This window comes from Nodosilinea sp. E11 (genome assembly GCF_032813545.1).
Lineage (GTDB): Bacteria > Cyanobacteriota > Cyanobacteriia > Phormidesmidales > Phormidesmidaceae > Nodosilinea.
This window is the reverse complement of the sequence record NZ_CP136520.1, coordinates 929,310-986,980: the sequence shown is the minus strand read 5'-3', so window position 1 is coordinate 986,980 and position 57,671 is coordinate 929,310. Positions and strand designations below refer to the sequence as shown.

The 57,671-nt window shown below is 56.0% G+C and carries 45 protein-coding genes and 1 tRNA gene (2 of these 46 cut by a window edge); 22 read left to right on the top strand and 24 right to left on the bottom strand.

The window, feature by feature from the left end:
• Positions 1–72, bottom strand: the start of a protein-coding gene (locus RRF56_RS06740) for a hypothetical protein (protein WP_317036870.1). The gene continues 648 nt to the left of window position 1, outside the view; the window shows 72 of its 720 coding nt (coding positions 1–72); its start codon is at positions 70–72; its stop codon lies off the left edge, out of view.
• 329 nt (positions 73–401) lie between these two features.
• On the opposite strand from RRF56_RS06740, the gene RRF56_RS06735 reads away from it, so the two are divergent.
• A complete protein-coding gene (locus RRF56_RS06735) occupies positions 402–3,566 on the top strand; it encodes a UPF0182 family protein (RefSeq protein ID WP_317036869.1) in 3,165 nt (1,054 codons plus the stop codon).
• Between the two features lie 10 nt (positions 3,567–3,576).
• On the opposite strand, the gene RRF56_RS06730 is transcribed toward RRF56_RS06735, so the two are convergent.
• The gene (locus RRF56_RS06730; protein WP_317036868.1) at positions 3,577–4,065 is read right to left on the bottom strand and encodes a hypothetical protein; all 489 of its coding nucleotides are present in this window, start codon (positions 4,063–4,065) and stop codon (positions 3,577–3,579) included.
• Positions 4,066–4,370: 305 nt separating this feature from the next.
• Here RRF56_RS06730 and RRF56_RS06725 point away from each other — a divergent pair, with 305 nt between their 5' ends.
• Entirely contained in the window at positions 4,371–5,309 is a 939-nt protein-coding gene (locus RRF56_RS06725) for a glycosyltransferase family 2 protein (RefSeq protein WP_317036867.1), read from the top strand.
• Positions 5,310–5,313: 4 nt separating this feature from the next.
• Here RRF56_RS06725 and RRF56_RS06720 read toward each other — a convergent pair whose 3' ends face one another.
• Both RRF56_RS06720 and RRF56_RS06715 read right to left on the bottom strand, forming a co-directional pair.
• Complete coding sequence (locus RRF56_RS06720; RefSeq protein WP_317036866.1) at positions 5,314–5,523, bottom strand: hypothetical protein; 210 nt, start codon at positions 5,521–5,523, stop codon at positions 5,314–5,316.
• Between the two features lie 111 nt (positions 5,524–5,634).
• Positions 5,635–6,630, bottom strand: coding sequence for an SGNH/GDSL hydrolase family protein (locus RRF56_RS06715; protein ID WP_317036865.1), 996 nt, complete (start codon positions 6,628–6,630; stop codon positions 5,635–5,637).
• A gap of 218 nt (positions 6,631–6,848) precedes the next feature.
• Here RRF56_RS06715 and RRF56_RS06710 point away from each other — a divergent pair, with 218 nt between their 5' ends.
• Complete coding sequence (locus RRF56_RS06710) at positions 6,849–7,247, top strand: response regulator (protein ID WP_317036864.1); 399 nt, start codon at positions 6,849–6,851, stop codon at positions 7,245–7,247.
• 49 nt (positions 7,248–7,296) lie between these two features.
• Here RRF56_RS06710 and cheB read toward each other — a convergent pair whose 3' ends face one another.
• The 6 genes from cheB to RRF56_RS06680 all read right to left on the bottom strand — a co-directional run bounded on the left by cheB (position 7,297) and on the right by RRF56_RS06680 (position 16,434).
• Positions 7,297–8,364, bottom strand: a complete 1,068-nt coding sequence (gene cheB, locus RRF56_RS06705) for a chemotaxis-specific protein-glutamate methyltransferase CheB (RefSeq protein WP_317036863.1) — start codon at positions 8,362–8,364, stop codon at positions 7,297–7,299.
• Between the two features lie 106 nt (positions 8,365–8,470).
• On the bottom strand, positions 8,471–10,999 hold the full coding sequence (locus RRF56_RS06700) for a response regulator (RefSeq protein WP_410510578.1): 2,529 nt from the start codon (positions 10,997–10,999) through the stop codon (positions 8,471–8,473).
• A 159-nt stretch (positions 11,000–11,158) separates the two neighbouring features.
• Positions 11,159–12,577 (bottom strand): methyl-accepting chemotaxis protein, encoded by a 1,419-nt coding sequence (locus RRF56_RS06695; RefSeq protein ID WP_410510577.1) that lies wholly within the window; start codon positions 12,575–12,577, stop codon positions 11,159–11,161.
• Between the two features lie 121 nt (positions 12,578–12,698).
• Positions 12,699–13,706: a chemotaxis protein CheW gene (locus tag RRF56_RS06690; protein WP_317036860.1), complete on the bottom strand. Its 1,008-nt coding sequence runs from the start codon at positions 13,704–13,706 to the stop codon at positions 12,699–12,701.
• Between the two features lie 361 nt (positions 13,707–14,067).
• Positions 14,068–15,591 carry a CheR family methyltransferase gene (locus RRF56_RS06685; protein WP_317036859.1) on the bottom strand — a complete coding sequence of 508 codons (1,524 nt, stop codon included), beginning with the start codon at positions 15,589–15,591 and terminating at the stop codon, positions 14,068–14,070.
• A 3-nt stretch (positions 15,592–15,594) separates the two neighbouring features.
• On the bottom strand, positions 15,595–16,434 hold the full coding sequence (locus RRF56_RS06680; RefSeq protein WP_317036858.1) for a pentapeptide repeat-containing protein: 840 nt from the start codon (positions 16,432–16,434) through the stop codon (positions 15,595–15,597).
• Positions 16,435–17,343: 909 nt separating this feature from the next.
• Between RRF56_RS06680 and RRF56_RS06675 the strand changes: the two genes are divergently transcribed.
• The 4 genes from RRF56_RS06675 to RRF56_RS06660 all read left to right on the top strand — a co-directional run bounded on the left by RRF56_RS06675 (position 17,344) and on the right by RRF56_RS06660 (position 22,939).
• On the top strand, positions 17,344–20,748 hold the full coding sequence (locus tag RRF56_RS06675; protein WP_317036857.1) for a PAS domain-containing protein: 3,405 nt from the start codon (positions 17,344–17,346) through the stop codon (positions 20,746–20,748).
• A 6-nt stretch (positions 20,749–20,754) separates the two neighbouring features.
• Positions 20,755–20,877 carry a hypothetical protein gene (locus RRF56_RS06670; RefSeq protein WP_317036856.1) on the top strand — a complete coding sequence of 41 codons (123 nt, stop codon included), beginning with the start codon at positions 20,755–20,757 and terminating at the stop codon, positions 20,875–20,877.
• A 245-nt stretch (positions 20,878–21,122) separates the two neighbouring features.
• Positions 21,123–22,667, top strand: a complete 1,545-nt coding sequence (locus tag RRF56_RS06665; protein ID WP_317036855.1) for an ABC transporter ATP-binding protein — start codon at positions 21,123–21,125, stop codon at positions 22,665–22,667.
• A complete protein-coding gene (locus RRF56_RS06660; protein WP_317036854.1) occupies positions 22,613–22,939 on the top strand; it encodes an ATP-binding cassette domain-containing protein in 327 nt (108 codons plus the stop codon). Before RRF56_RS06665 ends, RRF56_RS06660 begins: the two co-directional genes overlap by 55 nt.
• Before the next feature lie 47 nt (positions 22,940–22,986).
• Here RRF56_RS06660 and RRF56_RS06655 read toward each other — a convergent pair whose 3' ends face one another.
• Together RRF56_RS06655 and RRF56_RS06650 are read right to left on the bottom strand one after the other, a co-directional pair.
• A complete protein-coding gene (locus tag RRF56_RS06655; RefSeq protein ID WP_317036853.1) occupies positions 22,987–23,244 on the bottom strand; it encodes a MoaD/ThiS family protein in 258 nt (85 codons plus the stop codon).
• A 39-nt stretch (positions 23,245–23,283) separates the two neighbouring features.
• On the bottom strand, positions 23,284–23,694 hold the full coding sequence (locus RRF56_RS06650; protein ID WP_317036852.1) for a hypothetical protein: 411 nt from the start codon (positions 23,692–23,694) through the stop codon (positions 23,284–23,286).
• 161 nt (positions 23,695–23,855) lie between these two features.
• Here RRF56_RS06650 and RRF56_RS06645 point away from each other — a divergent pair, with 161 nt between their 5' ends.
• Positions 23,856–24,830 carry a DUF4349 domain-containing protein gene (locus RRF56_RS06645; RefSeq protein ID WP_317036851.1) on the top strand — a complete coding sequence of 325 codons (975 nt, stop codon included), beginning with the start codon at positions 23,856–23,858 and terminating at the stop codon, positions 24,828–24,830.
• 180 nt (positions 24,831–25,010) lie between these two features.
• Here the strand turns inward: RRF56_RS06645 and pheT are convergent, their stop codons facing one another.
• Positions 25,011–27,449, bottom strand: coding sequence for a phenylalanine--tRNA ligase subunit beta (gene pheT / locus RRF56_RS06640; protein ID WP_317036850.1), 2,439 nt, complete (start codon positions 27,447–27,449; stop codon positions 25,011–25,013).
• Between the two features lie 388 nt (positions 27,450–27,837).
• Here pheT and RRF56_RS06635 point away from each other — a divergent pair, with 388 nt between their 5' ends.
• Positions 27,838–29,427: a protein kinase domain-containing protein gene (locus tag RRF56_RS06635; RefSeq protein ID WP_410510542.1), complete on the top strand. Its 1,590-nt coding sequence runs from the start codon at positions 27,838–27,840 to the stop codon at positions 29,425–29,427.
• A 16-nt stretch (positions 29,428–29,443) separates the two neighbouring features.
• Here the strand turns inward: RRF56_RS06635 and RRF56_RS06630 are convergent, their stop codons facing one another.
• Entirely contained in the window at positions 29,444–30,616 is a 1,173-nt protein-coding gene (locus RRF56_RS06630) for an AI-2E family transporter (protein ID WP_317036848.1), read from the bottom strand.
• A 215-nt stretch (positions 30,617–30,831) separates the two neighbouring features.
• Between RRF56_RS06630 and RRF56_RS06625 the strand changes: the two genes are divergently transcribed.
• On the top strand, positions 30,832–31,542 hold the full coding sequence (locus tag RRF56_RS06625; protein WP_317036847.1) for a GDSL-type esterase/lipase family protein: 711 nt from the start codon (positions 30,832–30,834) through the stop codon (positions 31,540–31,542).
• A 33-nt stretch (positions 31,543–31,575) separates the two neighbouring features.
• Positions 31,576–33,006 (top strand): DUF2252 domain-containing protein, encoded by a 1,431-nt coding sequence (locus RRF56_RS06620; protein ID WP_317036846.1) that lies wholly within the window; start codon positions 31,576–31,578, stop codon positions 33,004–33,006.
• A 7-nt stretch (positions 33,007–33,013) separates the two neighbouring features.
• Here RRF56_RS06620 and RRF56_RS06615 read toward each other — a convergent pair whose 3' ends face one another.
• Positions 33,014–33,511, bottom strand: coding sequence for a RidA family protein (locus RRF56_RS06615; protein WP_317036845.1), 498 nt, complete (start codon positions 33,509–33,511; stop codon positions 33,014–33,016).
• A 169-nt stretch (positions 33,512–33,680) separates the two neighbouring features.
• Between RRF56_RS06615 and RRF56_RS06610 the strand changes: the two genes are divergently transcribed.
• Positions 33,681–34,439 carry a GAF domain-containing protein gene (locus tag RRF56_RS06610; protein ID WP_317036844.1) on the top strand — a complete coding sequence of 253 codons (759 nt, stop codon included), beginning with the start codon at positions 33,681–33,683 and terminating at the stop codon, positions 34,437–34,439.
• A gap of 188 nt (positions 34,440–34,627) precedes the next feature.
• Here RRF56_RS06610 and RRF56_RS06605 read toward each other — a convergent pair whose 3' ends face one another.
• The 4 genes from RRF56_RS06605 to hetZ form a co-directional block, all read right to left on the bottom strand.
• Complete coding sequence (locus RRF56_RS06605) at positions 34,628–35,914, bottom strand: aspartate aminotransferase family protein (RefSeq protein ID WP_317036843.1); 1,287 nt, start codon at positions 35,912–35,914, stop codon at positions 34,628–34,630.
• A gap of 167 nt (positions 35,915–36,081) precedes the next feature.
• Positions 36,082–38,379, bottom strand: coding sequence for a DUF3488 and DUF4129 domain-containing transglutaminase family protein (locus RRF56_RS06600; protein WP_317036842.1), 2,298 nt, complete (start codon positions 38,377–38,379; stop codon positions 36,082–36,084).
• Positions 38,380–38,474: 95 nt separating this feature from the next.
• The gene (locus RRF56_RS06595) at positions 38,475–39,479 is read right to left on the bottom strand and encodes a hypothetical protein (protein ID WP_317036841.1); all 1,005 of its coding nucleotides are present in this window, start codon (positions 39,477–39,479) and stop codon (positions 38,475–38,477) included.
• Positions 39,480–39,518: 39 nt separating this feature from the next.
• Complete coding sequence (gene hetZ, locus RRF56_RS06590; RefSeq protein WP_317036840.1) at positions 39,519–40,625, bottom strand: heterocyst differentiation protein HetZ; 1,107 nt, start codon at positions 40,623–40,625, stop codon at positions 39,519–39,521.
• Positions 40,626–40,968: 343 nt separating this feature from the next.
• Here hetZ and RRF56_RS06585 point away from each other — a divergent pair, with 343 nt between their 5' ends.
• The 3 genes from RRF56_RS06585 to RRF56_RS06575 all read left to right on the top strand — a co-directional run bounded on the left by RRF56_RS06585 (position 40,969) and on the right by RRF56_RS06575 (position 42,920).
• Entirely contained in the window at positions 40,969–41,439 is a 471-nt protein-coding gene (locus RRF56_RS06585; RefSeq protein ID WP_317036839.1) for a hypothetical protein, read from the top strand.
• 54 nt (positions 41,440–41,493) lie between these two features.
• A tRNA-Val gene (locus RRF56_RS06580) sits at positions 41,494–41,565 on the top strand.
• Positions 41,566–41,945: 380 nt separating this feature from the next.
• A complete protein-coding gene (locus tag RRF56_RS06575; RefSeq protein WP_317036838.1) occupies positions 41,946–42,920 on the top strand; it encodes a hypothetical protein in 975 nt (324 codons plus the stop codon).
• Between the two features lie 325 nt (positions 42,921–43,245).
• Here RRF56_RS06575 and glmM read toward each other — a convergent pair whose 3' ends face one another.
• On the bottom strand, positions 43,246–44,721 hold the full coding sequence (gene glmM, locus RRF56_RS06570) for a phosphoglucosamine mutase (RefSeq protein WP_317036837.1): 1,476 nt from the start codon (positions 44,719–44,721) through the stop codon (positions 43,246–43,248).
• Positions 44,722–44,812: 91 nt separating this feature from the next.
• On the opposite strand from glmM, the gene RRF56_RS06565 reads away from it, so the two are divergent.
• The 4 genes from RRF56_RS06565 (at position 44,813) to cphA (ending at position 50,574) form a co-directional block, all read left to right on the top strand.
• Complete coding sequence (locus RRF56_RS06565; RefSeq protein WP_317036836.1) at positions 44,813–45,286, top strand: DUF309 domain-containing protein; 474 nt, start codon at positions 44,813–44,815, stop codon at positions 45,284–45,286.
• A gap of 278 nt (positions 45,287–45,564) precedes the next feature.
• Positions 45,565–46,731, top strand: a complete 1,167-nt coding sequence (locus RRF56_RS06560; protein ID WP_317036835.1) for a cysteine desulfurase family protein — start codon at positions 45,565–45,567, stop codon at positions 46,729–46,731.
• 20 nt (positions 46,732–46,751) lie between these two features.
• On the top strand, positions 46,752–47,489 hold the full coding sequence (locus RRF56_RS06555) for a DUF1995 family protein (RefSeq protein WP_317036834.1): 738 nt from the start codon (positions 46,752–46,754) through the stop codon (positions 47,487–47,489).
• A gap of 394 nt (positions 47,490–47,883) precedes the next feature.
• Entirely contained in the window at positions 47,884–50,574 is a 2,691-nt protein-coding gene (gene cphA / locus RRF56_RS06550; protein ID WP_317036833.1) for a cyanophycin synthetase, read from the top strand.
• A gap of 165 nt (positions 50,575–50,739) precedes the next feature.
• Here cphA and RRF56_RS06545 read toward each other — a convergent pair whose 3' ends face one another.
• Together RRF56_RS06545 and RRF56_RS06540 are read right to left on the bottom strand one after the other, a co-directional pair.
• Positions 50,740–51,768, bottom strand: a complete 1,029-nt coding sequence (locus RRF56_RS06545; protein ID WP_317036832.1) for a tetratricopeptide repeat protein — start codon at positions 51,766–51,768, stop codon at positions 50,740–50,742.
• A gap of 44 nt (positions 51,769–51,812) precedes the next feature.
• A complete protein-coding gene (locus RRF56_RS06540; RefSeq protein ID WP_317036831.1) occupies positions 51,813–52,577 on the bottom strand; it encodes a sigma-70 family RNA polymerase sigma factor in 765 nt (254 codons plus the stop codon).
• Between the two features lie 392 nt (positions 52,578–52,969).
• On the opposite strand from RRF56_RS06540, the gene RRF56_RS06535 reads away from it, so the two are divergent.
• A complete protein-coding gene (locus RRF56_RS06535) occupies positions 52,970–53,548 on the top strand; it encodes a glyoxalase-like domain protein (protein WP_317036830.1) in 579 nt (192 codons plus the stop codon).
• A gap of 41 nt (positions 53,549–53,589) precedes the next feature.
• Here the strand turns inward: RRF56_RS06535 and RRF56_RS06530 are convergent, their stop codons facing one another.
• Both RRF56_RS06530 and RRF56_RS06525 read right to left on the bottom strand, forming a co-directional pair.
• Complete coding sequence (locus tag RRF56_RS06530) at positions 53,590–54,426, bottom strand: basic amino acid ABC transporter substrate-binding protein (RefSeq protein ID WP_317036829.1); 837 nt, start codon at positions 54,424–54,426, stop codon at positions 53,590–53,592.
• A 20-nt stretch (positions 54,427–54,446) separates the two neighbouring features.
• Complete coding sequence (locus RRF56_RS06525; RefSeq protein WP_317036828.1) at positions 54,447–55,610, bottom strand: hypothetical protein; 1,164 nt, start codon at positions 55,608–55,610, stop codon at positions 54,447–54,449.
• 490 nt (positions 55,611–56,100) lie between these two features.
• Here RRF56_RS06525 and RRF56_RS06520 point away from each other — a divergent pair, with 490 nt between their 5' ends.
• Positions 56,101–57,057, top strand: coding sequence for a FecR family protein (locus RRF56_RS06520; protein WP_317036827.1), 957 nt, complete (start codon positions 56,101–56,103; stop codon positions 57,055–57,057).
• Positions 57,058–57,087: 30 nt separating this feature from the next.
• Positions 57,088–57,671: the 5' portion of a 5'/3'-nucleotidase SurE gene (gene surE / locus RRF56_RS06515; protein WP_410510576.1), read on the top strand. 100 nt of this gene lie beyond the right edge of the window; the window shows 584 of its 684 coding nt (coding positions 1–584); it begins with the start codon at positions 57,088–57,090; the stop codon falls past the right edge of the window.

Genomic DNA, 57,671 nt, shown 5'->3' with positions numbered 1-57,671 from the left:
CTGGGCTGGTAGCGTTCCGACTGCCAGGACAACGCCAAGGCTGACGATGAGTTTGCCAATGGGTAGTCGCATAACTATCATCTATCCCAAACTGGTTCCCAAGCTGGATCTTACATTTATTATTTGAGGCTTGTCATTTATCGTTTGCTAGTTGTTTTTTATACAGGAATAGGCATACTCCCTTAGATCAGCTCTGGTGTGGTTTTTAAAGAGGAAAACATCATGATTTGGAAGAGTTTCGGTTGATGAGAGGCGTAGGATGCAAAGATTCTGGCAACCACTGACCCGAACCGTTAGGCATTGCCACCCTGCTCTCACTTTCACAACTGCCTGTCCTAGTGCCTCAGCGCGGCGGCGCTACAATCTAGGCATTGCTGGGGTAGCTGTCTAGCCGTAGGGCCATGGTAAACAAGGCGATCGCAAAGAATCTGTCTCACTGGGGTCTGTCTCAGTGGGGTGTGCCCCGGTGGGGGTGGCTGGCCATGGGGCTGGGGCTGTTCACCCTGCTCTTTTTCGATGCGATCGTTAACCTTCAGGCCGAGCGTCTCTGGTTTGTCGAGGTTAACTATCTAGATGTGTTCTGGGTGCGGCTGGGGTCGCAGCTGGTGCTCGGTCTAATTCCCATTTTCTCGACTCTACTGTTTACCTGGGGCAACCTCACCCTTGCCGATCGCGCCAAGCCTTTAGAGATCCCGAGCGATCGCGCTTCCCGAGTGCGCAGTTTGGGGCTGAGTGGGCTGCTGCTGGTGGGCACTACCCTGAGCTTTTTAGTCGGTGTGCAGCTGATTTACCAGGGCCAGATTGCCGGAGACTTTTGGCAACAGTCCACTACCCTCTACGACACCAGTGCGCCGCTGCCCCTGTGGCCCAAGCTCCAGCTGTTTACGGTAATCAGCCAAATTTTTATTACCCAGCCCTGGCTGATCGTGGCCCTGGGGATCAGCACCGTGGCGTTTTTGATTTATCCCCGGCAGCTGGGGCGGTTGGCGGCGGTGTTTATGAGCCTGGGCTATGGGCTGGTGTTGGCCAACCAGTGGCCCTCGGTGCTGCTGGCCCTCAACCCCGTGCCCTACGACCAGGTCGAACCGATCTTTAACCGCGACATTGCCTTCTACATCTTTCGCCTGCCGGTGCTGCACCTGCTGGAGTTTTGGGTGGTGGGTACCCTATTTTTTACTCTGGTTAGTGTTTATCTGGTTTACCTCTTAGCCCACAACACCCTCAGTCAGGGTCGGTTTTATGGCTTTTCGTCGCAGCAGCAGCAGCATCTCTATACCCTGGCCGGGCTGCTGTTTTTGGCCACCAGCTTTAGCCACTGGCTGGGCCGCTACGAAGTGCTCTACTCCCGCGAGGGGGTGGTGTATGGGGCGGGCTATACCCACATTCACGTGCTGCTGCCCGCCAACTGGGCACTGGCCATTCTTACCCTGGTGTTGGGCCTGGTCTTTTTGCTGCGGGGGCGGCTGGGAACACCGAGCTACATCAACCCAATGCGAAAATCGGCGCGGGCGCAGGTGCAGGGAACACCCCTGGGCTGGTGGGCGGGGTTTGGCCGCACTAGCCTGCTGGTCAAAGGGGTGTGCGGCTACCTGGTGCTGACGGTGCTAGGGCTGGTGCTGGCTCCGATGGTGGTGCAGCGGCTGGTGGTGCAGCCCAATGAGCTACAGCGCGAGCGGCCCTACATTACCAACTCTATTGCGCTCACGCGCTCGGCCTTTGACCTGGAGGCGATCGAGTCGGAGCCCTTTGACCCCAGCGGTGACCTGAGCGCTGAAGATCTAGAAGAAAACGACCTCACCCTGGAGAACATTCGCCTGTGGGACTCGCGCCCCCTGCTGGAGACCAACCGTCAGCTTCAGCAAATTCGGCTGTACTACGAGTTTAAAGATGCCGACTTTGACCGCTACAACATTTTGAATGAGCAGCGGCGATCGGAGCGCCGCCAGGTGATGATTTCGGCTCGAGAGCTGAACTATGAGCGGGTGCCCGAGATTGCTAAAACCTGGGTGAACGAGCATCTGGTCTATACCCACGGCTTTGGCTTCACCATGAGCCCGGTGAATACCGCTGGCCCAGACGGGTTGCCCACCTACTTTGTGCGCGGTATCGACAATATTCCCAGCAGTGAGGAGGTGCGCCAGAGCATTCCGATCGGTGATCCGCGCCTCTACTTTGGCGAACTGACCGACACCTATATCATGACCAATACCCAGGTGTTGGAGCTAGACTTTCCCAGCGGCAATGAGAATATCTACACCACCTATCTGGGCCGGGGCGGCATTCGTTTAGATAGCCTCTGGCGGCGGCTGCTGTTTGCCCGCCACCTGTTCGACTGGCGCATGCTGTTTACCGAAGACTTTACCGACGATACCCGGCTGCTGTATCGCCGCAACATTGCCGATCGCGTGCGGGCGATCGCACCCTTTCTGCGCTTTGACACCGACCCCTACCTGGTCACGGTCGATATTGGCGATGCCTCTAGCCAGTGGGGCACCGGCCCTCGCCACGGCAGCCGTGCTCCCACCAGCGTTGACTTTGATACGTTTCGCGATCGCGACCCCAACTTCATTGACGAAAATTTTAACTTTCAGACCGGCGAAAACTACCTCTACTGGATTATCGACGCCTACACCGTCAGCGGTCGCTACCCCTACTCCGACCCCGGCGAAAATGATTTCAACTACATTCGCAATTCGGTCAAGGTGGTGGTCGATGCCTTTAACGGGTCAGTTAGTTTCTTTGTCGCCGAACCCAACGACCCAATCATTCAAACCTGGAGTCGGCTGTTGCCCAACATGTTTGAACCCCTAGAGGCCATGCCCCCCAGCCTGCGCGACCACATTCGCTACCCCCAAGACCTGTTCTCGGTGCAGGCTGAGTCGCTGATGACCTATCACATGACCGACCCCCAGGTGTTCTACAACCGAGAAGACCAGTGGCGCGCCCCCACCGAGATCTATGCCAGCGAGACCCAGCGGGTAGAACCCTACTACCTAATTATGCGGCTGCCCGAAGAAACCACTGAGGAGTTTATCTTGCTGCGGCTGTTTACCCCGGCCCAGCGCAACAATCTAATTGCCTGGCTAGCGGCTAGATCGGATGGCGATCGCTACGGCCTGCGGCTACTCTACCGCTTCCCCAAGCAAGAACTGGTGTTTGGCCCTGAGCAGATCGAGGCCCGCATCAACCAGGACCCCGAAATTTCCCAGCGCATTTCCCTGTGGGATACCCAGGGATCGCGGGCGCAGCAGGGCAACCTGCTGGTGATTCCGATCGAGCGATCGCTGATCTATGTCGAGCCCCTGTACCTGGTGGCCGAGCAAAACCAGCTCCCTGCCCTCACCCGGGTGATTATGGTGTATCAAAATCGCATCGCTATGGCTCCCACCCTGGCATCGGTGCTGTCGGCCATATTTTTAGAAGAGCCCGAGCCTGCGGCCCCTATTCTGCGCGATCTCGACAACGGCATTCTCGACGACGACCCGGTGCCAGGGCTGCTCGATCTCGATCCCACTCCCGGAGCACCGATCAACCAGGAAGAACTCGGCCTGCCGGGGGGCGAATAGTGGTTTTGGTTTAGGGGCGGTCTAAAAACTGAGCCAGCATCTCTTTCGCCGGTTCTACCATGGCCCAGGTGCCGTCGGCCTGCCGTCGCAGCGTCGCAAAGGCGACGGTATTGCCCTTGCCAATGGGGTCTCCCTGGGGTAGATCGCCCAAACGTACCCGGCGCAGACCGCAGAGCCGAAACAGGTAAGCGGGCACATCGGGGCTAGAGAGAATGACGCACAGATCGCCATTGGCGGCGGCGGGCTGCACCAGACCATCAAAGGGCATAAACACTTGATTGCCCCTGAGGTTGACGGTGATATCGCCTAGGCCACTCTGCACCTGGTAACCTGCCAGGCGATCGCCCGGCTGGAGCACCCAGGTTTGGTGTAGGGTAACGTTGCGGGGGCCAGGGGCAGAACTAGAGCCAGCACAGCCGACTGCGCCGCTCAGCAATGCCAGACTGACCAGCCCTAGACCACCCCGCCGCCATCTATGGTGTTTACTGCTGTGCTTCACCGCTGTGTGCCCTCTGCCTTGTGTTTAAACCACCCACCGCCGCCGCGCAATTTTACCCCTACACAATACAATTGCACTAAATACGGGTGTACTAGATTCTTGCCTGCTGAATTATGCCACGGATTTTTGCGGGCGACCCAGTACTCTGTGGCATAAGTCACTCACCTATTGGCTAAGGGAAAACCTTTGTATGTTCTGGAATCCCCTTTCATCCTTCTGCCTTACGGTACTGCTGCCTTAGCTGGCTCCTGCGCTCTAGGGTGAGGTCAAGGCGCTAGGATATTAAAGCCGTTTGGAGGCCCACCGTGTTTTTCAGCGTCGTCACCCCTACCTACAACCGCCAGCCCATTCTCGAAAAGTGTCTGCGCGCCCTAGAACAGCAGATCTTTGACCCTGCCCTGATTACTGGCTATGAGCTGGTCGTAGTCGATGACGGCTCTACCGACGGCACCCTTGAGTGGTTACAAGCTAATGCGGCTGAGTTTCCCCACGTGCGATTGGTAGAACGCCACCACCAGGGGGCTGCTGCCGCGCGCAATTATGGGGTGCAGGTTGCCCAGGGAGACACTATCGCCTTTATTGATAGCGACGTGATCATGCCACCGGGGTCTCTGCAAGCCCATGCTCAGGCCCTAGCTGACGCCTATCAGCGTCTGGGGAATGACCGGGTGTTTACCGCCGGTCGTTTAGTCAACACCAGCAACTTCGATCAGCCGATGGCAGAGCCTGCTAAGGTCACCGATTTTTCTAATGCTTTTTTTGATACGGCCAATCTGGCGATCGCCCGGCACTGGTTACTGACCGCCGGACTCTTCGACACCGAGTTTAGCCAGTACGGCTGGGAAGATCTGGAGCTGGGCGTGCGCCTAAAAAACCTGGGGGTCACCATGGTCAAGGTGCCTGAGGCCCTGGGCTACCACTATCACCCGCCGTTTTCCCTCGATCAAATTCCCAAAATGATCGATCAAGAGATTCAGCGGGGCCGCATGGGGGCTATCTTCTATCAAAAGCATCCCACCCGTGAGGTGCGGATGATGATTCAAATGACGCCGCTTCACCGGGTGCTGTGGGGGGTGCTCACCGCAGGCGGGCGGCTGAACGAAAACACTATGGCCCCCCTGCTGCGCTGGCTGATTGACCAGGGCAAACCCTCTTTAGCTCTAGAACTGGCCAGAATATTTCTCAACTGGTATACCGTTCAAGGGGTATATGCCGCCTATGGTGAGCTTCAGCAGCAGGGGTAGCCGATCACAGTAACCACATTTCGGCGGCACTGGCGATCGCCAGTGCCAGCAGGCCCACCGATACATACTGGAGCACAGGGAGGCGCTGCTGCCGCCGCCGATCGGCAGCGGAGCGCAAGGCCCCGTAGATGTGGGGTGCACCTAGCAAAAAGAAAAATAGCTGGAGAATATCGACCTTGCGCCGCTCTAGGGTCATGGGGGATTGGGGGTTCATTGGTCATACTCCTTGAACATCTGCACCGTCGTGACCTGGCACAATGTAACACAATATTAAAAAAAGTTGTGTAAAGGCGCAATATGATCGTATCCCTCTTTTCCGGCGACACTACCAGAGATCGGTCATGGGTTCATCCATCGGTCTGGGGGAAGGCTCATCGGCTGGCTGGGGCCACACCTGGTCTATTAGGCTAGCTAGGGCTTGCCCCACCCAGACATTGCCCTCATCACTGAGGTGGATGTCGTCAATATAGAGCCGTTCGTAATGGGTTTGCTGAAACTGCGGCAAAAAATCGAGGTAGGGAATACTTTGGGCCGCAGCAAAGTCGGTGAGCCGTTGGCGGGCCACGAGTTCGTAGTCGTGGGGGCCATCGTCGGCCAGCTCGCGGCGTAGAGGCGTTATGGCTACGATTAGCTGACTGTGGGCAGTCTGGACAATCTGGTTAAGCTGGCGAATGGCCTCTAGGTTGACCCCAACTCGATCGCCTGGCTGGTCGTGGAGCGCTTGCAATTCGGGGCTAGGCAGGTAAGGGCGGCGGCGAGCGATGCTTTCCCATAGGGCCAAGGGTGGGCGGCGGGTGGGGTACTGGGGGTTGCGGCCCAGGTCGTAGCTGTTGGGGGCGATCGCAAATAGGTCATCCGTGTTGAGCATCAGCACCAGCACCTGGGCCTCAAAGGTGCCAAATCGCAGCACATAGCCTAGTGCATGGCGCGGCCCCCAGGAGTTTGCTGAGGCGTTGAGCACTTCTACGGCTCGCACGTCAGCAAGATGAAGCGTTTCGAGCGATCGCTGCACTTTGATAGACAACAGCTCGGACTGATCGGTCCACCAGCCACCGTTAAGAATAGAGTCGCCAACCATTAGCACTCGTAGGCTATGGGCCGGGCGCTGGGGCAAGATGGTTGCGCCCCGCATCGAGTACTGATTGATTTCGATGCGGTTGCCTCGCCGTTGTAGGCTCTGGTTGGGGGCCAGACGGTAGCCGGTGCGAGTATCGGCTACGTAGAGTAGGGGGCTGCCTAAACCATATTTGACCCGCAGAAACACCTCGGCGATCGCCCCGATCATGGCCCCCAGGCCCAACACCCACAGTATGATTCTCACCACAATTTCCCAGGCGACCTCCAAGCACTCAGCCCCCCGACTATACCTAGACAGGCGAGCTTTAAAACCATAACCTCTGGAAAAGGCTAACTCTGGCCAAAAACGAGGGAATGATTGGATAGTTTGGGCTATTGGGTATAACTACGTTAGGAAAAGGCCTGGAGTTTGGGCATAACTATAACGAGCGCCTATCATCAACCTTCAAAACTTGCTTACCTATGTCTCCCTGTGTTGCCCCCAAGCAAACTGTCTTATCGGTAGACGACAGCTTAATCAGTCAGCAATTGATTAAACGCGCTTTAGATAATCGCTATCGGGTGTTGCTGGCCGACAATGCAGTGGATGCCCTAACGGTGATTTCCCAAGAATCGATCGAAGTGCTGCTGCTCGATATTTCTATGCCCGGCATCGATGGTTTTGAGCTGTGCCGCACCGTACGCAACCTGCCCCGGTTCAAGCATCTGCCCATTGTGATGGTGACCTCTCGCGATACTGAGGCAGACCGCCAAGAAGCTCGCATGGCCGGAGCGTCAGGCTATTTGACTAAGCCCTGCGAACCCGAACGCCTCAAAGCGGTGATGGGGCGGCTACTGTCTCCCCTACCTGAAACCAATTAGTCTAGAGATCGGCGATCGCCGGCTGCAACCGCGTTGCCCAGGGGCCTTGCTACCGATCGCCTTGGCTGAGGCTACAGACCTGCTTGAGCAAAAAAGGGGCGATCGCGCTCAGGGGCAGCACGTGCTGAGCCGCTTCCAGGGCAATGGCCTCTTTGGGCATGCCAAACACTACACAACTGGCTTCGTCCTGGGCAATGGTCAGGCCCCCAGCCTGGGCGATCGCTTGTAGCCCCTCCGCCCCATCGCGCCCCATGCCCGTCAGCAGCACGCCTACCGCCGATCGCGGGTAGCGGGTCGCGACCGACTTAAACATCACCGTCACCGAGGGGCAATGGCCCGAGACCGGTGTGCCCCGCGTCAGCGCCAGCTTACCCTGGGGGTCAACTTCTAGATGGTGACGCTCCGGGGGAAAATACACCATCCCCGGCTGGGGGCTGGCACCGGGAGTTGCGATCGCCACCCGCAGGGCGCAGTTGACATTGAGCCAGTCCACTAACCCCTGTAAAAACCCATCGCTGATATGCTGCACGCACACAATCGGCACCGGAAAAGTGCTGGGCAGCTGTTGCAAAATCGCCAGCAGTGCCTGAGGGCCACCGGTAGAAGCGCCCAAGGCTACAAGTTTGAAGGTCTGCTGCTCCGCTACCACAGGCAGAGGCACTAAAGGCGGTGTCGGTAGCGGGCTACGGCGACGATGGGTAAACACCGATACCCCCGCCAAAATTCTGACTTTGCTTAGAAGCTCGGCCTTGGCTTTGGCAAACTCTGCCGCGAGGCCCGCCCGAGGTTTAGGAAAAATATCTAAGGCCCCGGCCTCTAAAATGCGAAATACCGTTTGGGTATCGTCTGGTTGCACCGAAGCACTCACCACCAAGATTGGACAGGGAAAGCGGCTCATCACCTCCTCCGTCAGCTCAAGCCCACTCATTTTGGGCATGTGCAGGTCAGTGCAAATTAAGGTGGGCTTGAGCGTCGGTATCATGGCCAGGGCTTCTTCGCCGTTGCGGGCAACGCCAACCACCTCAAGATCGGGGGCGTCTTTAAAGATGCGCTGCAACAGCGCTAGGGCAACTGGCGAATCTTCTACCAGCAGTAACCGAATAGGGCCAGAGGGCATTGAGGTCTCTCGTAGCGAACATTGTTTGCGCTCGGCCCGGCAGACGGGACAAAACACCACCGCGCTTGTCCCCTCTCCCCTCAGGAAAGGGTTAGGGTGAGGGGCATTATATCAATCGATCCAACGTTTCAAACAGCACATTTTGGGTAAAGCTGCCCTTGGTAATATAGGCGTTGGCCCCGGCCTCGGCTCCCCGGCGGCGATCGGCTTCGCTGGCCAGGGTTGTCACCAGCACTACGGGCAAATCACTGTACTCTCGGTGCTGCCGAATCCGCTGGGTTAGCTCCAACCCATCAAGGTTCGGCATTTGCACATCTGAAATCACGGCATCGAATTCCCTCGCCTGGAGCTTGTTAAACCCGTCTAGGCCATCTACCGCCGTAACCACCTCATAGCCCGCGGACTCTAGAATGCGCTTTTCTTGGGTGCGGGTTGCGATCGAGTCTTCTACCAGCAAAATGCGCCGAGGTCGTTTTTCGGTCTCAATGATTGGGGTAAACCCTAGCTCAGGCTTAGTCTGGGAACTGCCTTGGTGGCGCACCGCCGCCACTAGATCCTGCGGATTTAGCACCATGCACACGTTTCCAGTGGCCAAAATAGTCGCACCAGAAATATAGCGAACCCGCTTGAGCAGCTGGCTTTGGGGCTTCAGCACCACATTTTGCTCATCGATCAGCGCATCGACAACGATACCCAGGCGCTCTGTCCCTACCTGCAAAATAATGCAAGGCAGGCGCGGTTCACGTACTTTATCCTCATGTCCTGTCTTTGCGAGGTTGAGCAGGTCAGCCAGCCACACCACCGAAACCGGGCCGTCCCCATGGACGATCGCACTGTGGCCCTCTAGGGTAAAGATATCGCTGGTCTGCACCAGGCAGGCCGTCTGAACACACTCTACGGGCAGGGCATAGGTTTGACCACCGGTTTTGACCAGCAGCACGTGGGCTGTAGACAGGGTTTTACTCAGCTGAATCCGTAGAGTGCAGCCCTGGCCTGGTGTAGATTGCACGTCAATGGTGCCTTTGAGCCGTTCTACGTTAGTGCGCAGTACGTCTAGCCCTACCCCCCGGCCTGAAATTTCGGTTACCAAAGTGCGGCTAGAGAAGCCAGGGCTGAGAATGAGTGCTTGAATCTGGGCTGGGGTGAGCCGTTCTAGGTCTTCAGCCCCATACAGCCCCCGGCGGATTGCTGCCTGCTTAATCGACTCTAGATCTAGGCCACGGCCATCGTCGCTCACCTCGATCACAATGCTGCTGGCGGTTTGGTAGCCGCGCAGGGTAATCGTGGCCCCCGGTGATTTGCCCTGCCGCTGCCGCTCGGTGGGCGATTCAATGCCGTGGTCGATGGCATTGTAAATCATGTGCAGCAGCGGGTCTTTCATCTCTTCGAGAATGCGTTTGTCGGCGGGGGTGTCGCCCCCTTCAATCACCAGCTCTACTTGCTTGCCTTCCTGGCGGGCCAAGTCGCGTACTAGCCGGGGAAACAGATTAAAAATAGTTGATAAGGGCATCAGCCGCAGGGTACGAATGCCCTCCTCTAAGCGATCGGTAATCATTTCTAGGCGGGTGGTGTCTTCGTGCAGCGCACTGCTCAGCCGTTTGACCAAGGCCCCGAGCTGCTCTAGGTGCTGTTCGCCCCGGTTGTGGAAGTTTTCTAGCTGCGACAAGACCGGTTTGCCCTGCTGCCCCTCATGGAACAGGAACCGATGCATAGACAAATCGCGGTTCCACTCTTCCCACAGATTGGCAATGGCATCAATCTCGGCTAGCCGATGGGCCACGCGAGTTTTGGTCACCGTCAATTCGCCACTCTGGGTCATCAGGTCATCGAGACTCTGGGTTGGCACCCGAATGGTTTCGATGCGGTAATCGGGGGTTTGGGTGAGGGTGATGGCAGGGTCTTGAGCGGGCAGGGCAGCGGGGACGGGTAAGGAATGGGCTGCTCGCAGGAGCGCGTCGAGGGTGGCTGCATCGGTAGGCTGTTTTTCTAGATGCAGTAGGCCGGCATCGAAAGTTTGCAGCCGCTCTTCGCTAGCGGTTTTGAAGATGTGGCGCAGTTCAGCATCGGCCATGTAGCGATCGCTAACCTGTGCCGGTTGGGCAGCGGGCTGATCGGCCAACTGACGGTCGTTGGCAGGGCTCTCGGCCGCCACCGTGTGCTGGTCTAAGGCTGGAGCTACCTCAGCCGTCGGGGCCTTGGGCAGGGGTGCAAATAGGATATCCTCTATCCCTGGGGGTGGGGCAGGCGATGTCTCAGGCAGTTCTGCGGCCATGAGGTCGGCCAGTACGTAAAACACCTTGACTTGAGCCGGTTCTCCCGTCACCGCCTCGTGGACCATCTGCCGCATCGCCGCCACGCCGTGGGCCAGGCGATCGAACAGATTGGCAGACAGGGCCTGACCTCCCCGCTCAATGGCCCCCAGCATAGACTCAATCTGGTGAGCGACTTTGCCTAGGTCGGTTACCCCCAGCATGTTGCCGTCGCCCTTGAGCGAGTGGGCTTCGCGCATCAGGGCCGCGATGGTTTCGCGATCGTCAGGATTCTTTTCGAGCTGCAACAGCCCTGCATCGAGGGCCTGCAGGCGCTCCTCGCTAGAGGTTTTGAAAATCTCGCGCAGTTCAGTGTCGTCAATCATCACGGTAGGGTGCTCCTGGCTGAGGTCTGTCTCGGTTGCCCGGCGGGGCGCACCCACCGGAGGGCTGCGCCCCACCTACCCATCCCGCTTGTGACTAGCGGCAAGCGGAACTAAAGCATGATGAGCCTTCCCCTTGAGGAAACCGGGGCTGGATAGCGCTCAAATTGCCTTTTTGAGCCGCATGGCGCTCTCGTTGAGCTGGTGGGTACCCACTTTGATTTGGCTAATGCCATTGGCATTTTCGCGGGCTCCGGTGTTGAGGCTGTTCATGGCGCTTACCACTTGCTGAATGGCCACCGCCTGCTGCTTCACATTGAGCGAAATTTGTTGGCTATTGAGCACGACGTCATTGACAGCGTCGGTTACCCCAGCAAAGGCGTTAGCGGTTTCTGCCGCAATTTTTACCCCCTCTTCTACGGTTTTGGTGCCCTCGTCGGTGACCATAACCGTAGAATTAATGGCGGTTTGAATATCGGCCACCAGGGCATTGATTTTCTGCGCCGACTGCTTACTTTGGTCAGCTAGTTTGCGAATTTCGCCCGAGACGACCGCAAATCCCCTGCCGTGCTCTCCCGCTCGCACCGCCTCTACAGCCGCGTTGAGGGCCAGCATGTTGGTTTGGTTGGCCAGGTCACTCACCAGGCCAGAAATGCCACCGATTTGGCTGGTCTGTTCACTCAGGCGCAGAATCTGACCGGCGATCGCATCCACCTTCTCCCGTAGGTCGGTCATGCCCTCTAGGCTGCGTTCGACGGCGCGGGTACCCCCTTCTGCCAGGGCCAACACCTGCTGTGCGCCAGCGGCTGCCGCTTCGGCTTGTTCCGCCGACTGCCGTGAGGATGCACCCAGTTCATCCATCGTGGTACTGGTCTCACTCACCGAGGCCGCCTGCTGGCTGCTAGTACGCTCCTGTTGTTCTACACTGGCCGCAATTTCACTCGCCGAACTGACAATATCACCCGCCGCCTGGTCCATAATTTGTGAGGCCTTGATCACAATCCAGGCCCCGATCAAGCCCGACAACAAGAGTGACAAAGTGGCTGCCGTTAGCAATGTAAATTGCAGTCGCCGTAAAGCCGCCGCCTGAATCGCCTCATCCTGAGCAACAATCTGATTTTCCAGGTCTTCCATAGCCTGAATTAACGTGGAAATCTCGCTATTTAAGGCACGCCCATCGCTTTCTCTCCAGGCCTGAATGCCAGCCTCACCTTGGTTTTGATTGACTAAATCAATAAAGCTCTGGTTGACTGAGATAAACTGATTGATCAGCGCGTCTACCCGAGCCAGGTTTTGGAGCTGTTCTCTGTTTTGACGCTGGGTGCTGAGATTTTCTGCTAAGTCTAAATAGTCTGTTCTGGCCTTGTTAAAGTCGAGCAGAGAAGTAGGATTTCTTTGTAGTAAATAGCCACGGGTAGAACGGGCCATGATTTCAACAGTCAGGTTGATATGATCAACTTTCTCTTTGGTGCTCGAAGCCTGCTTTAATTCTTCAGAGACTTTGGCAAGTTGGCGTACGTCAATGACCGTTATGCCAGCGGAAAGAATCAGAGCGATCACCGGCACCGAGTAGCCTAGCATGATCCAGTGACGTAGCTTCCAAAAGCCACGATTTTCCACAGGATGTCTCTTTGTAGGATGGGAAATTCGGAAGGATTTAGCCGGAGAAGTCATTGGTTTGAAGTTCATGTTTTATCTCTTATCAACTGGCTTGATCGACCACAAGTTCGCCCTGAGTCAACAACTTGGGCAGATCTAAAATGCTGATCAGCCTGTCGTCAAAGCGGGTCACTCCTCTGAGGTAAGGGTTGTCAGCAGAGTGAAGGGCTGTAGGCATGGCTGTAATCTCTGAAGCTTGTAGATAGACCACATCAAAGACATCGTCAACGATTACTCCTGCCACCAGCGACCCTAACCGCATGACCACAGCTTTTTGAGGGTTGGGGCCAGTACTGGTACGTAGATTAAAAAAGCGCCGCACATCTACCAGGGTTAAAATTTCGCCGCGCAAATTCATGTTGCCCACAATATGCGGCGGGCAACAGGGGATGGGGGTAATGTGGGGTACCTCAGTAAACTCGTGTACCGTCTTTAATTCCAGGGCAAAGTGCTCCCCTTCTAAGCTCACTACCGCCAACGCTGAACCGTCTGAGGCATTCTCCTCAATCACTCGCTGCGCTAAACCAGCGGCTCGAGCTTGCAGCACCTGCTGATCGGCGGCGCAAAACTGGGCCATAAATCGGTTGCCGCCGCCCTGGGCAACCGTCTGGGGTCGGTTCAGCGAGCGCTGCTCCAGGGCATCAGGATTGAGCAGGACAATGATGGTGTCGTGGTGTTGGGCTACTCCAACGGTGAGGGACTGCTCTGTATGAGCTAAATAAGGGGTTTCTAGGGCCGTAGACCTTTGGCTAGCGGCGATCGCTGTCACGCTTTGAATATCGTCTACTACCAGTCCCAGTCGCTGGCTGCCGCATTTTGCTAAAATCACGGCCTGGCTGAGCGTGTTGGGCCGTGAAGCGTAGCCCAAATGAACCCCAAGATTAAGCACCGTCAATAGCTGACCGCGCAAATTTAGCACCCCAGCTACTTCTGGCCCTGCTTCAGGGACTGAGACTAGGGCCGGTAGCAAGAAAATTTCCTCTACCCGTTCAGCGGCCAAACCATAGATGTTGTCACCGAGGGTAAACAATAGGTAAGCGGTGTCGTTCATAACAGATTACCCGTAGGCAAATGTGGCAGTGTAGACCGGCCTAATTGGCTCCGCTGCAGGTCTAAAAAAGCGATCGCCCTTAGCATTCCCGCCAGATCCTAATCAGCAGCAATCTTAAATAAAATACTTCAGCATAGAGGGGCTTATAGGGTTCTCGATTGAGTGAGGTACCCAATTGATGAGTCCTATATCCCCCCAGTTCCTGGCTGTCTAAGTTTCACTCCGTACCCCCCTTTGTAAGGGGGGCAGGGGGGATCTTCGCGATATACTTCACCCGAGTGAAATCCGCTATATATGAGGGGTTTATATCTTTAACGAGTGATGTCCTGCTTTCAGATTAGCTGGGTGTTAAGATAGCTTCCTATTTTCTTCCTAGATGCTCTTGCCACTGGGAAATGGTAATAGGGCTATGATCGTCTAGAACTGCGTCGGGTGGCAGTTTGGCTAGCAAGGTAAGACCTTGATTTCGCATTTTTTGAGCTTTATCAATTTGATTTTCTCGTTCATAAATGCTTGCTAAACCCAGGTAAGCATTGACAAAGCTACTGTCTAGGTAAATAATTTTTTGCAGATGTTTCTTGGCAGTGGCTAGATCATTTTGATCTTCGGCAATTTGAGCCAGCAAATAAATCATGTCAATCCTCAAGGGATGACGACTAAGTACCTGATGGCAAACCCGCTGGGCCTGGTCGTAACGACCGGTATTGGCGTAGGCCTGAGCCGCAATTTTGCCAGCGACATCGCATTGGGGATACTGCGAGAGTAGCTCTTCAGTCTGCTGAATAGCTCTGGCGTAGGATTTTTGCCTAAGGGAAGTTTTAGCTTCTTGCAGGGCTTGTTGAAGGGTGTTGTCTCCCGAGAGGGGGGAGACAACCTGCTCAGAGACCGTTGTGGGCTGACGGAGGCTAGCGGGACTGGGTCGGTGGGGGCTGGCACACTGGGGCAAATCTGCTGGAGCAGGTTTGGGTAGTGAGGGGCGCGGCCCAATCTGCTTTTTGTAAACCAGCGACTCGGGGAAAATAGTCACTTGGAAGTGGCTGGTATCTTGACGGTAGAGTTCATTGTGGCCAGTTATCAGGTAGCCCTGAGATCCTAGTGCCCCATAGAAGGTTTGCAAAATTTGGCCAATAGCCGTGCTGTCTAGGTAAATGAACACGTTACGACAGAGGATCAAATCCAGATCGGCCAAAGGAGATAAGGGAGAGCATAGCCCGTCGAGCAAATTACCCCACTGAAAAACCACCCGCTGACGCAGGCGATCGCAAATTTGATACCCCTGTGGCTGAACTTGAAAGTATTGCTGCTGAATTGGGGTTGGTGTCTGACGAAATGACCAGGCCCCGTAGAGCCCTTGACGAGCACTGTTGACCGCTATCTGGCTAATGTCAGTACCTATGAGCAGGGCATCCCATTGATCCCAATCAAAATGAAGTTCATCTAGGGCGATCGCGAGCGAATACAGTTCTTCCCCTGTAGAGCAACCAGCACTCCAGATCCGCAATCGAGGCTTAGGTGTCAGCTTCCCTTTAGCCTGGTCGAGTTTGCAACTAATAATTTCAGGCAATAAGTGCTCTGTCAACAGTCTGAATTGATTGCTATCTCGAAAGAAATAGCTCTCATTAATGGTTAGTAGGGAGTATAGAGTTTGCCACTCAGATGGTGAAGTATGCTGATCTAAAACACAAGCTACTTGAGCTAATCTGTTGTCAATGCGTGCTAACTCTTGAAGTAAGTAATTATGATAAGCAACTAAGGATTTCAGTCCTAGATGATTAGCCCGTTGCCAAAGCTTTTCTAATAGCGAGGCATAGTCCTGTTCACGAATAGAGATACCAGACTGATGGCTGATCAGACGGACAATGCGTTTGAGAACGGGGTCTTCCATGGATCAGTTTAAAGCGCTGGAGTCAATTGTGATAGCGTCTCGATCGTGGCCAGGATGGGTCAAAATGAGTTGACCTAAATTGACGCGCCACAGATTTGTCTTTTTAAAGTTAGCCCCTGCTAGCTGAGCATAGTCTAGGCAGGCCTCAGACAAATTGGCTCGAAACAGGTTGGCATTTTCTAAGGAGGCATTGCTCAAGTCAGCTAATCGCAGCACCGCTTCGCGCAGGTCTGCTTCCGTTAAATCGGCACCAGTGAGCACCGCCCGAAATAAATTAGTGCCCACACAACTAGCCCGTCGGAGGTTAGCCTTAGCCATGTTGGCTCCCATCATGCTGGCACAGCTTAAATTGGCTTGACACAGATTGGCATTACACAGGTTAGAGTAGTAAAAGGTTGTTCTGACTAAGTTGGCTGACTGCAAAATAGCCTCTCGCATGTCAACTTCGTAAAAATTAGACTCGCCTAGGTCGGCATCTGTCAATAGTGTTTCTTGCATATCTGCCTTGTAAAAATGTGAATGCCGCAGATTGGCGCTGGATAAATTAGCTGTATATAAATTAGTTTTATAGAAGTCAACCATACTCAGATTGGCGCTGCTTAGGTCGGCCATGCATAGGTCACAACGGTACAACGTTGACGACTCAAAGTTAGCTCTGGTGAATACGCTTTCTCTTAGGTTGGCTTCGTAGAAGTTGGCGTGGCGAAAGTCAACAGCCGACAGATTTAGCTTGCCAAGATCTGCACCTTGAAAATCAGGTTTAATGCTTGGGTGCTGAATTCGCCATGCATTCCAAGTCTCAACTCCTTTGTAGAGAATATTCAGGTGTTCAGTATTGGCCATTAAGCAGGACTCCCTAAGCGCTATATGGCGACATCTCAGCTAGATGGCCATAGATAAGGTGACGATTTGAAAAGAGACTTTGGGCATGGAATCGGTTGACAGAAAATCAAAATTATGGGTATTGATCAACTCCTTTACTCAGGGTTGTGGCCCCATCTACCGCAACTGGCCCGTACTAAATTTTCCCTTTATAGAGCCTTTGTTAACGCTTGTTCACGGAGTTACGTATTTTCCTCAGGGCTGTAGGAAGTTGGGGCTGACTACGGTTTGAGCCAAGGCGGTACCTCGCTGGGTTGACGGTCACGGCTGCATTGCTACCGCTCTTTTGGAATGAATTCCCCTAGGTCAGTCAGTGCCTCTTCGGACATCCCTTTGCTGACTCAGTGGAGATACCCAGACAGCCAGTCTCATGCACTAGCCCCAGGGGGATCGCGCTTGTCGGTGACAGTGCGACTGGTCTGGGTGGCGATAGTTAACCTAGACCAACTGGCCTTAGCTCTGATTTTATTGATTTGTTGCAATTCTTTTGTAATGAAAACAATAATTAAACCTATGTTTTAGTTGGGTGTTTTAAACCGCTCAGGGCATTCTGAAAATGGTTTGCTACAAGCGGTTAGGCCCTATCTGAGTCCTATGGGGGCTGCAAATTTTCTACAATAAAATCTCTACAATGAAAACTCTGTAGGCTAAGTATGGCTGTCGCCTGCTAGTTTGCGAGCCTGCACATTTCATCACGTATGCAGTACAACGATGACACCATCCAATGGGTTAAACTTCCTAAGCAATGGGGGAGAAACTGGGTCTCTCATTCGGGCGTTTAACTGGGCAGAGACCCCTCTGGGGCCAATCGAAACCTGGTCGCAGAGTCTTAGCGTTGCTCTTCAAATTTTGCTGTCTTCCAGATTTCCCATGCAGATTTTATGGGGGTCTGACTACATTCAGTTCTATAACGATGCCTACATCCCGATCGCGGGCAGCAAGCATCCTCAAGGGTTAGGGCAACGGGCTGAGGAGTGCTGGCAGGAGATCTGGGATTTCTCTGGAGCACTGCTGGATCAGGTGATGGCGACTGGGGAAGCGACTTGGTCAGAGGATCAGCCCCTGGTCTTGAACCGCAATGGTGAGGCGGAAGAGGGCTACTTTACCTTCTCCTACACGCCGATCTGGGATGAGTTGGGTCAGGTGGGGGGCATCTTTATTGCGGTTAATGAGACGACCCAAAAAATCTTAGGCGAGCGGCGGGAGCGGGCCTTGAGGGCTAAAGCTCAGATTGCTGCCGCAAACTTAGAGAACGTTTTAACCAGCATCAGTGATGAGTTTATGATGTTTGACTCCCACTGGCGCTTTACCTACGTTAACGATCGCGCTGTGGCCTCCCTGCAAAGGCCTCGGCAAGATTTGCTGGAGCAGTCTATTTGGGCGGTGTTTCCAGAGGCGATCGCTACGCCGTTTTATCGGGGCTTGCATGAGGCCGTGGCGGCGCAAACGGCCACCACCTTTGAGCTGTTTTGCGCCGATAAAGGGCGCTGGTTTGAAAACCGGGTGTACCCCTTTGAAAATGGGGTGTCGCTGCTGCGGGTTGACATTACCGATCGCAAACATTTGGAGCAGGCTCTCCAGCAGTCCCAGGAGCAACTAAATGATCTGCTCAATACGGCCCCCGCTTCGATCGCCCGTGGCCGCTTCTTTGCTGACCGTACCTACAGTCTTGACTATCGCTCGGTGGGCTGTGAGGTGCTGACGGGCTACTCCCTAGAGGAGATTACGCCCGATCTTTGGGAAATGTGCACCTTTGCCGAAGATCAAGCCGCGATCGCTGACGCCATGTTTAATGCGGTGTTTGAGCAACGGCCCGTTACGGTGGAGTATCGCTTTCGGCATAAAGATGGCTCCGTACGCTGGGTTTCAGACAGCCTGACCTCGCGCCGCGATCAGGCTCAAAACTGCTGGATTGTGACTATGGTGGGCATAGACATCACCGCCCGCAAACAGGCAGAAGATGCCCTGCGCTACAGCGAAGCTCACCTGGCGATGGCTCAGCGGGTGGCTCAGTTTGGCAGTTGGGAGTTTTACCCCACTAGTCAGCAGAGCGTTTGGTCGAAGGCGATGTTTGACCAATTTGGCTTTGACCCCGCCCAAACTGAACCCAGCTACAGCGAACTCATGCAGCGGGTCCATGCTGACGACCGGCCCCTGCTTGAGCACTATGTAGACCAGGCTGTACTTAAAAAGCAGCCCTACGCCTTTGATTTACGGGTGCTATTGCCCAATGGGGCAATCCGCTATTTACATTCTCGCTGTGAGCCGATGGTTGACGCTCAAGGCCAGGTGGTCAAGCTCATGGGCACCTGTTTGGATATCACGCAGCGCAAGCAGACTGAAGTCATTTTGCAGGAGAGTAAAGAGCGGTTACAGGTCGCTTTGCAGGGGGCTGACTGTGGCACCTGGGACTATGACTTGATTAGTCAAGCGCTGATCTGGTCTGATCGATGCAAAGTGATGTTCGGCATTGATCTCGATACAGAGATGAGTTTTGAGGTGTTTGCCCAGGCCCTTCACCCCGACGATCGCGATCGCGTCCAGCAGGCAGTGGTGGCCGCGATCGCTGACCACCGAGATTACGACATTGAAATGCGTACCCTTTGGCCCGATGGTACCGGGCGATGGGTGCGCTCTATTGGGCGAGTGTATGAGGACGGCCACGGGCAACCCTACCGCATGGCGGGAGTGGCGTTAGATATTTCTGCTCTCAAACAGGCCGAGATTGCCCTGCGCGAGAGTGAAGAGCGCTATCGGTTTTTGGCTGAGGCCATGCCTCAAATGGTGTGGATGGCCGATCGCAGCGGCGTTCAATACTGGAACCAACGCTGGTATGACTACACAGGTATTTCAAAAGATGCTGCGGTTGGGGTGGGCGGCACTCAGCTGGTACATCCTGAGGAACAGGAACGCACCCTGGAACTGTGGCAGCAGGCCATAGACCAGGGCAAAGGATTTGAAATTGAGCAGCGCATTCGCCGTTACGACGGCGTGTATCGCTGGTTTATTAACCGTGGTTTGCCGGTGCAAGACAGCAGCGGCGAAATCACCCGCTGGGTGGGTACGATCACGGATGTAGACGACAAAAAACAGCTCGAAAATGAGCGCGCCCGCCTCCTCGATCAAGAGCGTGTGGCCCGTGAAGCCGCCGAAAATGCCAACCAAATCAAGGACGAATTTTTAGCCATTCTCTCCCACGAACTGCGATCGCCCCTCAACCCAATTTTGGGCTGGGCAAAGCTGCTGCGCACCACCAAACTTACTGCGGCCAAGACTGAACAGGCTCTCGAAACCATTGAGCGCAATGCCCGATTGCAAGCCCAACTCATTGATGACCTGCTGGATGTATCCCGTATTTTGCGCGGCAAGCTGGTGCTCAACCATTTGCCTACTACTCTCAATGGCGTTATTCAAGCGGCACTAGAAACCGTCTATTCCCTGGTCGAAACTAAAGGCATCGACCTTCAGATTCAGCTAGATTCAGCTCCTGTTAGAGTCTATGGCGATGCTAACCGGCTTCAACAAGTGGTGTGGAACCTGTTGTCTAACGCGGTAAAGTTTACCCCTTCTGGAGGGCGGGTAACGGTGCAGTTAGACTGCTTAGGCTCCTGGGCTCATATTCGGGTAAGCGACACTGGTAAGGGTATTGATCTTGACTTTTTGCCCCATGTGTTCGATCGCTTCAGACAGGCCGACAGCACCACCACCCGAGACTTTGGCGGGCTGGGGTTGGGGCTGGCGATCGCCCATCAAATTGTCGAATTGCACCACGGTACCATTCAGGTTGAGAGTCCAGGCGAGGGCCAAGGGGCCACCTTTACGGTGCGGTTGCCGGTGACCTCAACGGCAGTAGCTTCATTAAAGCAGGGGACTCATTCAACCCACATCACTGACCTTCACAACGTTCACGTGATGGTGGTTGAAGACAATGGCGATAGTCGTCATTTAATTACAGCGACGCTGCAACAGTTTGGGGCCAAGGTCACAGCCCTACCCTCGGCCAATGATGCGATCGCGGCGCTTTCCCACATTCAGCCCGACATCTTGGTTAGTGACATTGGCATGCCCGGCATGGACGGCTACATGCTGATGCAAAAAGTTCGTGCTATGGGCCACACCCATCAAATTCCGGCTATTGCGTTGACCTCTTATACCACCGCCACCGATCAAGAAAAAATGATTTTAGCGGGCTTTCAAAAACATCTGCCCAAACCGATGGATCTAGCCCAGCTAGTCGAGGCAGTTTCATCGCTCGTGCACCCCCGGCCTGAGTAACTGACGATGAAATCTGAGAAACCTGAGCTTTGCAGCGGCAAACTGGCAACATGGAAAGATGATCGCGGCTTTGGGTTTATTCGGCCCGATGCCGGTGGCCAAGATGTCTTTTTCCCTAAGAACGTTTAAGCGTTCGAACGTTTCTAAAGTTTCTAGATGTCCTAACCCAGGTGACTACGGCTATGCCTAGCTGAGCAAGGGCATGCTGCAGAGCACCCCCAACACCTCGCTGGTGACCTGGTTAGCCAGCCTAAAGCAAAGGGCTGAACCAATTAGTTAACCCAATCTGCTAATCACAAGGGCCTTGCAGAATCCATAATCCTGTGTTGTAGTATGTATACTACAACGTACTCGATCGCAGGACGGTTACCGTCATGGCTTCCTTTCATCACGTTATTCGCTACTACAGCCGCTACCGCCGAGCGGCCGTCTTTAGCATTGCCGCCAGCAGTCTGTTTCAGATTGTCGATTTAGCGGTGCCCTACTGCATTGGGCAAATTCTCAACGTCCTTTCAAACCAGTCGGTTGACCCCCTTAGTCAAGGAATTATCAATCGGGTGGGTGCCGCCGTGGGCTACCCAGCCGGGGCGGGTCTAGCTATTGCCCTTTTTCTGTTCGTTATCTTTGTCGTTACTGTAGTACGCGCCCCCATTCAGCCCTGGCTAGGCACCTGGTTTCACTGGGATATTGCCCTGCGTACCCGACGCGATCACTCGCTATCGGTGGCGCGCAAACTGCTTACCCTGCCCCTAGGCTTCTACGACGAAAATAACCCTGGTCGGATTTCTGGCCGAGTGGCGCGGGGGCTGTCTAACCACACCTGGACCTATCCTGAAATTGCCGGTCAGCTGATCCCTCAACTGTTTCGCATTACCGGTATCTTTCTGCTGATTGCCTGGATCGACTGGCGGATTGCTCTAGCCTTCTTGGTGTCGTTTATCTTGATTTTGAGCTTTAGCTGTAAAGATCTAATTCGTCTCAACCAGAAAGAGCAAATCCTTGACAGCCACATCGAAAACACTGAAAGTCGTACCTCGGAGATTATCACCAACATTAAAACCGTGAAGGCCTTTGCCACCGAAACCCAAGAGCTACAGCGGCAGCAGCAACGCCTGGAACGAGAGTTCACGATGGTGCTTCACGTTATTCACAAGGGCTACGTCATTCTGTCCACCTGGCAGAATTTCATCATCCAGAGCTGCGTGTTCGGCGTTTTGGTGATGACGCTGCTGGCCACCCTGCAGGGACACATCTCGCTAGGGCACTTTGTCACCACCCTGACGGTGTCGAGTATGGCCTACTCCGAGCTAGAACCGATTAGCAACTTGGCGGAAATTTTTGCCCGCCGCTACGCCTCCATGCTGCACTTCCACGAATTTATGGAAGAGCCCCTGGGCACCGACGTGGTAAACCTGACCGACGCCCCCGAGAGCCTGCCCACCTATCAGTTCACCGGCAAGGTGCACTTCGACCAGGTGAGCTTTGGCTACGATGACCAAAAGCCCGTGCTGCAAGCCATCGATCTGCTGATCGAGCCCTACCAAACGGTAGCGCTGGTGGGCCGCTCCGGTTCGGGCAAATCGACTCTGGTGAAACTGCTGTTTCGCTACTTCGACCCCCACGGCGGCCGCATTCTGATCGATGGCGAAGACATTCGCCGGTTAGATGTGACGGGTTACCGGAAGCGGCTGGCGATCGTGCACCAAGAGGTGGACGTGTTTAACGGCACCCTGCTTGACAACCTCAAGTACGGCAACCCCACCGCTACTATGGAGCAGGTCAACGAAGCCTGCCGCATCGCTCGGGTAGATGAGTTCATTCATCGACTGCCCAAGGGCTATTACACGGTGGTGGGTGAACGGGGGTGCGGCTCTCGGGTGGTCAGCGGCAGCGACTGGGCATTGCCCGCGCCTTGCTAGTCAACCCCGATGTGCTGGTGTTTGACGAGGCCACCTCTAGCCTCGACTACGAGTCGGAGCGATCGATCCAGCTGGCCATGCGCTCGATTCTCGGCACGCGCACCACGATTATCATTGCCCACCGGCTCAGCACGGTGCGGGAGGCCGACAAGATTGTGGTGCTGGATGAGGGCCGCATTGCCGAAGTGGGTAACCACGAGGAGCTGCTGGCCCACGGCGGTATCTACCACCGCCTGCACGTGCTGCAAGAAACCGGCGAATTGGTGAGCTAAGCAAAGCCCCTGGGTGAATTCGTCATCTTAGGGCAATTGTACTAGCGCTAGCCGCCGCTCACCGGAGGAATCAGCACCACCTCGTCGCCGTCCTGGAGCGGAGTATCGTCGGCGACAAACTGGAGGTTGAGGCCCAAGCGGGTGCGATCGCGCCACGGTTCTAGTGTTGGATGCTCAGCCAGAGCGCGATCGCGCACATTGCCCACCGTTGCCCCAGCGGGAAACTGCCACTGTGCCTCAGGACTGCCGTAGGCCTCCTGGTAAATGGCAAAGAGTTTGACGGTGACGGTAATCGGGTCTGACACTGAGGCGATCGCTCCTATCTCTTGATGTTCTTCGCGGTCCTACTGGGCGACATCTATCCCAACCAGCCGAGATACCACCGTTTGAATCGCTGGCGCAAGCGCCTGAAGTACCGGCGACAAAATTACCACACTCCCTGCCGTAATGATGATGGTACGCGCCGTGGTCAAGTTATCCCGCTGAAACTGGAAGAAACGCTCATCCCAGCGCTCTACCTCCGACTTCAGCTCCTGACGACTCTGCTCTAGTTTGTCATTCAGCTCTTGACGACTCTGCTCTAGTTTGTCATTCAGCTCTTGACGGCTCTGCTCTAGTTTGTCATTCAGCTCTTGACGGCTCTGCTCTAGTTTGTCATTCAGCTCTTGACGGCTCTGTCCCAAGTCGCTTCTCAGCGCAATAATTTGCTCAACAACGTCGGTCAGAGTGGGTTCTCGATCAGGGGTTGTGGTCATAAGCACTCCTATGGTTCCAATTCTAGGCCAAAGCCTTCCTGGCGCACAGAGAACGCGATCGCCTAGCGTTCCCAGCTCGGTTTCAGTATTGGTAACGTCCCATAGAGCCCTGCTGTGCTCGGGCCATAGTAAAACCATCCGAGTTTGGCTGAGGCAACCCCATGACCCGCTCTGCATTCCCCCGACTGTGTACCCATCGTGTTGCCCTGTTAGCGATCGTCCTGGGGGCGACCCTGGTTGGTGGCTGTGCCGAGGTACCTGAAATTGTGTTCAGACAAGAGGCCCTGTCTACGGAGGCTGATATGGCGCTGGGTGGGGCTGCGCCCACAGCTGAAAATCAGGCGATCGCTCCAGCAGCAGAACCGGGAGCTGCGGATATGGCGAAACGGAGCGGCATGCCTGAGCCAACCCCGAGCGATATTGGCCAGCCTACGCCTCAGCTGGTCAAGCAGGCCAGCTTGGTGCTGGTGCTCACCGATATCGATACAGCCGTTACTCAGGTACAGACCATCATTCAGCAGGCTCAGGGCGATGTGCTAAGCCTGCAAGATCATCGTTCTCCCGAGGGCACCGCCCAGCAGGTTTCGCTAACGCTGCGGGTGCCCCAGGCGGAGCTAGACTCGGTGCTAGAAGCCCTGAGGCCGTTAGGAACGGTGCAGCAGCAGTCGTTGACCGCAGAAGACGTCTCCAGTCAGCTGGTCGATCTGGAGGCGCGGTTGAAGAATCTGCGCCAGGCTGAGGCGGCCCTGCTAGAAATCATGGCGCGATCGGGGGAAATTTCCCACGTGCTGGAGGTGGCGCGGGAACTCAGCACCGTGCGCGAGGGTATTGAGCGAATGGCGGCTCAGCAGCAAAATCTCCGGCGTCAAGTCGCCTTCTCCCAAATTGACCTGACCCTGCAAAGCCCTGTTACCTCAGTGCCACCGTTGCGGCCCGTGGGCGAAACCCTTGGCAACACCTGGAAATCGGCTACCCAGTCGGTCAAAACATTCACCGTTAGCGGTCTAAAGCTAGGGCTGTGGCTGCTAGCCTTTAGCCCCTACTGGGTGCTGCTGGCGGCGCTTGGCTACGGCGGCTATCGGCTTTGGCAGAGTCATTCGCAGCCGCCTGCGACTGCGGAAGCTGACAACAGCTAAGCGCTCTGGCCCAGCCCGCTTTCCCTGGTGACGTTTGCTCATACCGAATCTGACCTACAAAACCCCGATTCGAAATTGATACCTCGTAGGAGCATTGCACTGCAATGCCCCGACAAATCGGGGGTAGACAGATAGGATTTAGTATCAGATGCCGACTTGGGAACGCGGATTTTGGAGCGCTTAGCTGCGCAGCGTTACGCCGAACTGTTTCTCTAGGGTGGCACGCACCTTTTGGTGAACAGGGTCTACGGCATCGTCAGTAAGAGTCTGATCGGGGGAGCGGTAAACCAATCGAAAGGCTAGGCTGCGCTGTCCTTGGGGGACGCTTTCACCCCGGTACTCGTCGAAGAGGGCGACCGACTCTAGCAATTTGCCCCCGGCTTTGGTCATGGCAGTCGTTAGGTGGGCGACGGTGACCTCTAGGGGAGCGTAGAAGGCCAGGTCGCGATCGCTCACCGGGAAGGTCGAATACGCCGCGAACTTAACTGACTTTTGCAGTACCGGCACCAGGCAGGTCTCCAGCGCCGACCAGTTGAGCTGAAACACATAGACTTCGGCGGGCAACTGCCGCTGCTGGCGCAGTTGGGGGTGTAGCTGGCCAAAGCGTCCCAGCTCTAGCCGCCCCCGCACCCACAGCGATGCGGTGCGACCGGGGTGAAACCGAGGATCGGTGCTGTCGGCGCGGTAGTCAACCGCTAGCCCCAGGCGACTAAACACGCCGTCAAGCACGCCTTTGGCCTCGTACCAGGTGAGCGGTTGAGCCTGACCACTGGTAACCCACTGGCTCGATCGCCCGTCGCCTCCCACAATGCCACCGATCGCTTCCGCCTCGTGAATACCCGCCTCGTCTTGCCAGAAAATATGGCCAACCTCAAACCCGTTCAGCGGGCCGTTGCCCTGGTTGAGGTTAAAGGCGTAGGCCTCAATCAGACCATCGACTAGATCCTGGCGCAGGGCAGAGTATTCAGGAAAGAGGGGGTTGGCGAGGGTAACCTGGCGATCGCTAATCGGTTTAGTCAACGAGTAGTGCAGCAGCTCCGTTAGCCCAGCGGCGCGAAAGGACTCGCGCAGCCGACGGTGCAGGGCCGCTTCTACCGAGAGCGAGCCGCCGATCGCCTTTTGGGGCAGGGTATCGGCAAAGTGGTTGTAGCCGTAGAGGCGAGCTACCTCTTCAATCAAATCAATTTCGCGCTCTAGATCGCGGTAGCGGTAGGGAGGCACCGTCACCGCCCACACGCCCGCAGCCTCGGTCGCCACAACCTGGCAGCCCAGGGTTTCTAAAAGGGTTTGAATCGTTTCGGGAGGTAGGTCTTGGGGGTGGTCACCCAAGTTGGTGACCTGGCCGAGCAGTTGGGTGACCCGACTCAGCCGCAGCGTGAGCACCCGGCTGGGAATGGTGGCTCCTAGGGCAGTGGTGCCGGTGGTTTGGGCCACCACGGTCGCTCCGGCTACCTCTTGCAGGAGCTGGAGGGCGCGATCGCAGGCGAGTACCAACTCCGCCGGGTTTACCCCTCGCTCGTAGCGGGCCGAGGCCTCGGTGCGCAACCCCTGGCTGCGGGCCGACTTGCGAATGGCCGCCGCATCAAAAAAAGCGGCCTCTAGCATGACGGCTACAGTACCGTCGTGGACCTCAGTGGCTTCGCCGCCCATCACCCCAGCCAGGGCCACGGGTTGGTCATTGGCGGTAATCAATAGCGTCTCGGGGGCTAGCTGGCGCTTTTGACTGTCAAGAGTAACCAGGGTTTCGCCAGCATGGGCGTAGCGCACGCCGAGACTGAGGCTGTCCCCGGTCGTCACCAGGCGATCGCGGTCAAAGGCGTGGAGCGGTTGGCCCCACTCCAGCAGCACGTAGTTAGTGATGTCTACCACATTGTTAATGGGGCGGGTGCCCGCCGCCTGGAGTCGCTGCTGCAACCACTGGGGTGACGGACCAAGAGCAATATTTTCAAGCACCGTACCAATGTAGATGGGGCAGGCTTTGGCATCGGGCAGCGAAATTGCCGGAGCCCCTGAACTGCTGGGGACGGCAACGGACTTAGTGACTGGTAAATGCAGCGCTGCCCCCGTAATCGCCGCCACCTCTCGGGCAATACCCACCATGCTGAGCGCATCGGCCCGGTTAGCGGTGGAGGTCACGTCCAAAATCACGTCATTTAGCCCTAGTAGGGGGCGCACGTCCTGGCCCAGCTCTAGGGCTTCCGCCTCAAAGATATGAATTCCTTCAGACTCTTTAGCCAACCCCAGCTCGGCTAGAGAGCAGATCATGCCTGCCGAGGGTACCCCCCGCAATTTACGGGGCTTAATGGTCAAATCAACTACGGGCAGATAGGTCTCGACGGTGGCGACGGCCACGTAGATGTTGGCCTGCACATTGGCAGCGCCGCACACTATAGTTGACGTATTGGCTTCACCAATATCGACCACACAAACGCTGAGTTTATCGGCATCGGGGTGCGGGGTGCGCTCTACCACTCGCCCGACCACCACGCCATCAGCCCAGGTGCGTCTGTCCTCAATATCTTCGACCTCAAAGCCGGCCATGGTCAGGGCATCAGCCAGCTCCCCTGGAGAAAGCTGGACATTGACGTATTCGTTGAGCCAGTTCAGAGATATGCGCATGGTAGGGCTAGGAGACCGCTAAAACGTCTAGAACGCTGTGGTTTATTGCCCAAACATTCTACCCTGCGGCCATTGCATCTACCCAAAGGACAGCCGCCGATTGACCACATCTCCCCTAGGTCACTTAACAAAGGGGGATCGAAATTTCATCGACTTTTCACATTTCGCCTCAATTTCGCGCAGAAGTATATATCCCTTGGGATGAATGCTATAACCCCCCTCGGAAAGAGGGAACAATTGGGGTAATGTGGCAGTACCGCATGGGGTCGGCCCTCATAACCCCCGCATTCGCGGTGTTGTGGCTCCCTGTTGACGGCCTCCGCTGCTGGCAACTCAATCCCAGATGAGGCCTTTGAGCCTCGTTTAGACATCCACCACCTTGGGCCGCATGAGCTACTGCATCCAACCCGATTGTTCAAAGCCTAAGAACCCTCCCACAGTCAGTCATTGTCAATGCTGTGGGGCAGAGCTGTTGCTGCGAGGCCGCTATCGGATGATCCGGGCGCTGGGGCGAGGCGGTTTTGGGGCTACGTTTTTAGCCCGCGACGAACTACTGCCGGGCAAGCCTCCCTGTGTTATCAAACAACTGCGCCCCTCGGCTGAAGCTCCCCATATCCTTGATATGGCTCGGGATCTGTTTAAACGGGAGGCCAAAATTTTAGGGATGATTGGCAACCATCCCCAACTGCCCCGTCTGCTCGACTATTTTGAGAGTGGTCAAGAATTTTTTCTGGTCCAAGAGTATATCAACGGCTTTACCCTCCAGCAGGAGGTCAAGCGGGGTGGCCCCTTTACCGAAGCGGGGGTAAAGCAATTTCTCAGCGAAATTTTGTCGATGGTGCAGTACGTCCACGACAACCACGTTATTCACCGCGATATTAAGCCCGCCAATATCATTCGCCGCGACCAGGATAAAAAACTGGTGCTGATTGACTTTGGAGCCGTAAAAGATAAGGTCAACCCTGCCCAGGCAGCTAGCTCTGACCAGACAGCACTCACCGCCTACGCCATTGGGACTCCTGGCTACGCACCGCCTGAGCAAATGGCCATGCGCCCCGTGTATGCCAGCGACATCTATGCTTTAGGAGTCACCTGCATCTACCTGCTTTCCGGCAAAGCTCCCAAGGATCTTAACTATGATCCCAATACTGGCGAGCTCATGTGGCGTGAGCAGATTCACATTAGCGATCACTTTGCTGGCGTGCTGCAAAAAATGCTCGAAGTTTCGGTGAAACATCGCTATCAGAGCGTAGAGGCGATTCACCGCGACTTAGATCTCGAACCCTACATGGAAAGTTTGGCCCAGAACATGGCCTTCCCCTCATCAGGCAGCTCAGCCGCCAGTGGGTATAGTAATAGCTATGGTCTGGTCAGCGGTCCATCTACTCAGCCAGGTATGACTCCTTCGGGAGGGTCGCCATCGTCGCGTATGGCCGCAGCGATTCGCGCCCGTCGCGAGCGATCGCACTCCGATTCCAAGAGCGCTACCTCCCCAGGGCTGGGCCGCAATGGTGCGCCCCCACCTCGTCGGGTAACTCCTTCGGCGACCGTGCTCTCCTCAGAAGATGTCAAACAAAAGTACACCAAAGGGCGACGCGACTTTTCGCTACAGACGTTCAAAAACCTCGATCTTCAGCGCACCTTGCTGGCAGAAGCCAACTTTAATCAGTCGAAACTGCCTAGCGCCAACTTCCAAGGATCTGACCTCAGTAACGCTAATTTTGGCCGTGCCAATTTGAGTCGGGCTACCCTGCGCAATGCCAAGCTGGTCAAGGCCTACTTCCACTACGCCAACCTGGAGGGGGCTGACCTACGGGGGGCTAACCTGGCCCGCGCCTGTTTGTCTAATGCCAACCTGCGGGGGGCCAACCTGTGCGGGGCAGACCTCACCGGTGCGCTGGTTTCCGATGACCAACTGGCCTCGGCCCGCACTAACTGGTCTACGATTATGCCCAACGGCCATCGCGGTGTTCTGTAGGTCGCCTTGGCTTGATCTAGGGCAGGGCCGCCGCCTTACTCTGGGTAGGCTCAGTGGTAACGGTGGCCTCGGGAGCTGGCGGCAGTTGACGCGCGTTGCGTAGGGCAACTAGAGCTTCTTTGATGATCACGGCTGCCGGTACAGCCACAATGACGCCCAACAACCCCCCGACCCTTGCCCCCGACAAAATGGCAATAAACACCCAAAAGGGATTCAGCCCGGTGACGCTGCCCAACACGCGCGGGGCAATGCCGGTTTCTACCAGCTGTTGCACAACCACAGCGGCAACCAGCATCGGAATAGCAATTTTGATGTCTCGCAGGGCTACTAGCAGCGTGACAATAATTACCCCCACGGTGCCGCCAAAGGGTACCAGGGCTAGTAAGCCCACGGTGAGACCAAACAGTGAACCAAAGGGCACATTGAGCAGCCCAAAGATAATGGTTAAGGCTGTGCCAAAGCAGCTGGCAACAATAAACTGACCTAAAAAGTAATTGCGAAAGCTTTGCCGCAGGGTATCTGAGAAGGGCCGCTGAATGCGGTGGGGCAGCAGGCCCACTACCCCACCCCACACTTCTTCGCCGTGCTGGAGAAGGTAAAAGGTGAGCACAATGGTGAGCACCACATCGAGCAATTTGTTCGCGGTAAAGACCGCTACGTTGAGGGTGAGGTTGAGGGCCTCGCCCGCAATTGACTGAATTTCGCGCTTGAGGCGATCGCTAGTTTGACTGATGAGCCCATCTAGATTGATCGGCCAGCCCCATTCGGTTAATTTGCCGTCGAGTACGATCAGCTGAGTTTTGCCCGAGTCAAACCAGTCGGGCAGGCGCACCACCAGCTGCTGTCCCTGATCAATCACGAAGGGCAGGACGGTAATGGCTAAGGCCGAAAAACTCACCAGCGCCAGCGCCAAGACGAGAATGGCCGCCTGGCCGCGCTTGAGCCCCAGCCGTTCTAGCCTAGCCATGGGATAGCTGAGCAAAAACGCCAGCAGGGCCGCAATTAACACGGTCACTAAAATAGAGCGAAAGTAGCCAAAAATAATTGACGCCGCCCACACGTTCAGCAACAGCAGGGGGGTGGCCAACAGCACCAGGGTTGACTGGGCCATGGGACTGAGGCCATCCCACCAGCGGGCTAGCCAACTGGTCGTGATGGGTTCATCGCTGGGCGCTGCACCGTACTCCATACTCTCTGCTCAATCCTGGCTAGGTCGGTATTGCTGTGGCCTTAGCAGCCACTTACAGCCTACGGCAAAGCAATGGGTTTCCACCTTGGGCGATCGCTTTTTTTGTGGCCGAGGTATAGGTTGTCGTTTAGCACTAGGCACCCCAGAGGGTAATATGTAAACAATTTAAAACAAATGCTGAGATATCTTAGCTCTATTCTTAGTTTGCCTAGCCTATGCTCGCCCATCAACCCAGACCTACCCAAGGGATTACCCTTAAGCAACCCCATCCCCAAAAGGTGTTAGTGCTGGGCGACAGCCTGGTGTATGGCTTTGGTGATCCTGAAGGGGGCGGCTGGGTCGAGCGACTGCGCCGTCTGACGATGGAACCGGGCCGTCCCGGAGCGGTGTTTTATAACCTGGGGGTGCGAGGCGACGGCGTAAACCAGGTACAGCAGCGCCTTGCCCATGAGTTTCGCTATCGCGGCGAACTGCGCAATCGGCTGCCCGATCTCATTGTGCTGTCGGTGGGTATGAACGATTCGGCTCGGGTGGGCAACCCCTTAGGGCGTAACCGCACTGACTTTGATGACTTTGAGGGGCACATCGAAGACCTGTTGTCCCAAGCGCGGCAGTTGTGTCCGGTGCTGTTTGTGGGCATGACGCCGGTTAACGAGCAGGCGATGCCTTTCTCAGAGGTGCTTTACTATACCCACAGCGACCAGTGGCGCTATCGGGAGGCCACCCGCCTAGCCTGCTCTAGCCACAACATTCCCTACCTCGATGTGCTCAATCTGTGGATGAGTCGGGGTGAGGCCTGGTGGCAACCGCTAATTTCGGCAGATGGTCTGCACCCTAATGTGGCGGGTTATCGGGCGCTGCTGCACGACATTTTGACCTGGGATGCTTTTCAGGCTGCCGTAGATGTCCCTGCTGGCCCGGTTTAGGGCTCGCGATCGCACTCACCACCCCGCCCGCCTATGACAACTTCCAACGACGCCTCGGCCCCTCGGCATTTAATCGACGTCTCTAGCCAAAGCAGATTCTCTGTCGCCGATCGCAAGGCGGCAGGCAAAGCGCTGCGTCAAACCCTAAATCGTTCGGAGCACGGGGTATATCGGCCTGCTGAAAACCGGCTTGACCCCGTTGATATTCTAGAGGCTCAGGCGGCCAGTCGGGTGCCCAGCCTGGTGCCCCTGCGCTACGGGCGTATGCTAGCTTCTCCGTTTGCGTTTTTGCGGGGTTCTGCAGCGGTGATGATCGCCGATATTGCTACCGCGCCCACCACCGAGATTTATGTGCAGGCCTGCGGTGACATGCATGTCTCCAATTTTGGGGTGTTTGCCTCCGCTGAGCGCAACCTGACATTTGCCATCAATGATTTTGACGAAACCTACCCCGGTCCTTGGGAGTGGGATCTCAAGCGCTTAGTGACCAGCGCTGTGGTGGCAGGCCGCTATCTAGGGGGCGATCGCCCCCTCTGCCAGGAGGCGGTCATGGCCACCGTTGAGTCCTACGCCGAACATTTGCAAACCTATGCTGATTTCGGTTACCTCGACCTCTGGTACGACACTATTACCGAGACTGAGCTGCTGCAAAAGCTGCCCGATAGCGCTGAGAAATATACCCAGCGCATGCTAGCCAAGGCCCGCGATCGCAACCACCTACAAGTGCTCGACCGCATGACTGACCTGGTCGACGATCGCCACCATATTGTGGAGGTTCCGCCCTTGGTGGTACGGGCTGAAACCCTAGGCAATGCCTCTGCGGTAGTGGCCGCCCTAGAGTCTTTGATGCAGGGCTACTATGGGTCTCTGAGCGGCGATCGCCGGTTTCTGCTGTCGCGCTACCGACTGCTAGATGTGGCTCGGCAGGTCGTTGGGGTAGGTAGCGTTGGTACCCGCTGCTGGGTGCTTTACCTAGAGGGCAAAGACGCCAGCGATCCCCTCTTTCTACAGGTTAAAGAAGCCCAGCCTTCGGTGCTAGCTCCCTACTCCCAAGCGCCCTGCAACTATCGCTTGCCCGACGATCACCAGGGACGGCGGGTAGTCATTGGTCAAAAACTCATCCAAGGTTCCCCCGATATTTTTCTCGGCTGGGGTGAGCGTGATGGCGTTCACTATTACCTGCGCCAGCTGCGCGATATGAAAGGCGGCTTTAAGCTGGAACCCGAAAAATTTCAGGTGTCAAACCTGCCCAGCTACTGTGCCCTCTGCGGTTGGGCTCTGGCCCTGGCCCATGCCAAGTCGGGTGATGCGGCTATGTTGTCGGGTTACCTGGGCAAAGGCAATGCCCTAGGCGAGACCTTGATAGGGTTTGCCGAAGCCTACGCCGACCAAAACGAGCGTGACTACGAACGTCTAGTGTCCGCCGCCGCCCGGGGGCGCATTGCCGTCGAGCGCGACGCTTAGCCCGAGTTCAGTCTAGACAGCCCTCGTCTAGGTCGGCGGCCATCACTGGCGGAAACGCCCCCGGCTGAATAGGACGCCCTAGCACAGTATTCATGGAACGAGGAGCGGGCCTTGAGCTGCCCTCGCAAAGGGCCTCTACCTCAATCTCGACCAGCATATCGGGGTTAATTAACGCTGGAATTTCGACGGTGGTGTTGACTGGCGGATGGTCGGCAAAAAGCTCCTGGTGGGCAGCGGCAATCTCTTCCCAGCGCGTCATGTCGGTGACGTAGATGCGGGTTCTCACCACATCCCTGAGGTCGGCTCCTAGCTCTTCAAGGGCTTGCTGAATAATCTCAAAGCAGCGCTGGGTCTGGGCATAGGCATCGCCCGGGGCAAAGGTGCCGCCCTGGCCATCGCTGGGAGCAGTGCCCGAGACAAAAATCTGCTGTCCTACCCGCAAAGCTCGGCAGTAGCCGACCTGCTCTTCCCAAGGGGTGCCCGAAAAGACCCGCTGCCGTGCCATCGCTGTCCTACTGCAAAACCAGCTTCAGCATAGCGTTATTCCTGCCCTGTGTCCGGGCCAGATTTTATCGTTTTAGTATGTTAAGTGCTGTCAAATCTTTCGCTGCTTGCTGAACCTTTCCCAGCTGAATCTTTAAACTGGTATGGGGGCTAGTGGGATTGCTCGGGAGATGAAAACAAATATCTCTGTTCACGAAATAGATCGACTAGAAGCGCTCCGAGAATATCATATTCTCGATACTCCTTCAGAGCAAATATACGACGATATTACAACTCTAGCTGCGTTTATCTGTGATGTGCCGATTGCCTTAATCAGCTTAATTGATGCCGATCGCCAGTGGTTTAAGTCAAAAGTAGGGCTAAATACTCAAGAAACCCCGCGCAATATCTCATTTTGTGACCATGCCATTTTGAATCAAAGCATAATGATTGTTAATGATGCTCTAGATGATGAGCGCTTTGTTAATAATCCATTGGTGACCTCTGAACCCGGCATTCGCTTTTATGCCGGTGTGCCGCTAACTACCCCCAGGGGCTATCAGCTAGGCACGCTATGCGTGATTGATCATCAACCCAGAGCTTTGTCAGAGGTGCAGCAGAAAACCCTTGCTGCCCTCGCCCGTCAAGTTGTCATTCAAATGGAGCTTCAGCGGGTGTCGGCTCACTTGGCAGCGGCGCTAGACAAGATTGATCTGATGGCCGGGTTGGTTCCTATTTGCTCGTACTGCAAGGGCATTCGCAATGATCAGGGCTACTGGTCTACGGTCGAGAAATTTATTGAACAGCATTCTGCCGTAGAGTTTACCCATGGGGTTTGTGATGGCTGTATGCGTCATCACTTTCCTGATGTCGCCAACGTTTTGCTACCCCAATCTGACCGAGCAAATCTAAGCTATGACGCCGACCAAGGAGATGCCTTGGTCGGCTGATAGGGGCAATGCGTCCCCCGCATCTGTGAGGGCGGTTCTACGATGACAGCTGATACCAAATCCTACTGGGCTACCCCCGATACCACTGGGCGAACCGCCGTAATATGAAGTCCGATCAATTAACCAACAGAGAACGGCTTGCCTGCCACTATAAATGCGGATAGGATGAAGCCGACGAACTAGGTAGGCTAAGCTTGGCTCACGACTGCTAACGCCTTCTCCACACCGTTCAAGGCTTGCTGTACTTCATCGGCGCTGACATTGAGCGGCGGTACAAACCGCACCACCTGTGGTCCGGCGGGCACCAGCAGCAGCCCCTCGCCCATGGCTGCTTTGACAATATCCACCGACTTAATCGCCGTCTCCGGCTGAAGCACGAGGCCATTGATCAGCCCCCAGCCCCGCACCTGGGCCAGCAGGGTTGGATACTGCTGCACCAACCGTTGTAGGCCAACTCTTAGCTGCTCTCCGCGCTGTTTGACGTTGCTCAGTAGATTTTCAGCCTCTAGGGTTTCGCATACCGTCAGCCCGACCCGGCAGGCAAAGGGGTTGCCGCCAAAGGTGCTGGCGTGGTCGCCCGGTTCAAACACCGCGCAGGCTGCTTTGCACAGCAGCGCCCCAATCGGAATGCCGCCCCCCAATCCTTTGGCAGAGGTGAAGATATCGGGTTCAATGCCCAGATTCTCAAAGCCCCACAGGGTACCGGTGCGGCCCATACCCACCTGCACCTCGTCAAGGATCAGCAGAATGCCTTTCTGATCGCACAACTGACGCAGTCGTTGGAAATAGGCCACATCGCCGGGGCAGACGCCCCCCTCCCCTTGTAAGGCTTCAAGCATGATCGCTGCCACCTGGGGGGTTTCGGCGTCAAGCTCATCCACTAGCGCCTCTAGAGCGGCAATATCGTTGTAGGGTACGTAGGCGAAGCCCGGCATCAGCGGGTCAAAGTTTTTTTGGTATTTGGGTTGCCCTGTGGCGGTGACGGTGGCCAGGGTGCGGCCATGGAAGCTAGCCTGGGCGGTGATAATCAACGGGTTGGCAATGCCTCGTTGGGTGTGGGCATACTTGCGGGCTAGTTTAATCGCCCCTTCGTTGGCCTCGGCCCCCGAGTTGCAGAAAAAGACTTTATCGGCGCAAGAATGCTCGACTAGCCAGTGGGCTAGCGCTCCCTGTTCGGGCACGTAGTAGAGGTTTGAGACGTGGTGCAGGGTCTGAATTTGCCGGGTTACGGCTTCGACCATGGCTGGGTGGGCGTGGCCCAGGGTGCAGGTGGCAATGCCTGCGACAAAATCGAGGTAGCGACGGCCCTCGTTATCCCACACAAAACAGCCTCGGCCCTTAGTGAGCGCAATGGGAAAGCGCCCGTAGGTGGTCATGACATCGGCATCAAACTGGGTGGGGGAGAAGGCCACGCTGCCGTTTGAGGTCACGCTCAGCGACTTAAGGGAGTTTTGGACGAGGGTTTTTAGGCTCACGGTTGGGGGAGGGGGAGTAGGTGGATAGCAGGTTTTGGGTTTGGGTATACGGTTCACGCTCAGCGGCTTTGCCGATCTCTGGCACCTAAATACCTAACCTCTAACTTGGATCGAGCATAGCGGAAACCCCAGGAAAATCAATGGTGCTCTGGAGCGATCGGCCGCGATTAGCGCTGGATTGCCCGCTGACGTTCGGGGCGATTTTGCCGAATGATCCGCAATTTCTCGCCCAGGTACGTTAAGTTTTGAGGCTCGCCGCCGTAGCGCCAGCGTACGTAGGCATGGGCAATTTCGTTGGCGGCCTGGGCCGGCTGGGGTTGGGTTTGCTGGTACAGGCGTTGGCTGTGTTCGAGGGGGGTTTCGGTGGGGGTTTTGCCTAGCCCCCGCTGGTCAAAACAGGTCAGCATTTGTTGATATAGGCGTTCGGTGGGAGCCATGCGGCGCAGTTGTTGGTAGCGCCAGCCGCGCCGCAGGCCCAAAAAGGCCAGCCAGCTAGCAAAGCCCAGGCCAGTGGCGGCGGCAATGCCTACCATAATGCCAACCCAGCCTAGGGTCAGCAGGGCGTTAAAGGTGCGGATTAAGTAAGCTAATCCCTCACTGAGTAGGGTGATCAAGCCTTCGACAAGGCCCACTAATGGGGAGGGTAACCAACCGGCTAGCCAGTTCCAAAACCGCCGCACTAGGCTAAAGGCTTCGTACTCTCTCAGGCTGGGAGGAATTAGTTCGTGCCCCGGAATGGGGTCAAAGCCAAACCAGCCGTATTGGGGAAAGTAAACCTCGGTGATGGCGTAGGCATCGGTGTTGCGCACTACGTAAAACCCCGTTAAGGGGTTGAAGTCGCCTTCGCCAAACCCGGCCACCAGCCGCGCTGGAATGTCGATGGAGCGCAGCATGACGGTCAGCACGGTGGAGAAGTGGTCGGGGTAACCCCCTTCGGTTGTAAATAGAAAACTCTCGACTAGGTCTTGGTCAGCGGTGAAAAAGGGCAGCTCAGGCTGGATGGTGTAGCGCTGCTTGAGGGCCTGAGCCAGGTAGAGCGCTTTTTCGTAGGGATCGCTTAGGGGGGTGGGAGAGGTGGCCAGCAATTCCTCGGTTTTGGCCCGCACCGGCTCGAGAATAGCGTCAGGTACTTGCAGGTAGTGCGATCGCATGCCGGGCGGATAGTTGGTACCGGCCTCGCGCAGCTGGGTGCGATCGCGGTAGGGCACCCGCGACACGACTGAATAGGTCATACCCTCTTGCAGGAGAACTGGCGACCTCAGACTGCCCTCGGCATCGATCGCTACCTCCCGGGTAGGAAAGTACAGTTCCCTAGGCTGATACATGGCCGGAATCAGGTTGGGCAGTTCGCTGACTAGGGTGTAGGTTTGCACCACCTCTCGGTAGCGGGCCAAGGTGGGGGTAATGGGCAAGAACATCTGGCTGGAAAATCGCCAGCGCCGCACCCGCTGGGGGTCGTCATTGCGCGAGATATCCCACCCCTGACCGGTGTATGTGTCAAAGGCGAGCACTCGCCAAAAGCCCGGAGCCTGCGACCTGACCCGCATCACCACCTGGGGGGTCATAATGCCCCGCAGATTTTGATTCATGCGCTGGTTAAAGCCGTAGTAAGACGTCAGATCGATCACACCGGGACCGCTGGCTCGGCTGCTGCCGCTGCCCTGAATGGTGCCGCCCTCGCCGTCCTCAAACCCCTCGCCAGCTTCGTTACCGTTGCGCTGGTAGGCCGGGTTAATAATGCTTTCGCCCGAAAAGTCGTCGGGGGTGTCGATCACCGAGCTCACCGGAAAATTCTGAATCTGGTATCCCGGCAGTCGCGGCAAAAATAAAAAGATCAGCAGGCCCAGACTCACGATTAGTGCCACTAGACCAAGAAATCGTCCCAGGGTCGGTCGCAGTTTGACGTTGCCCCAGGCTCCACCACCCAAGCCCAGGCGCGACTGATAATCTAGCCCCAGCACTGGCACCGCTACCGCCAAAAACAGCAGGAGTAGCGGGGCAAAGGCCAAGGTCTGGCTAATGGTGGCGGCCACCCCTAGCAAAATTAGGCCAATCATCATCGAGTAGCCTAGGTCTTTGCGCCGGGGTAAGTCAAAGCTGTGTAGCACCTGCAATTGCACCAGCAGCTCCGCCAGCACAATTCGGGTATCGCCCGGCTGCTCAATCAACCGGGAGAAAAAAGCTGCCAAGGCCATCAGCATGCCAATGGCAATAAAGAATTTAACCGCCACGTTGCGATCGCGGCGGCGTTGCCAGCTAAAGGCTGCTCCCACAGCGCTCAAGGGCACTGCCAGCAAATTCCACCAAGACGCCTGAGTGACCCCCGCCGCCGCCACTACCACCGAGCAAATGCCCAGGGTCACCAGCACCTGCACTAGCACCCGCAGTAACAAAGAATCTTCAATTTCCTGGGGCGGAATCGGCCTAGCCAAAGGAGACGAGGCTATCCAGCGCGAAGCAACCATGGCGGCAACGGGGTGAGGGTCGCCTCCATGCTAACCGCTGAACTAGCCTCTGCCCAGATTAAGGCAGAGGCCTGCACCTGCCTCAATCGGGAGGGTTAATCATCGGCCACTACAATCTGAAAGCTTAACGGAGTCTCCCCTTCCAGACTGACATCCAAACGATGTACCGCACCGGGTGCGGCTACCAAGCGCAACACCAACTCACCGGGGGTTGTGCGCTCAGATCCTAGGGTATCGCCCAGCGCAGTGAGCACCAAACTGCCGCTAGTCGGCAGCAGCACCCTCACCTCAAGCTGACAATCTGGAGCTGCCTGATAGGTAGCCTGCACTGTCAGCGCACCCGCTGTGGCCAGCCAAGTTTGCGTTTGGGTGGGGTTGGTCGCCGATACCGTTAGCGACAGGGCTTCAAAAATACCCTGGGCAGCCAGCATAGCCAGGGCCACCTGCTGCGGGGTGGATGCAGTGGCGTAATCGACCTGAGCCAGGGTTTGCGTCTGGGCCGAGCGATAGGCAGGCCGAGCCACTAGTCCTGCAATATATTCTAGGGTTTGGGGCTGGTCGGGAAACAACTCTTCTACCGCGACCACTAGCCGTCGTCCGGTTTGGCGAATTTCGTGTACTGCTTGCTGGCACTGGTTGAATAGATCGCTCAAGACCTCTTCGGGCAGCCTGCTGGGAACCGAAAGATTTTTGAGGTGGTCTAACCAAATAGACGCTGTGCCAGACTTTAGGGTGTCAGGATACTCTTGCAATCCTTTTTCCCAAGGAAACAGAGGCGGGCGTTGGGTAATCTCTTGCCGCAGGCGGCGCTTCAAAAGGGCTTCGAAATGAGGTTGCACAGTGGATAGGTCTCCAGAGTCAAAAACAGGGGTGTCGTTACTATCGATCGCGGCGTTACCTGGCGTTGCTGATGCTGGAGTAGATGTCTCAAAGCCAGGGTAGACCTGAGAGGTAGGTGCAGTATCTAGCCCCTCCAGCTCAGCCGTCTCAGCATCAACCGCCGGAAAAAAGTGCGTTCCTGATGGCGAGTCATCCGTCGAAAGGGGCTCTAGTAAAAGCCTTAGAAGGATGTCTTCGGGGATATCTGAGTCTCTATTCATGGCCTGGCACGGTCTGTCCGGATGGATGTTTGAGAGATCTTAAACGTTACGAATTTCCCAAGCCTGCTCCAGCAGCTTAGTCCACTGTTTTTGAAACTGGGTAGGGGTCATGGCCAAGATCTTAGCTGCTTCGCCATCGGATACGCCCTGCTGTTTAAGGGTTAGTAACTTAGTTTGCTTGACGCTGATCGTATCTTGCAACTGCTGCCACTGCTGAAGGGTCAGGCCTAAGTTGGTCTCTAGACCCGCCTCCAGCCACTCATGCACCAGTTCCCAATGGTGTGACAGGGCAAAGCGCAACAAATGATACTTAAACCGTTGCTGTAGATAGTCGCGCTGGCGAGGGGTGAGGTTGAGCAGCGACTCTATCTCTTGAGTGGGTAGGTCGAGCAGTCGCAGGGTGAAATAGTCGGCACATTCGTCCTGGTTGCGCTCTTTGAGGTACGCCAGCAGCTCTTCGACCACCCGGCCCCGTAGAGAATTTTCGGGTAGATCATCGGTCTGGGCGATCATCTCTTCGCGCACCCGCTGGTGGGAGGCCGCCGGGCGCACATCATCGCCGTCACCGCCGTAATCAGTGGCTTGCTCAATATCAATCGCGAGCTCTGGGGGCTGCTGCTTAGAGAATGTCTGGGCCCGCAGAATGATTAGCTGCTGGCTGCGACGACCCGGTAGGGGAATGCGGCGCTTGCCGTAGCGCTCTGAAAAGGCCATGAACTCGGCGAGTTCTAGCAGGGTGCGGGGCTGGTAGCGATCGGCTAGCTGATTCTCTCGTCGAAAGGCATTGAGCGCTTCGACGTAGAAAATCTGTAAGAAGTCTTCGATCAGGGCTAACCGCGCCTGATAGCTGGTTTGCACCTGGGGCGGTGTGATGTAGCGATAGACAATGGCGCTGAGGGTGCTGTGCAGTTCAACGCGCCCCTGACGTGATCCTAAGTTGTAGTACTTAAAACACTGCTCTAGACGATGCTTGCCTAAAGACTTGGCCCAGGATTCGACATCGCCCGATGCCTGAATGCGATCGCTCTCGCTACAGATGCGCTGTACCTCTGTGGCCAAACGCTGGGCAAGCTGCCGACATCCTGTTTCGGGGGCCGCAGTGCCGGTTTTTAATTCTTGGTAGAAAAGCTGGCTAAGCGAATCCACGCTCAACGTACAGATACCCTGACTCAATCTGGCTATCCTCAAAAAGCTACACAAAACAGTGAAGCGATATTCAGGTATGTGACGCGGTGGATGCAGCCCCCTACAACCTGGCAGCAGGCTTACCTCAGCTAGACTGGTCGAAAACGCCAGCCTCGGGTAAGTTGAAAGATAAATAGCAGCCGTATCGGTAGAATAACCCAGGTTGTAAGTTGTCCAACATCCTAGCATCTGTCCGTAAATATATGGACAAATCGTCTAAGGGCGATGTGAGAATTCAGCCGATTGACCTAGGGATATCTGTCGCTAGCACTGCTACCTTTCTGCTCAATACCCGGTGATCGCAATGGATCTCGACGCTCAAGTCGCCTCTCTCCAACAAAATGCCCCTGACGATGGAGTAACCGCTAACGCCATTACCACCATTGCACCGACTTTAAAGGCGATCGCAGGCCAGCTCAAGCACGAGCAGTACTACGTGCTACAAACCCTAGAGCAGGGGTGGATGATGACTACTCTCAGCAACCGCACCCAGCCCGACAGCCAAAAAAATATCGTTTATGCCTATCCCACCCTGCAAGATGCGGCTACTGGCCAATCCGCCAACGATCCCCAGGTGATGGCACTGCCGGTGCCAGTCGTGCACATCCTCTTTCAACTGCTGGCTATGCAGCCTATCGACAGCCTGATCTTTTTTGAAACCCCCGGCAAAATTGGCCACGGTGTCGAAATTCGTCGCCAAGATGTACAGGCTTTGATTCAAGCTCAGCTGCAACAAGCCCAGCAAACTAGCCCTATTCCGCCCAATATGGCTTAACCACAAAATTTTTGCTAAACCTGTACAGACGATGTGCTATCTTATAAAGCCCAAGGGCGATTAGCACAGTGGTAGCGCGCTTCCTTCACACGGAAGAGGTCACTGGTTCGAAACCAGTATCGCCCATACAGCAAAAGCACTGATGCGTAAAGGTTCCAGCCCTTATGCATCAGTGCTTTTGAGGATACACTAGGCTAGCACAAGCCACGATAATCATCTGACTGAGTATCATTTATGGTTCGTCTCGGCTATAGATTGGGCGATCGCGACGATTGTCCGCCGCCTCGACAGGATCTATGAATCTTGCCAAAGCGTTGCAATTAGATACTTTCTGGAGACTCGTGGCCCTTCTACTGTCCCAGTTAGTTATAGGAACAGAACCGCTTGAATCGGTGGGTCTATCATGGAAGCTGGGATTGAGCTTTGCCTGTGTCGGGTTAAAGCTGCAAGTGCCCAAATTCTAGCGAAACGACCCGGCTTAGCCTGTTTGCAGCCATAAAACGATAATGGGCTACTTGACTGCCTTTCTACAAGCTGAGTTCGCTAGACAACTTCCTCATGGTTGGTCGTGCCGCTCAGAAGTTCAAGTATTGCCGAAAGAATTGGTTAATGTATTGGGCTATTCATCTAGAGTGGATATACTTCTAGAAAGAGAGCAAGATAGCAAAAAGCTTTGGATTGAGTTTGAAATTAGCAGGGCTGATCCGGTCGCCAACCATGCCAAGTTTGCGACGTCCCACTTGTTTAAGCCGCAGCACTCAAATGATGCCTTTATTAGCATGGTTAGCTCTCATGTAACCAGGGGGAGACGCAACTTGGCAGCCAACTCCATTTCCCTGATGAGAGAGGTTGGGATGAATGCCTTTCAAACTGTTCTGCTACCCCAATTTTCACCCAGGGAGATCAAAAGAATAAATCATCTACCTCAAGAACTCATTCTTGTTGAGTCACTTGACATTAAGGCCGAGATATTTCGTGCAATTTCAGTATCCGAGTTTGTTCTTGATCTTCAGGATAGACGACTTCACTTCGCTGGAGATTTTCTTGAAGTTTTCCTAAATCTTAGGCAATGGAACTACGAAATTCTCCATGATCCTACTGCTCAAGACAAATGGGGACAACGTACCATCACCTATTTTGTGTTTGATCCTTACTCTCGCAAGTTTGCCCCATCAAAGTTTTGTGCCTACTCAGGAATCTGGAAACACAGGAAAACCACCTCATCTTTGCAAACTTCAGGATCATCGAATTCCGTTATGACTGTTGACTTTTACACCATTCTAGATGGTGCTTACAGCAACTTTGATGGGCGTCGGGCCAGAATTCACTTGACCAATTGCTTGGGCATGACAGCAATAAATTTATTACAAGCGCCTCATTTTGAAAAGATCTTTGAGGAATGGTTAAACATCTTTGGAAATTCTATTCGAGTACACCCTGCGGGTCCAATTTTTCTCCTCCCGCCAACTTGGTTTAAATAAATTAGAAACTTTCATTAGACCGGTCGAGTCGTTAGCCCAGCGTCAAGGAACTCAACAATGGATTCCCAACCGGTCAACCTGTAAGGGCATTGGCTTGGCCTGAGGCCTTACCGCCGTTCGCCCAGTGGCATGGGGGGCTAGCCAAGTAGGATTTGGTATAAGCCGCTTTCTGTATCGCTTTAGTCGGTGTTGCTGAATCGAGGCATGAATTTAGGTAGAGGTGAATGGCCATCACCTTTACGGAAGACATTGTATTTTCGATTCATACCCTTATTCAGCAACGCCGATTTTTTAGCGGTTCCTCAACGTTAGTATGGGAAACGATTTACACTGCCAGGTGCTGGCTGACTGACTGCACAATATGCTGCGTCCAGCGATCGACTAGGTCTGCATCAATGGCTTCGACCATCACTCGAATTACTGGCTCGGTGCCGGAGGGGCGCACTAGCACCCGACCCTCGTTGCCCATGGCTTGCTCGGCGGCTTCCACGGCTTGGCAAACCGGGGTGCAGTCTTGCCAGTTAAGGCGGCGATCGCGATCGACTACGGCCACATTCTGAAGTTTCTGCGGGTAGGTCTGAAAGCTGTTATCGACTAAGGCCGCCAACGACCCGCCTAAGCTCTGTACCAACGTCGCCAGATGCAACGCGGTGAGAATGCCGTCGCCTGTCAGACTGTAGTGATGGCAGAGGATATGACCTGACTGTTCGCCTCCGAGCTTGGCCCCTCGGTTAACCATTTCGCTGTAGACATTTTGGTCGCCCACCTGGGTCCGCACCAGGGTGCCTCCCAGCTTTTCCCAGGCGCGCTCAAAGCCCAGATTAGCCATTACCGTAGAGATCAAAGTGTGATTGGGCAGTCGCCCCTGATCTTGTAGGTGCTGACCCCAGAGATAGAGAATATAGTCGCCATCGACTACCCGACCTTGGGAATCTACCGCCATTACCCGGTCGGCATCGCCATCAAAGGCAAAGCCCAAATCGGCTCCGTGGGCTGCGATCGCCGCTTTGATCGGCTCAAGGTGAGTCGATCCGCAATCAACATTAATGCGATCGCCATCGGGAGCACCATGCAGAGCAATGACTTCAGCGCCAGCTTCCAAAAACACCTGCTCTGCTAGGCGAGTGGCTGATCCCCAGGCCATATCGAGCACCACCTTCATGCCTGCTAGATCGAGGCCAGGCTGAAGGGGTTCATGCAGAAAGCTGGCGTAGCGATTGACCAACTCAGGCCGGTAGTAGCACTGTCCCCAGGGCAAGGTCACAGCAGCGACCCCATTGGCTTGGCCCCGCAAGGCGGCTTCAATAGCGGCCTGTACAGTACTGCCTAGCTTGGTACCATCGCCCCCAAAAAACTTAATGCCATTGTCGGCAGGTGGGTTGTGGCTGGCCGAAATCATGATTCCTCCTAAAGCCTGGCAGGACTCGGCTAGGTAGGCTACGGCTGGGGTCGGGCACAGCCCAATGTGCCATACATCTAAACCAGCAGAGGTCAGCCCAGCGGACAGTGCCGAAGCCAGCATTGGCCCCGAGGTGCGGGAGTCTTGGCCTAAAATCACTGGCCCCTCGGCTAATCCCTCAGCCTGCATAACCAGCCCAGCCCAATAGCCAATTTCCATAGCCAAAGGAGCCGTCAAAAGATCCCCGGCTTTGCCGCGAATACCGTCGGTACCAAATAGTGGGCCAGAGGGGAGTTGCAATCTACCTAGTCCCAAAGCCGATAGCTCTGCGGTGGTCTCTGTACCTTTGCTCGGTTTGTCAGCAGGTACAATGCCCGGCGGTCTGACTGGAGAACTTACCATGTTAATTTTCCTCACACCTCACACTCACAGTGGAGGATAACACCTCTGCCTTAGGATGGAACCATCCCTCTGGATCAGTTACACCATTGTCATGGCCTTAAATAGCTCTACCGAAAGTGTTGATCCCCGTCTAAAGGAGGGAATTACCCTGTTTAACCAAGGTGATTACTACGCCTGCCACGATGTATTGGAAGCGATCTGGATGGAAGCAAACACCACTGACAAACCTTTTTACCAGGGTATTTTGCAGATTGCGGTAGGCCTGTACCATCTGAGCAACCACAACTGGCAAGGGGCCAGCATTCTCCTAGGAGAAGGAGTCAACCGTCTGCGCCCCTTTGAACCCGCCTACGAAGGAGTCAATGTAGAACGCCTGGTTGACTGTGGTTGGGCCTGGCTCACCACACTGCACCAGACCGGGCGGGAGCAGGTGATCGCGGTGGCCGCAGCGATCGCCTCAGCACCGGCCCCCCTGCCCTCAGCCTCGTCCTCAACCATATCCCTCACGGTGAATGGCGAACGACTCATATTGCCGACTCCACATATTTACAACGCCGATCCATAACGCCACAAAAACGCCGCAAAACTTTCTCCAGATCAGCCTGGCTGATTGACCGCCGAGCGAGGAGGGGACTATTTGGCCCTGTCAGCAGCGGCGACGGGCCTCATCCCTATATTCACTGTTCCTTAAATACGCAGAGATATCTACTGTAAATACACAGATATCTCTACTATCTGGTGGCTGACAGGTCTGGCTTAGCTGCTCTAATAATTAGAATCACCCTGCCTGCTAGGATAAAATTTGTGCCGCTGGGGCGCGCTGTTCTCTCGTCGACGCAGACTATGCAAATTTATTTAGACTACAGCGCTACTACGCCTCCTCGCTCGGAGGCGATCGCAGCCATGCAGGCGGCGATGGCCGAGCAGTGGGGCAATCCCTCTAGTCTTCACCAGTGGGGTAGTCGGGCGGCTACGGTGCTAGAACAGGCGCGATCGCAGGTGGCCAGTCTCGTCAATGCCCCTCTCGATGCAATTGTGTTTACGGCGGGGGGGACGGAGGCCGACAACCTAGCGGTGATCGGGGCGGCCCGCCGCTACCGATTGCCCCAGCACCTAATTATTTCAGCGGTTGAACATTCGGCAGTTGAGCAACCGGCCCAGCAGTTAGAGCAGATGGGCTGGCAGGTGACCCGGCTGCCGGTAGATGCCCAGGGGCGCGTTAGCCCCACCGACCTGCGCCTTGCTCTGCGCGATAATACGGCCCTGGTATCGATCATCTACGGCCAGAGCGAGGTCGGCACGCTTCAGCCGATTGAGGTGCTGGGGCAAATCGCCCGTGACCACGGCGCGCTGTTTCACACCGATGCTGTGCAAGTGGCGGGGCGCTTACCCCTCGATGTGCAAACGCTGCCGGTTGATCTGCTGTCGATCTCTAGCCACAAACTCTATGGGCCTCAGGGGGCGGGGGCTCTCTACGTACGACCTGGGGTAGAATTGTTGCCCCTACTGGGCGGTGGGGGACAGGAGTTTGGCCTGCGATCGGGTACTCAGGGTTTACCTGCTCTGGCAGGGTTTGGGATGGCAGCGGCCCTAGCGGCCACCGAAATGCCCCATGAGACCCTGCGGCTGATGAGCCTGCGCGATCGCCTATTTGCTCAGCTCGCTGACGTGACGGAACTGGTTCCTTCGGGCGATCGCCGCGATCGCTTACCGCACCATGTCAGTTTTTGCGTCACTGCCGCCGATGGCGATCGGGTCAATGGCCGTACCCTGGTGCGCGAGATGAACCTGGCGGGCATTGGCATCAGTGCTGGCTCGGCCTGCCATAGCGGCAAACCCAGCCCCAGCCCGGTGCTTAAGGCCATGGGCTATGGCGATCGCGCCGCCCGCTGTGGCATTCGTCTGACCCTAGGGCGGCATACCACCGCTGCCGACATCGACTGGACGGCGATGGTGCTGCGCCAGGTGTTACACCGTGCCCTCTCTCCTCTTACCCTATCTCCCGCCTAACTGTTGCTATGAATGGTGCTATGGATTCTGCTGCGACCGCTGTTCCCGCCAGCCTCGAAGAGGCCATTGTCCAGGCCAGATCGGCTACCCAAGCTGCTATTCAGGCGGGAATTCCCCGCATGATGGTGGAGTTGGTGTATTCAGAACTCAAGGGGCTGCCGGTAGCCCAGCAATTTTACCCAGCGCTGCAAGACCTCGGCCTCACTTTCAAGATCTACTTTCCCGATGCGGGATCGGCTGCCCTGGCTCGTCGCGACTGGGGCAACCCCGATTTTGTAGTGCGGGGCATTGGCGAACTCCACAGCGAGATGGAACCGGGCGATCAAGCCTACCTGTTTGTTGAACCCTCCTCCATTGAGGTCAATCAGGTTGAAGAGATGTGCGCCCAGGCAGGCGACGCCTTTGTGATTATGCTCAATCCCAAGCTCGAAGATGTAGCCACCATTGGCATCGGCTATGCTGGGCGGCAGCTGCGCGATCGCTTTCTCAGTACCTTAGAGCCGGTTTACTACCTGCGCCCTCTAGATGGAGCCGTGCTGCTGCGCGCTTACCCCAGTCCCTGGCAGGTGTGGCAAGACACCGAAACCGGCTATCAGCTTCTCGCTGAGGTGCCCCAAAAACCCTCTGGGGAAGCCCTCGATCGCATTTTGTCCGGTGAAACCGCTGACTCAGCGGCTCCAGGGGGTGGCCCAACTAAAGGCAAACGAGGTGGATTTTTAAGTGAGCTTCAGGGTTTTATTCGGGCTCTCACCCAATAGGTAGAGAACAAGCCAAGGTGATCGGTTATATCCCCGGTCAAGTCGCACTAATTAACCCTCATAAGATACTGTCTTGAGCTCTAAGCTAGAGTTATACTGCCTGCATCGTCTGGTTTCATCTAGGCCACTTTTAGACCGATAGCAGGCTGTGCTCTAGGCAAATGTCTAGATTCCCTCACAAACCTGATGCGTCCAGGTTAAAACGGTCGGGAGTGCCCTCTAAACTGGGCTTACCCCGCTTAGACTGCTAAGCGATTTTTGCTAGGCTCGGGGGCCGCTGCCCGTAGGTTTGCTGTAGCAGCCCTTCTTCTGCTGGGTATCCAGCTAGTACCCTGGCTAGTCATTTAGCACCCTAAGCTGACGTTGTTTTACGACTGGTGAGTTATCACAGCCTATGCGTATTCTTAAAACTCAGACTCTACGAGGGCCAAACTACTGGAGTATCCGGTATCCCAACTTAATCTTGATGCGGCTAGATCTAGAAGACTTAGCCGATCGCCCCTCTGACCAAATCCCTGGGTTTTACGAAGCACTGGTGGAGACCCTCCCCAGTCTTATTGAGCACTTTTGCTCACCGGGACATCGAGGCGGCTTTCTCAGTCGGGTGCGCCAGGGCACCTACATGGGTCACATCGTTGAGCATATTGCCCTGGAGCTTCAAACCATGGCTGGCATGCCCGTGGGCTTTGGTCGCACCCGCAGCGCCGCCGAGCCAGGGGTGTACCAAGTGGTGTTCGAATACCAAAATGAGCAGGCCGGTCGCTACGCAGCCCGAGCGGCAGTGCGGTTGTGCAACAGCCTGATTGAAACGGGTCACTATTCTAAGGCCGAACTCGATCAAGACTTGGCTGACCTCACCGAGTTTCGACTTGACGCTGCCCTCGGCCCTAGTACCGAGGCCATTGTGCGCGGGGCCGAAATCCAGGACATTCCCTGGATGCAACTCTCGACTCGGGCGATGATTCAGTTTGGCTACGGTCGCTATCAGCAGCGAGTACAGGCCACCCTCAGCAGTAAAACCAGTATTTTGGCTGTAGAGCTGGCCTCTGACAAAGAGGGAACCAAACAAATTTTGCGCAGTGCTGGGGTGCCAGTACCACGGGGCACCGTAATTTACTACCTCGATGAGTTGGAAAACGCCATCGAAGACGTAGGCGGCTACCCGATCGTGATCAAGCCCCTCGACGGCAATCACGGACGCGGCATTACCATCGACATCGACTCCTACGCCGCCGCCGAAGAAGCCTACGAAGCTGCCCGAGAGGTGTCGAGTGGCATTATCGTTGAGCGGTTTTACCAAGGTCGCGACCACCGGGTACTGGTGATCAACGGACGGGTGATTGCGGTGGCGGAGCGGGTGCCGGCCCACGTGGTAGGTGATGGCAAGTCTACGATTGAGCAGCTGATTGAGGTCACAAACCAAGATCCTCGGCGGGGCGTTGGCCACGACAATCTGCTTACCCGCATTGAAGTCGATCGCACCACCTGGCAACTGCTCGATCGCAAGGGCTATACCCTTGATACGGTGCTGCCCAAGGGCGAAATGTGCTACTTGCGGGCTACGGCCAACCTGAGCACAGGCGGCATCGCCATCGATCGCACCGACGACATTCACCCCGACAACGTCTGGGTAGCCCAGCGCATTGCCAAGACCATCGGCCTCGACATCGCGGGCATTGACATTGTCACCACCGATATCTCTAAGCCCCTGCGGGAGGTCGATGGGGTGATCGTCGAGGTCAACGCGGCTCCAGGGCTACGCATGCACGTCTGTCCCAGCGTCGGCATTGCCCGCAACGTGGCTGAGCCCATTTTGTCAATGCTGTTTCCGCCCGGCACGCCAGCCCGCATTCCGGTAGTGGCCATTACCGGTACCAACGGCAAAACCACCACCACCCGCCTGACTGCCCACATCTTTAAGCAAACGGGGAAGATGGTGGGCTATACCACCACCGACGGCATTTACATCGGCGACAACATGGTTGAGCCGGGCGATACCACCGGTCCCCAAAGCGCCCAGGTGATTTTGCAGGATCCTACCGTTGAGGTGGCGGTGCTAGAGACGGCCCGGGGCGGCATTCTGCGATCGGGCCTGGCCTTTAAAGACTGTGACATTGGCGTGGTGCTCAACGTTGCCGCCGACCACATGGGGCTGGGCGATATTGAAACCCTCGAAGATATGGCCCACCTTAAGAGCGTAGTGGCCGAAACCGTTCGCCCCAGCGGCTACGCAGTGCTCAATGCCGACGACCCATTGGTGGCGGCCATGGCCCAAAAGGTGAAAAGCCAGGTAGCCTACTTTTCAATGGATCCTCATAATGAGCTGGTGCGGAAACATGCTCAGCAGGGGGGATTGGCTGCCATCTACGAGCAGGGCTATTTGTCAATTCTGAAAGGTGACTGGCTGCTGCGCATTGAGCAAGCGGAAAAAGTGCCCATCACCATGGGTGGTCTGGCTCCTTTTCAGATTGCCAATGCCCTGGCTGCTAGCCTAGCGGCCTTTGCCCAGGGAGTCGATATCGATCTGATTCGCCAGGCCCTGCACACCTTTGAGGCTTCCACCGACCAGACTCCAGGTCGGATGAATTTGTTTAACCTGGGCCGATTTCACGCCCTGGTAGACTATGCCCACAACCCCGCTAGCTATGAAGCCCTGGGGGGCTTTGTGAAAAATTGGCCTGGTAAGCGGATTGGTGTGGTTGGTGGGCCGGGCGATCGCCGTGACAATGACTTTATTACTCTCGGCAAGTTAGCGTCTCAGATGTTTGACGAGATTGTGGTCAAAGAAGACGATGACACTCGGGGCCGCCCCCGGGGCGACGCGGCAAAGTGGATCGTTCACGGTATTGAAGAGGGTACGGGCACGGCTAGCTACCGCACTATCCTGGCAGAAACTGAGGCCATTAACACGGCCTTAGATGAGGCCCCCGACGACAGTCTGGTGGTGATTTTGCCCGAAAGTGTGACCCGCGCCATTGCCTTGATTAACGCACGTAACCCTCTCCCTCAGATCAATGCGGGGCTTAACGGTGCCGCTGAGGCCGCCGCTCAGCCCACAGATCAGTTGGCTGAGGTGCACCCCTAGGTGGTTGATTCGGTCAAAGGGGCTGAAGCCTTCAATACTGTTGGCTTTAGCTCCTTTGACCGAGCGTTAGAAGACCGTCTCGGTAACTATTACTAGGCGCGACTGGGACAAGCGCAACCGGTTGAGGCTCGTCACCAGCAGGCGCTTGTCGTGCAGCCCTAGGTGCTATCGAATGGCCAGCAGCCGGTTCACAAATTCGGCTTCCAGAGTTTTTTGCTGAAGCTTGCGGGCGATCGCCAACCCTTGGCTAAAGGCCCGATTGGCTAGGTCGATATCGCCAGTTTGTCGGTAGTAGTCGCCTAGCCAGCGGTAGGTCAGCGCTGTTTGCCGGTCGGCTGGGGTGCTCCCTAGGGTGAGGGCGGCACGCTGGTCGAGGTATTCTCGCACCCGGGCTAAATCACCGCGGTCTAGGTAGATGCCCAGCAGGCCATCTAGGGCGCGAATTTGCAATGGGCCATCGCCCGCCTCGACCCCGGCTCTCAGCCCCACGCGATAGGCCCCAATAGCGTTAGACTCTCGGCCCAACGCCACATACACATCTCCCAAACTGTTAGAGGAATGGGCTTCGCCGAGGTAGTCACTGGCCAAAATTCGGTAATTAGCGGCAGCCTCTAGCAGGCGCACCGCCACGTCTAGGTCGCCTCGCTGAGTTGCCACTTGACCCAGGTTGCTGAGCGACAGACCAATGGCGCGGGAGTCGCCGGTGGTGCGAGCGAGTTGCAGGGCTTGCTCAAAGTGGGCCTGGCCCTCCAGTAAACGCCCCTGAATGACATAGATACTGCCGAGGTTGTTGAGACCGTAGACTTGGCCCAGCAGGTCATTGTCATCGCTAGCGGTACCAATTCGCAGCACTAGGGCTCGTTCGGCTTCGGGGTAGCGCCCTAGGGTGGCAAAGGCGGCTCCCATCGAGCCGTAGGCCCGCCCCGCCGCTTGGGTATCGCCCAGTAGGCGGTAGATCTCGGCGGCCTCGGCCCAGGAGTCTACGGCTTGGGTGAGGTCACCGGTGCTCAGCTGCTGATTTCCCAACTGCATCCACCCATCGGCCACATTCCGTGACTCTCCTCGGGTGGCGTTGTTGGGGCGAATATCGAGTTGTTCTTCTAAGTTAATGGCTTGAACCGGGGCGATCGCCCCCGCCAACAACAGTAAGGCCAGCGTTGCTAAACCCCAATTACCCATACGCGTCATTGCCATTCCCCTTCCCCAGGTGTGTGCCCCCCCGCTGGGGGGTAGCTTGCTTAGTTGGCCCATTCGCCGTTCAGATCGCCCGTGGCACCCACTAGGCGAGCGGTCGTCAAGCTAGGCTCCTCCAAGTCGGGCACGTTGAGCAGACCATCTAAATCATCGGACAGCGGTTCAGGTCGCAACGAGCCGCCCCCTAGGTAAATTTCGCGAATATCTTCGGGCAAGGCTGATTCTAGATGTTGGAAGGCTAGAGCTAGCTTGTGGCGCACATCGGCTGCTGACAGGGTTTCACCTTCGGCTTGGAGGTAGGCGGCAATCCGGTTTTCGCTCCAGCGGAAGGTGAGTGCCATGACCGCTACTAAACGCTCAACGGCGGGCAAGCGATCGAGGGCCTGCTCGACGTAGCACCAGAAGGGAGGTGTCGCCTGGGCCAAAGAGTAGTGGATGGCTTCCACCTCGGGCACCACCGCTTGGTTAATACACAGGGCAGTGATATTGATGAGCCAATTTTGTAGCGTAAACGTGCCGGGTTCTTCGCCCGCTACCGCCGCCGGGCACTCAACGCCGCCCAGTTCGTGAAGAATGTGTCGCCAGGTGAGGGCAAACAGGTATTCGGCCTGCACGGGCGATCGCGCCGAGTGGCGAATCAGGCTATAGACCATGGGGCTGTAGCGGCAGAAAATGGCGGTAAAGTATCGCCCTGCATCACCGTGACGCTGAAAGAGCTGCACCAGCTCGCGATCGCTCAAAGGGTGGAGCGACTGCATCAGTCGGTGGTCACACTCAGGAAAGTTGGGGATATGCGCTGTGCTAGACATGGGTTAAGCCGTGGAGAACATCGACTAAAGCTGGCCCGGCTGGGGCAACTCTGCCGCCCGTGGGGCCAAGACCACTATCGGCCTAGTCTTCGGGTAAATCAGCCTTTAATATACCTACCGTGACGGGTTTAGCGACTTATTTTTTGGGAACTTCAAGGATCTTGTCTTTGCCGTAGGGCAAGCCCTGGGGCTGAGAGAGCCCAGTTTGGCTGAGGCTAGGGACAGATTTGGGTTAACCCGTTCATCGGGAGTTCATTGCAGAGTTGATACACTGGAAAAAGCAACGTTTTGTCAGGGGCAAGTTATCAGGGGTAAGGTCTGTTTTCTCCGCTGGTTTCTCTGCCCGCTTATATAACCGCCTATAGCCGTCTTTATTATTTCTGTGGGGGCCTATGTTATTTGACCAATCGCTGATCTACCCTGCCCCAATAGCCCTATTAGGGCTACCCCTCGACAGCATTATGTCAACCCAGGGGATTATGGTGATGCTGCTGGTGGCCTACGCCGGGGCAATGTGGATGTTTCTCAAAAGCGCGCCTAAGGTCTACACCGTCATGGTGTCTGATCTGGAGGTGGCCCGTCGCTTCTACGAGGGCATGCTGACGCTGCCGGCGGCGGAGGTGCCGCTGCACTATTATTACAACTACGAGCAAACCCTCGGCACCGCTGGGCTGGATCCAATGTATTTGGGTGGGGCTACCAGTTTTGCGAACCAGGGCACCATGGCTAGCCCCGAGGGATTGTGGTATCAGTTGCGTAAAAATACTCAGCTGCATGTGGTCGGTGGGGCCAGTTTAGGCGATCGCAACCAGCAGCGCCATGTCTGCTTTGACCACAGCTGCCTGGAGTACATTCTCATGCGGGTGCAGTTGGAGGGCGTACAACACAAAATTCGCCGCGAAAAGCCGCTCAATTTTTTGGTCAAAGACTACGACAACCAGGTGATTGAACTAGCCGAAATTGACGATTAGGGTATTGTCAACTCACCCCTATCGGGTGGGTGGGCTACGGGCTACGGGACAGGAATTGGGTCAATAGCCTTTAGCGGCACAGGCTCGGGGTCGTAGCCAAACCACTTGCGGTGTAGCTCGGCGATCGTGCCGTCGGCCAGCATGTCCTCTAAGGTGGCGTCGATTAGGGGCCGGTTGGGCGAGCCGGGGGGCAGGGCAATGCCGTAGTATTCTTCCGTGAGCAGCTGATCGAGCAAGCGCACATGTTGAATCTTGGCCAAGGTCAGCATGCCCAGGGTGGTGGGCTTGTCTTTAATCACCGCATCCACATTGCCCTTGGCTAGGTCTAGCAGGGCTTTTTCTGCCGAATCAAAGGTGACAAGCTGGGTATTGGGCACCGAAGCCGCCAGTTCGGCTCCGGTGGTGCCCAGTTTGACGGCAATTTTTTTGCCCGCTAAATCGGCGAGGGTTTGAATGCCTACGGCATCGCGGTGTACGGCGATCGCCAGACCAGATTTAAAATAGGGACGCGAAAAATCGATCGATTCATCGCGCCGGGCGGTGATAGTCATAGCATCGACTGAGGCATCGGCGGTTTCAGCCTCTAGGGTGGCCATCAGTCCATCAAACGGAATGTAGGCAAAATAAACCTCTAGGCCCAGCCGCCGTGCTACTTCGGTAATTAAATCCACATCAAAGCCGACCAAGTCTCCGGCCTCCGTGAGATACACAAAGGGTGGAAAGGCTGGTTCTGTGGACACTACCAGAACCTTGGGGTCGCCCACATAGCTGCGGGCGGCGATCGGTCTCAGCGAGACGGGCGGTGCGCTACAGGCCGTGGCTAGCAGTAAGCTCAACCCCAGCAAACCAGCCTTGATTGGCAAATGCCCATGAACCATTGCCCCTGACCCAGCTATCTCTAAAACAAGGGTATCGTGGCATCGATCGCAGCGCCAAAAAAGGTGTCATTAAACCGCACGCGCGGTTCAGACGAGCGGCCAAAACTGACGCCGCCGTAGAGGCTGAGCCGAACTGCTGGGCTAAGCCGATAGACCACCTGGCCCAGCACCTGTTGAAAGGCGTCGTAGCGGTCTTGGGCTGTGTAATCGATCAAGTTGAGTTGGTAGCTAATGCCCGTCTGTAGTTGGGGCGTAATGTCGTAGCTGAGGTATCCGCCCGCTGACTGCATTAGACGGCTAAAGTCGGTGGATATAGGCCCGTTGAAGGTTTCGGTGCGTGACTGGGCACCGTTGAACTGAATCAGGTAGTAAGAGTCGAGGGCTAGCTTGGGGGTAAAGGCATCACGGCGACCCAGGGTGAGGCCAAGGGACGTATTTTTAAAGAATCGACCGCGATCGCCGCCGGGCCGAAACAACTCTTGGTAGGTCAAAACTAGCTGGCCATAGCTGCGGGGTGTGAGCCCCTGACGTAACCCTACCCGAAACCGCAGGTCGTCATAGTTGAGACTCGACTGACTACCGTAGCGCTGTAGCCCCAGGTCGGCAGTGCCGATAAATACGGTCTGCGGGCCTAGGTAGGGGTATAGGGAAAAGGCCAGGGAGGGACGCAAAAAGGTATCGCCAGTCAGGCCGCCGACGTCATTGACAGCTAACAAAATATTGTCGCTGTTAGCGATCGCCAGGCGCGCCGTCAAAAAGCCGATTTGGGGCCGAGGCTGAGCCATCTGCGCTGGAATTTCAGGCTGCTCGCGAATCCGTAAAATACCCAGGTCGTTGTCTTCTGCCAAACTGCGTATCTGAATACTGCCCAATTCAGGATCATCGGCCAATCCATCGTCGTTGTTGCTCTGGGCCAAGGGAACGCTGGGGGTAATCTCGCCTTGGGCGGGTAGACTTACCTGCGCCGCCCTTGGCGACACGGCTAATGACGCTGCTGTAGTCAGGTAGGTACCCGATGCCAAGGATAGATCAGCGGCAGGCGCTAAGGCGGAAAACTGAAGGCTGAGGTCAGGGCTGTCTAGAATGCTGGCGACAGGCTGGGAACCCAGGTCGATGGCGGACAGAGCAGGGCTCTGGAAGGGTAGAGCCGACTGGAACGCTAATCCTTGGACAGCATCGCTCAACTCAGCCCTAACGGTAGTCTCTGTTGGGGGAGATGGCGCTGGATTAGCCTGGCTGTGAAGGGGGCAGCCAAGCCAACTAAGGCCTACTAGAGCCAATGGGAGGTGGTGTTGCCGCTTAAACAAGGGAGCCTGCCTGGATGAAACACTATTCTACTGTCACCAGCAGAATCACTGGTTTTGCCAGTGATTCCTGAAAGTTAAACTCAAGTTCATTAAATATTTAAGCCCCCAGGGGTAGAAGATTCACGAATTAGTAACGGCACCCAACTGGCTTGCCCCCTACCATGGAGCTATGTTCCCCAAACGGACGTGATTACCAGGACGTAACGCTTTGACCAAAGCGTTGGGTGTTGCCCCTGGTGGTGAAAAGCCACAGCTAGATTAGCTTAAAGGGCACATCTTGCAATTGCACCCAATGCTGGGAACGCTAGCCGCATCTACACCGAGGCCTTTGTCCCTGTTGTCATTCGTGGTCACCACTTACTGAACTATGTTTTTTCGTACCCATGGCTTCTCGGCGGTGCTACTGGCGGTGCTCAGCGGAATCGCGATCGCGACTCCGGCAGATGCAGGGGTGCCTCTAACCCGGGCTAATGTCAGAGCCAGCACCAACCAGGTCAATCTGGTGAATGTCGCGGGGGCATTGCGCCCGGCCCTAGTAGCCGACTGTTTCTGTCCTGGCGACACCTTGAGCACTCGGGCTCAATCGAGAGCTGAGATACTGTTTAATGACGGTTCCCTGCTCCGGGTGGGTGAGCAGGCCAACCTACGGTTTTGGCCCAATGCTCGCCAGTTGTTGCTCAACCAGGGCACAGCTGCTCTGTTTGTGCCCCCTGGCCAGGGCCGTACCACGGTGCAAACGCCTAATGCCACCGTGGGGCTAAACAGCTCTGGGGTGGTGGTGCGCTATGTGCCCTCCCGACAGTTGACTCTGGTAATGGCTTTGGCTAACTCAGAGACTGGCCCGGTGTCTATAACAACCGCTGCCACCGGTCAGGAGTTTACTCTTTACGCGGGGCAGATGGCCTTTGTCAACCCTAGCAACCTGCAAGTGGTTGAATTTGACCTGCTGGAGTTTTACCAGACTAGCGATTTGATGGCGGGCCTACAGCTGGCCAACCCCAACTACCGTCCCGCCGTCAACGAGCCCCTGGCGGCCCTGCGCGATGACCTATTGCAGGCGCTGAATCAGCAACCGGCCTTTGGTGGGGAGGAGGCTATTCTCGATCCCAGTCTCATTAGTGACCTGGCACCAGAGACCAACTTCCAAGGCAACGACGGTTCTCCCGCAGGGTTGAGTACTCCGCCGGAAGAACTCCGACGCTACAACGATGCCCCCCCTGGCGTGGTTACCCCCCTACCGACTACCCTGGTTGAGCCGGCTCAGTCACCGATACAATCGATACCGGCTGAGCCCGCTGCGATGCCGGTCCAGTTTGCCCCATAGGGAACATAGTTAATGGCTGCCAACCCTCCAATGACTCTGGTGCTGACCAATGACGATGGCATTGACGCCCCTGGTATTCGAGCACTAAGTGAGGCATTGGCCGAGCATTCACCCTGGGTGGTGGCCCCCGATCGCCACCTGTCAGGCTGTAGTCACCAGATGAATCGGGGTGGACCGATTGCCATTACCCCTCAGGGCGATCGCGCCTTTGCGATCGGCGGCACCCCTGCCGACTGCACCCGCGTTGCCCTCGGCCACCTGTGCCCCGAGGCCACCTGGGTGCTCTCGGGCATCAACGCTGGTGGCAATTTGGGAGCCGATATTCACCTGTCGGGCACCGTGGCTGCCGTACGGGAGGCGGCAATGCTGCGCATACCGGGCATTGCGCTGTCTCACTACATTCAAAATCGCCGCCCAATCGACTGGGCCTGGGCCAGCCGTCTGGCTACCCAGGTGATCGCTAGGCTAATGGGCGAACCCCTACCCCCTGGTTGCTTTTGGAATGTGAACCTGCCCCATTTACAGCCCGGCGATCGCGACCCGGAGCTGGTGTTTTGCGCTACCTGCACCCAGCCGTTGCCCACAGATTTTAAGGTTGACCAAGGCCAGTTTTA

Excerpts from the sequence above, each read along its gene's own strand:
- RRF56_RS06735 (WP_317036869.1), top strand. The coding sequence starts at position 402 with ATGGTAAACAAGGCGATCGCAAAGAATCTGTCTCACTGGGGTCTGTCT.
- RRF56_RS06720 (WP_317036866.1), bottom strand. The coding sequence starts at position 5,523 with ATGAACCCCCAATCCCCCATGACCCTAGAGCGGCGCAAGGTCGATATT.
- RRF56_RS06710 (WP_317036864.1), top strand. The coding sequence starts at position 6,849 with ATGTCTCCCTGTGTTGCCCCCAAGCAAACTGTCTTATCGGTAGACGAC.
- cheB (WP_317036863.1), bottom strand. The coding sequence starts at position 8,364 with ATGCCCTCTGGCCCTATTCGGTTACTGCTGGTAGAAGATTCGCCAGTT.
- RRF56_RS06700 (WP_410510578.1), bottom strand. The coding sequence starts at position 10,999 with ATGATTGACGACACTGAACTGCGCGAGATTTTCAAAACCTCTAGCGAG.
- RRF56_RS06695 (WP_410510577.1), bottom strand. The coding sequence starts at position 12,577 with ATGCTAGGCTACTCGGTGCCGGTGATCGCTCTGATTCTTTCCGCTGGC.
- RRF56_RS06690 (WP_317036860.1), bottom strand. The coding sequence starts at position 13,706 with ATGAACGACACCGCTTACCTATTGTTTACCCTCGGTGACAACATCTAT.
- RRF56_RS06685 (WP_317036859.1), bottom strand. The coding sequence starts at position 15,591 with ATGGAAGACCCCGTTCTCAAACGCATTGTCCGTCTGATCAGCCATCAG.
- RRF56_RS06680 (WP_317036858.1), bottom strand. The coding sequence starts at position 16,434 with ATGGCCAATACTGAACACCTGAATATTCTCTACAAAGGAGTTGAGACT.
- RRF56_RS06675 (WP_317036857.1), top strand. The coding sequence starts at position 17,344 with ATGCAGATTTTATGGGGGTCTGACTACATTCAGTTCTATAACGATGCC.
- RRF56_RS06670 (WP_317036856.1), top strand. The coding sequence starts at position 20,755 with ATGAAATCTGAGAAACCTGAGCTTTGCAGCGGCAAACTGGCAACATGG.
- RRF56_RS06665 (WP_317036855.1), top strand. The coding sequence starts at position 21,123 with ATGGCTTCCTTTCATCACGTTATTCGCTACTACAGCCGCTACCGCCGA.
- RRF56_RS06650 (WP_317036852.1), bottom strand. The coding sequence starts at position 23,694 with ATGACCACAACCCCTGATCGAGAACCCACTCTGACCGACGTTGTTGAG.
- RRF56_RS06645 (WP_317036851.1), top strand. The coding sequence starts at position 23,856 with ATGACCCGCTCTGCATTCCCCCGACTGTGTACCCATCGTGTTGCCCTG.
- pheT (WP_317036850.1), bottom strand. The coding sequence starts at position 27,449 with ATGCGCATATCTCTGAACTGGCTCAACGAATACGTCAATGTCCAGCTT.
- RRF56_RS06635 (WP_410510542.1), top strand. The coding sequence starts at position 27,838 with ATGAGCTACTGCATCCAACCCGATTGTTCAAAGCCTAAGAACCCTCCC.
- RRF56_RS06630 (WP_317036848.1), bottom strand. The coding sequence starts at position 30,616 with ATGGAGTACGGTGCAGCGCCCAGCGATGAACCCATCACGACCAGTTGG.
- RRF56_RS06625 (WP_317036847.1), top strand. The coding sequence starts at position 30,832 with ATGCTCGCCCATCAACCCAGACCTACCCAAGGGATTACCCTTAAGCAA.
- RRF56_RS06620 (WP_317036846.1), top strand. The coding sequence starts at position 31,576 with ATGACAACTTCCAACGACGCCTCGGCCCCTCGGCATTTAATCGACGTC.
- RRF56_RS06615 (WP_317036845.1), bottom strand. The coding sequence starts at position 33,511 with ATGGCACGGCAGCGGGTCTTTTCGGGCACCCCTTGGGAAGAGCAGGTC.
- RRF56_RS06610 (WP_317036844.1), top strand. The coding sequence starts at position 33,681 with ATGAAAACAAATATCTCTGTTCACGAAATAGATCGACTAGAAGCGCTC.
- RRF56_RS06600 (WP_317036842.1), bottom strand. The coding sequence starts at position 38,379 with ATGGTTGCTTCGCGCTGGATAGCCTCGTCTCCTTTGGCTAGGCCGATT.
- RRF56_RS06595 (WP_317036841.1), bottom strand. The coding sequence starts at position 39,479 with ATGAATAGAGACTCAGATATCCCCGAAGACATCCTTCTAAGGCTTTTA.
- RRF56_RS06585 (WP_317036839.1), top strand. The coding sequence starts at position 40,969 with ATGGATCTCGACGCTCAAGTCGCCTCTCTCCAACAAAATGCCCCTGAC.
- RRF56_RS06575 (WP_317036838.1), top strand. The coding sequence starts at position 41,946 with ATGGGCTACTTGACTGCCTTTCTACAAGCTGAGTTCGCTAGACAACTT.
- glmM (WP_317036837.1), bottom strand. The coding sequence starts at position 44,721 with ATGGTAAGTTCTCCAGTCAGACCGCCGGGCATTGTACCTGCTGACAAA.
- RRF56_RS06565 (WP_317036836.1), top strand. The coding sequence starts at position 44,813 with ATGGCCTTAAATAGCTCTACCGAAAGTGTTGATCCCCGTCTAAAGGAG.
- RRF56_RS06560 (WP_317036835.1), top strand. The coding sequence starts at position 45,565 with ATGCAAATTTATTTAGACTACAGCGCTACTACGCCTCCTCGCTCGGAG.
- RRF56_RS06555 (WP_317036834.1), top strand. The coding sequence starts at position 46,752 with ATGGATTCTGCTGCGACCGCTGTTCCCGCCAGCCTCGAAGAGGCCATT.
- cphA (WP_317036833.1), top strand. The coding sequence starts at position 47,884 with ATGCGTATTCTTAAAACTCAGACTCTACGAGGGCCAAACTACTGGAGT.
- RRF56_RS06545 (WP_317036832.1), bottom strand. The coding sequence starts at position 51,768 with ATGGCAATGACGCGTATGGGTAATTGGGGTTTAGCAACGCTGGCCTTA.
- RRF56_RS06540 (WP_317036831.1), bottom strand. The coding sequence starts at position 52,577 with ATGTCTAGCACAGCGCATATCCCCAACTTTCCTGAGTGTGACCACCGA.
- RRF56_RS06535 (WP_317036830.1), top strand. The coding sequence starts at position 52,970 with ATGTTATTTGACCAATCGCTGATCTACCCTGCCCCAATAGCCCTATTA.
- RRF56_RS06530 (WP_317036829.1), bottom strand. The coding sequence starts at position 54,426 with ATGGTTCATGGGCATTTGCCAATCAAGGCTGGTTTGCTGGGGTTGAGC.
- RRF56_RS06520 (WP_317036827.1), top strand. The coding sequence starts at position 56,101 with ATGTTTTTTCGTACCCATGGCTTCTCGGCGGTGCTACTGGCGGTGCTC.